Genomic DNA, 57,671 nt, shown 5'->3' with positions numbered 1-57,671 from the left:
TAATGTCATGTACCAGAAATATGGTGCTTTTGCCCAGCTTACCAAACTTTTTTTCCAAGATAAATTAAAGGTGAATCTGGCCCTTCGCGCAGACCGAAACCCTGAGTTTGAAACTAAATTAAATCCAAGAGTAAGCGTTGTCTATTCTCCGGTTAACCAACATAATTTCCGGGTCTCTTTTCAAAATGGATACCGTTTTCCTTCTTTATTTGAAGCCCTTTCATTCGTTAACAACGGAAATGTAAGAAGAGTAGGAGGTCTGTCTAAAGCCAATGAGGGTTTGGGCTACCTCGAAAATTCATATACGCTGGCTTCTATTGATCAATTTACTTCTGCAGTCAATAAAGAGGTAGACGGAGGACTGAGCCAGAACCAGGCAGCCTTGAAAAACAGAAATCTTTTGACCGCTGCCAATCTGCCGAAATTGCAGCCTGAAAAAGTAACCTCTTTTGAAATAGGTTATAAATCAGCCTTATTCAACAGCAGACTGGTTATCGACTGGGATTTTTATTACAATGTTTATGAAGGATTTCTCGGGCAGGTAGAAGTAGCAGTGCCTAAAAATGAAAATATCGGAAGTGATAATGCCGTTTTAGCAATGCTAGACCGAAGCAAGCAAGACCGATACAGAGTGTATACCAATAGCAACAGTAAATACAAGAGTCTGGGGACATCTCTGGGAATCCGGTATAATCTGGTGAAAAATTATAATGTCAATGTCAACGTTTCATATAATGATCTGGTTTCAACCAATACTTCGGATCTCTTCATTACCGCTTTCAATACCCCTAAATGGGCTGTGAATTTAAGCATAGGCAATAGAGAGATTATTAAAAATATTGGATTTACAGTGGCAGCGAGATGGCAGGACAGTTTCTTATGGGAAAGTCCGTTAGCCTTTGGCAATATCCCGGCCTATTATACCATTGATGCACAGGCAACCTGGAGAATTCCGGAAATTAAAACTAGTGTGAAAATCGGAGCAACGAATCTCCTTAACCGCCGCTATTTTCAGTATGCGGCAGGACCTCAGATTGGAGGACTGTATTATATCGCATTCACCTATGATCTAAAACTTTAAATATAATGAGTAACTCTTTATATCCCATATTCTTAAAGCTCGAAGAATTATCACTGCTCATCATTGGCGGTGGAAATATTGCTTTGGAAAAACTGGAATCTGTCCTTGCCAACTCTCCGGGAGCGCGCATTAAGCTTGTGGCAAAAGAAATCAGTGATCAGGTTAAAGATCTAAAGCAAAATTATCCCAATCTTACGCTTCATGAAAGGTCTTATACTGATAATGATTTTAACAGTGCTGATGTTGCGATTGTGGCCGTTAATGATGTTTCTTTAGCAGAACGCATCCGCAACAGGGCCCATCAGCATAATATACTGGTAAACATTGCCGATAAACCGGATTTGTGTGATTTTTATTTAGGTTCCATCGTCCGGAAAGGAAATCTTAAGATTGCGGTTTCTACCAATGGAAAATCTCCGACAGTAGCCAAAAGGTTACGGGAGATCTTAACAGAAACGATTCCTGATGAGGATATGGACGGACTTTTGGACAATATGCAGAACATCCGGAATCAGTTGAAAGGTGATTTTACCTATAAAGTAAAAGAGCTTAACAGGCTGACAACGAAATATCTGGGTGAAAATAACAGTCCGCCTGCTGAAACAAAACTGGAGATGGAAAAACTGATGAATATTACCAAAACAGTACAGAGAAGGGCGAATATCTATCTGGGAATTATAGGCGTTCTGATCCTTGTCGGGGTCTTGGCGCTCATCATTTATCAGTTCAATCTGTCCGGAGATATTCAATATTTTCTAAGTAAAGATGGATATATTTTTTACTGGATGCTGCTGGCAGGCTTTCTGGCAGAGATTGTGGCCGGATCTATGGGGATGGGATATGGAGTGATCTGCACGACCATCCTTTTGCTTCTGAACGTTCCGCCTCCGGTGGTGAGTGCAAGTATTCATTCCGCAGAATCCTTTACGTCTGCAGCGGGAAGCATCAGTCACTATAAATTAGGGAATGTCAACAAAAAAATGGTCTGGGTTTTATTTCCTGTGGCGGCTGTAGGTGCTTTTATCGGAGCTTTTGCGCTGTCTCATTTCGGAGAGGAGTATGCTCATATTGTAAAGCCGGTAATCGCCTGCTACACCTTGTATTTGGGAATCAATATTCTTAGAAATGCTTTTAAAGGAAAAGATAAAAAATCAGGAAATATCAGACAGAAAAAAAGAACCAATCTCAGAGTATTGGGATTGGTTGGTGGATTTATTGATTCTTTCGCCGGAGGAGGATGGGGCCCATTGGTTACCGGAACATTGATTAAAGAAGGGAGAACACCCCGGTATGTAGTGGGGAGCTCAACGATGGCTAAATTTTTACTAACAGTTGTAAGTGCTGTAACCTTTATTTTCACCATTGGAATTCACCACTGGAACATTGTCCTGGGACTTCTTCTGGGAGGTGTTTTTACAGCTCCTTTTTCAGCGATGTTTGCCTCACGTCTTCCTGCCAAAAAAATGTTTGCGGTAGTGGGCGTGGTGGTGATTGTGATGAGCCTTATTACGATTGTAAAATCATTAACCTAGCTTTTTTGAAGAACACTATTTCGCAGAAAACAAAGGTTTTCATGTCTTGCCTGGTTTATCTGGAGCTGCATATCAGTTATTGAAATTTTATATCGGATATAAATCTTTGAAAATCAAAATAATGTTAGATTTGTATGTGCCGTATATAAACTTGTTTAGTTTTATTATATTTGAGAAAATCAAAAAGTAAAAATGTTTCTTACTGAATGTCCTAGAGATGCCATGCAGGGTTGGGGAGAGTTTATCCCTACCAGCAAAAAAATAGATTACATCAACTCTCTGATGGAGGTTGGCTTTGATGTATTGGACTGTCTGAGCTTTGTTTCCCCGAAAGCAATTCCACAGATGGCTGATTCTGATGAGGTAGCTGAAAATATTGATACATCTTTATCCAATACCAAAGTTTCCGCAATCATCGGAAATTATAGAGGCGCCGAAAAAGCATTAAAACATAAGAGTGTTGATATTTTAGGTTTTCCGTTCTCTATTTCGGAAACATTCCAGCACAGGAATACCAACAAAAACCAGGAGGAGGCTTTTGATGAGATCATTAAAATGCTTGAGTTGGCTAAAAGTGAAGGAAAACAGCTTAATATCTATTTTTCTATGGCTTTTGGAAACCCTTATGGAGAAATGTGGAAGTGGGAAGATGTAGATTTCTGGGCAAAAAGATTTTCGGAGATTGGAATTAAAGATGTTCTGCTTTCTGATACCACAGGGGTTGCCACTCCTGAAACCATTGCCCTTTTATTCGAAAAAATTCCCTCAAAATACCCGGAGATCAATTTCGGCGGTCATTTCCACAACCGTTACGAAGATTCTTATTCAAAACTGAAAGCGGCTTATGATAAAGGCTGCAGAAGATTCGACAGTGCGATCAAAGGAATCGGGGGCTGTCCTATGGCCAAGGATGATCTGGTAGGAAATATGCCTACAGAACAGGTGATCAATTTTATGAGCGTAGAAAAAGTAGATCATAAACTGAATGTATTGAACTTCGAAAGCTCTTATAACAGAGCAAAGGATATTTTTCATTTTTAATAATGAACATGTCGTAAATTCCCGCAGATTTTACAGAATATAGAGGATATAAATAAGTTAGATAATAAATCTGTGTCATCCGTGAAATTGGCGGGAACATAATCAAATAGGAGCGGGTTTTAACCCGCTCTCGTATATTAAAAACTCGATCGGCTTTAGCCAAAATTTATCATTTAACACCAAAATCAACAAAATGTCACCAATCATCTCATCATCCGAACTAAAAAGTGTTTTTCAGAATCCCAACCTTATCATCCTTGATGCCAGAGCAGGAAAAGATGTTGATCAAACCTATCTTACAAAACATATCAAAGGAGCCCGTTTTATCGATCTGGATAAAGATCTGGCCAATATAGGTGAAGATGCTGCTTTTGGAGGAAGACATCCGCTTCCGGCTGTTGAAAAGTTTGCTGAGACCATTTCAAAACTCGGTATTTCTGAAAGTTCACATATTGTCATTTATGATGATAAAAATGGAGCCAATGCAGCAGCAAGAACCTGGTGGATGTTGAAATCTTTCGGATTTGAAAACGTTCAGGTTCTGGATGGCGGACTACAGTCAGCTGAAAAAGAAGGAATAGAATTTTCATCCGGGGAAGAAACCGTTGAAAAATCTTCTGTCATTAAAAAAGAGGAATGGCTTCTGCCTGTTAAAACATTGGAAGATGTTGAAAATGAGTTATCAAACCATTCTTCAACAGTAATAGATGTAAGAGATGCTTACCGATATAAGGGAGAGTCTGAACCTATTGATCTGGTGGCGGGACATATCCCCGGAGCTATCAATATTCCCTTCTCTGAAAACCTGGATGAGAACGGAAAGTTCCTGACACCTGACCTGTTAAAAGAAAAATATGCAGAATTTTTAAAAGATCAACCTCAGTATCTTATCATCCATTGCGGATCTGGTGTTACAGCGTGTCATACTATTCTGGCGCTGGACTATGCCGGTTTCCCGATTCCTGATCTTTATGTAGGTTCATGGAGCGAATGGAGCAGGAGGGAAGGAAAAGAGATTGCGAAAGAGATTTAAAGGCTGGAAGCTGGAAGAGGAGGCCGGAAGTTACCATTAGTCATATCATTTCTGATAATTTGACCTTAATAACTTTCCTCTTTATTCTTTAGATTTACCTTATTAAAATAGAAAAACCCGGAAATTTTCCGGGTTTTATATTGTACTTGATGTAGAAAAAGGAGTCTTACATTGGAAAGAGTGATTGTATGAACTCCATAAACCTCCATCCTCCCGCCTCCATCTTCCTTACTCCATTAAAGCATTCCTAATTCAAACTTCGCTTCTTCACTCATCATATCCTTGTGCCAGCTCGGTTCGAAAGTAAGTTCTAAGTCTACGCTTTTTACTCCTTCTACTTCTCCTGCCTTGTCTTTAACTTCCTGTGGCAGGGTCTCTGCAACCGGACAGTTTGGAGTAGTAAGGGTCATTATAATTTTTACATCGCCATCTTCGGAGATCTGTACATCATATATAAGGCCTAGTTCGTAAATATCTACCGGGATTTCCGGGTCATATACGGATTTTAAGACCTTGATGATTTCCTCACCAATGTCAGCAATTTGATCGTCTGTAAATTTCATTTTTTAATCTAGATTGATATTCCTTTTCAACAAATCTTCCTGACGCATGCGCCGGAAAACATTTGCCAAAGTTAAGACATCTTTTTCACAATAGTCAACAATTCGCTGCAAGTCTTTTTCTATGTAGTAGATTGATGAAACCATTGAACCATCTATATCATCTTTGGGCGTAGGAATTCCGAAGACATGAGCCAGCAATTCCAGAGAAACAAAACTTTTATAGTCGCCAAATTTCCAAAGCTCCATCGTATCAATATGAGGAATTTCCCATGGCTTTTTCCCAAACATCTGGAATGGAACCGGAGGCTGCATCCCATTAATCAGAAACCTTCTGGCAATCCAAGGAAAATCAAATTCTTTTCCGTTGTGGGCACAGAGAATGATATTATTGAGCCTCGGGCTGTTGAAAATCTCTCCGAATTCCTGAAGCATCTTTTTTTCATCATGACCGGAAAAACTTTTAATTTTTAAAGTATCATTCTTTTCTACCATCCCGATCGTGATGCAGATAATCTTTCCAAACTCTGCCATAATGCCTGCACGGTCGTAAAACTCTGCAGCAGTAACATCTTCTTTTCTCTGGAATCTTGTTTTCTTGTCCCAGAGCTTCTGTTCGGTTTCAGGAAGGTCCTCCCATGATCCGGATCCCGGAACGGTCTCAATATCAATAAATAAAACTTTTTCTAATGGAATGTGTTGTATCATATGTGTTTGTGTTTTATCCTACCTGCATTCCGTTTTTCACGGGAAGGGATGGTGTTAAAAGAGTAACCTCTTTTTTGTCTTCACCATAAACGCCCAAAACCAGACATTCGCTGAAGAAATTAGCGATCTGCTTTCTTGGGAAATTGACTACCGCCATGACCTGCTTTCCTACTAATTCTTCTTTCTGATAAAGGGAAGTGATCTGAGCAGCCGAATTTTTAATTCCAAGTTCTCCGAAATCAATTTGAAGTTGGTAAGAAGGATTTCTAGCTTTCTCAAAATCATTGACGGAAATTATGGTTCCGCATCGGATGTCTATTTTTTCAAAGTCTGTCCAGGATATTTCCGGCTTTACGGTCATGATAATGAATTAATTAAATGTTCTACTTCTGTTTTTTCTATAGCATATTTCTGCTGCAGTTCTGATCCTTCACCCATTCTTCTGTAATATTCAAGTGCCTGACCTCCAAAGAATTTCTTATAGTGATCCGAGAGTTCAGGAATCTGTGGAAATACTTTATGAAAAAGCATTTCAGAATACGCCTGGAATTCTCTTTCGTTTTTATCTTCGATCACCTGTCCGGGTGCTTTCTGGCGGACGTGAAGCATTTCGTGAGCAACCATATTTAGAACGAGAGTCAGATCAAAATCAAATAAATTCTTCGGGATCATTACCGTCTGTGGACCTCCCAATACGCCTTCTGCCGTCAAAAGCATAGAAGTCGGAGATAGCTCTTCCCGGAATCCAAAACCTGCAAAGTTGTCATGTTCCAGGTCAAAGGAATGGATTAAAAATTTAGCGGCATCCAGAATTTGGTCGTGTTCTTTGTAAGCCTCAAGGTGCAAGTTGATCTGCTCGAAATTCATTCAGAATATGTTTTAAACAAATGTATTAAAATATTTGTAGTGCGGCTTTCCTAAAAATAGAATTTTAGATAGGGGCTGTTCTTTCCATCAATTACAAAAGAAGCAGATAATTTATAAAAAACGATAAAATAACAAAGAGAAGAAAGTCTAGTTTAATATCGTTTTTTGAGATTTAATTTTATCTATAAACGGAAAAAGTATTGGCGAAGTGCGGGTTTCGAAGAATAAAATGTGCAAGAAAGACGAAACGTAGCCGATATTTTCTCCATGGAATTAATCTACTAAAATGTGGAATGGAAAAATAGCGGCGGCAGAGAAGGATCGAATTTTCAATTCCGACTTAACCCCGCATTTTGCAATATAATGTTAGCAGATGTTTTTATTTGTAGTTTATTTTGTGATTTAATTCAATTGGATTATTTTCTTGTAAAATATTATTTTGCATTTCTTTAACCTTTATAGAAATATCCACTGTATTACCTTTCGGATCGGTAAATGTAGCTGTCTTCCAACCTTTTGACTTTATATCATATGGATCATTAAAATATGATTTTGCAAGTGTTTCATATTTTTTCCAATCAATTTTTACTGTTTTTGTTCGTGCGTCAAAAATATTCCCGCCTTTCTTGACTTCTATCAAATTAAATGAATATTCATTGTTTAAATCTTGAATAGAAATAATCAATCCAGGTAAACCATTGAAAATATATGGACCGTCTGCAAAAGGTAATTCTGTAGTAAACCAAGCAATCCAGTTTCTTCCTCCATAATTTGTTTCTGCTTTTTGAGATTTATATTTTCCAATTATTTTTTGTTCCGAAGTAATATTCCAATTTAATATTTCCTCAACTGGAAGAAGATAATCTGTTCCCAAATAAGTTATTACTTTTTCAATTCTTTTTTGAGTTAAATTCTTTTTGACATAGAATCGGTTTTCAATACCCATTTTAAACCTTCCGTTTCCATTATTCAACTTTATTGAATCTAATTTTTTGTCTAGTGAATCTCTAAAAATTGAAATATTATTTTTTAAATCCAAAATCATATTCTCGGAATAAACATCATCTTGTTTTTCTGGATTCACTTTGCATTTTGTTTCGTAAATAAAACTAAATTTTTGCGAGAAGCAAAAGGTAGAAATTCCAAGAAAAAATATTATAAATTTCATTTGTGACGACTGTTTGTTTAAAATTTCTAATAACTTTTGGCTTTACGCATTGCGTCAATCTAATCTATAATAATTTCGCAAAACCATTTATGAACTAATATAAAAATTTATTTTGATGATTGATTATTAGTTGATTGCAAATACTTTTTATCTTAAATTTTCTTTGGATTGATGAATGTTATTATGCAATAATAACGTCCTTTAATTTTTATACCAAAACCCTCATCAATTTGATGAGGGTTTTAGTTTTGTGATTTTTCTCTAAAAAAAATGGAATAAACCTGATCTTAAACTAATAAAAATTTGCCAGGTTTGGCACTTTTTTCATATTAAAATATAGTCAAGACAAGAAATTGATGAAGATGTATCAACACTTCTTACCTATTTAAATATTTAAAAAATTAAAAACTATTATGGGTTAAGGGTTAGTTATAATTGTGGGTGAATTAGCATCAGACTCACGTCCTTGTTCAAGAGAAACTAATTTTCCACCCTTAAAAATTAAAATATTTGTTATTGATCTATTTCCCATATTGAAATTTTCTCTGTAAAATAGAGATTCTTCAATCTCTCCGGTTTTTTTATCTTCTGTAAATGCAGATTTATAAGGTTTTCCATATTTTAATACAACCTGTTCTTTAGTCATTCCAATCTTTATTGATTCAGAAGTAAATTTACTGCTTGTTGAACAAGAAGTTAAAAATATTAAAATCACAATTATGGATATTGTTTGAGTCAAAAATAAACGCATAATTTTTTTATTTAAAGTTACAAAAAAACATTAATTATATAACTCATATTTAAGAGAAATAAACAAAACACTCGTGAAGAAAATTGAAAATAACGGGATAAATTACTACGATTAAAAGAGCCCAACTCTAAGTCAGGCTCTTCCTATAAAGGAAAAAAATTGGTTATGGATGCTCGTTTCGGGCTTTAATTACAAGATTGACGAGATCTGAGCCGCCACTTGCAAAGTTTTCACTTGGATTATGGGCACTTTGGGTAGCCACAGCATAAGGAGCGCCATCCCAATAACCCCAGAATGGGCCACCGCTTTGTCCAGGCCAGATATCTGCTTTGTGGGTCATACTTTCATTATCATCGGCACTCCAGAAATCTCCGTCTAAAGCAATACCTGTCTGATACGTTGGTCTTTGAGTTCCGGTTAAATCCCCGGGATATCCTGCATGAGTCCAGTAAGCACCACCATCCCATGAATCGGAATATGATTTTGCACCCAGCCAGCCTGTGCTGTCTCCGATAGGTCTGTCCAGAACAATCACGACGTAATCATATTGAATTTCTGTAGAATCAATCGTGGGTCCGGCTACTTTGTATTTGTAATAAGTGAGTGTTCCCCATGCACTTCCGTAAGGAGCGCTTCCATTATAATACATCGGTGTAAATTTTAACCAGCCCGTGCTGTTGTTAGGCTGCCAGTCTACGATATGGGCACAGGTAAGAAGATGTCTCGGACCGATCATCACTCCGCTTCCTGAGCCTAATGCGCTTTCTACTCTCCCCACGCATCGCCACGGATACGCAGTAGAATTATATACTTTTCTCTGATCGGGACCGAATATAGTTTTTACCCCTTCTGTGGTTAGGAAAGATTCTCTTTCAATGAATTTTGGCTTACGGTCTTTTTTAGCTTCCAGTTTAGGCTGGTATTCAAAATCTGAATGGGTAGGATAGAAATGATCGGTTTCAAGAACTTTTCCTTCTGCTGCTTTTTCATTGGCAGGCATTCCGATTGATTTCATTCCTTTTGGGAAAGACCGTCCGTCGATGGTTTCCATGGCTGGTCCCTGGTTGGTTAGTTTTTCGGTGTTGGTCAGTTTTTCAGCTGATTTTGCTTTAACGGTTTTAAGTCTTGATACTTCTTCCGCCGTCATGGGTTTGTTCGTTTCAGTTTTAGACATGATTATTTAGTTTTTTTAATCAGTTTTTTCCTACTCTTTGGATGGCTTTTCGGATTCCGCCAATGAATTTTTAAGAGAATATTTTTTGAGAAAATTCTGCTGTGATGCTTTCTGTCTGATTGATTTGAGCTGCTCCCATTGCCGCCAATGCCATGGCAGTTTGTTTGTCGAGTGTTTTTCTGACAATATTACCGTTGGTGGCGCGCAGTATTTTACAGAAATGATAGGTGAAATAGCCTCTTATCTGGCCACTCATATTTCCTTCCATAGACACCTGATTGTCCTTACATGCAGCCCATAACGTATGATTCATTCCGGCAATCGGAACCAGGGCTTTCGTCATGGTCATTGCTTTTTTAGAATTTTTGGAGGCCTGCATTTCGCTTGCGTAGGTCATATAAAATTCATCTTCCAGCATTGGTGGAATGAAACGGGGGGCTTCATAAGAGAGCTCTAAGTCCAGTCCCAGATCCATTTTTCTGGTTCCGGTTCCCGAATGACAGCAGTCGAAAATAACCTCCAGATTAACGCCTGCTTTCAGTTTGCTCAGTACCGCTTTGAAATCATCATCACGGATCACTCCGGCACTTGCATAATCATGCGGGCAAATAGCTTCGTCCAGACCATCTATTTCCAGATCTGCTCCAATATTAGCGACTCTTGTTCCGTGCCCGGAATAATAGAAGACCAGTGAATCTCCTTTTACACTGCTGTTGACCAGTGATTTAAGGTAATTTAATATGTTGGCTCTCGTTGCATTCTGATTGGTGAGAATTTTGATTTTTGCAGGATCAAAACCGCAAATTACCAAAGTGTTGGCCATATCCCGTGCATCATTGATGCAGCCGTTTAAATCCGGTCCACCTGATCCGATAGGTGCATAGTCGTTGATTCCTACTACTAGTGCTTTTTTCATTTCGATTAGTTTTTTAAATTTTCCCTACTCTGTTTCGGCTTTTCGGGTTCGGCCTTCATGGATTAGTTTTACAGGACAAAATTCCATTATTAAATAGAACTAAAACAGAGGTAAATGACTAATTATGTGGTAGGTAAAACACCTTTTTTGAGGTTTGAATGAGTTTTTAACCACGGATTTACACAGATGATTGATGCTGCTAAGTATTGGGGATTAAAAATTCATTTTAACGCAAAGGTTCAGTAATGGAGCGCATAATTTTGAGGAAAGCAAAGAATTCGATTGCGTCGCTGATGAAGCTGGTGGATAAACGTGAGCTTAGTCCAATCAATGAAATTGATTCCTTCTTTGCTCTCCTTATTACACGGCATCAGAATAGATCTTTGCGTTGAAAGAAAACTTGCTGTTTTTAGAACTGAGCCCTGTTACGGATTTTACTATGAAGGGGAAAACGAAAAAATCCGATAGATTGTAAAAATCTACCGGATGAATGGTTGGATAATGAAATGATTTGTTCTACAGTGATTTAAGTGAAAAAATCACATTAGCAGAGATCATGTTTTAAGGCAAAAAGAACGAGGCCGACCCTGTTTTTGATTTCCAGTTTGGTGAAAACAGAATCTCTGTAGCCGTCGATAGTTTTGGGACTCAGGAACATTTTATCGGCTATTTCTTTATAGGTAAGCTCGCTGCAGGCCCATTTGATGAATTCTTTTTCCCTGTCCTTCAATTCGGAAAGGAGGGAAGCGGTCTTGATATCTTCTGTTTTGACTTTCAGTAATTTCTGGGCAACAAAATCAGTATAAAAACTTCCTTTGTCGAATACCGTATCGATAGCCTGAAACAGGATCGAAGGCTGCATGTCTTTCAGCAGATAGCCTTTTGCCCCTGCCTTCAGCATCTTGATCAGTACTTTTTCATCATCTTCCATGGTAAGGGCGATGACTTTAATGTTGGGATGATGCTCGGTGAGCCATTCTGTGGTTTCTATACCGTTCTTGTAGGGCATATTGATATCCATCAGTACTACAGCAGGTAATTCTGAGGCTTTTTCCAGCGCTGCAATAAAATCTTCTCCATTAGGATGATTCATGATCACGCTGTATTGAGGGTTTTCCATGATCATATTTTCCAATGCTTTAGACATTAAAGTATGATCATCTACAATGGCTATGGGAATCGTTTTCATGTGATGTGTTTATAATAGGTTATTGAAGTCTGTGTTCCTTTATCAAGTTCCGACTGTATGGAAAATTCTGCGTGAATCAGTTTTGCTCTCAGTTCCATATTTTTCAATCCGGAACCGTCCTGTATTTTGGTGGTATTGAAGCCTTTTCCATTATCAGAAATATTAATATGTAAAGTTTCCTGATCATCATCCAGCCGGATCGTGACATTTTTGGCTCTGGAATGTTTTAAGATATTATTGATGCTTTCCTGAATGATCCGGAAGAGGATCAAACCGTGTTTGGGCGAAATGTCAATATCCTGTTTTTGGGTGATGAAGTCGATCTTTAATAATTTAAGTTTCTGTATTCTTTTTACCTCTCTTTCTATAGATTCCGTTAACCCGAAATGAATGATCTGCTCGGTAATCAATGTTTTAGATAAGTTCCGGATATCCTGTATGCATTCACCCAACAGTTCGCTCAGCTCGTTGAGTTCTTCTTTTTCTGTGTTTTTCAGCTTGGAAATAAGCTGATTTTGCCTTAGACGCACAACCGAAAGTTTTTGTCCCACATCATCATGCAGTTCCTGACCTATATAATTCAAAGTCTGCTCCTTGATTTCTACCTGTGAAGTAGCCAGCTCTTTTTCAAACCGCATGTCTTTTTCTTTTTGAGCGATCAGAAGTGTAGTTTTCTTTTTGATAAAGACCACATAGATGAAGATCATCGTCAAAACGACAATAAGTAAGGTAATCGTGAAAGTAATGACCAAATTATTTTCTTCCATACTTCAATGGGTAATTATCTGGGTTTGTCCTGTTTATTCAATAGTAAGCCCAACAGGAGTATTCCGTTACTGATGATATTCAACATAAATAGGATGAAAAAATAAATATGTTCTGAAACCGTGGTCCTGAAATAAAAGATCGGAATACTTCCTATAAAAAGGATCAGCAGGGCGACCGATACCCAAAAAGGGAAATAGTTATTAAGATCCAGTATTTTATCCGAGTTAAATGTTTGATATAAAAATAAAATGATGGAAAACATCAGCAAAAGAATATCGGTATACAATATGTTAAATGAAAAATGATGCAGGAGATCATCTTTTATACAAAACATCACCACAATATTGATGACAAAGAGGATTAACAAGATGAACTGTATTTTTTTAAGAACAGGCAGATACAATAATCGGTAGTAATACAGCAAATACAGAAAAAAGGCAATCACTAAAAACCCAATCACATAAAACATTTCGGTAGATTGATTGGTAGCCTTGAAATAAAAATAGCAGAAAATATCGATTATTGAAAGCAACCCATATCCTACGATAAAAAATAAATTTTCTCTCCCGATTTTTCTGGATTTAATGATCATCAGGACCATCACTACAACGGGGATGGTCATGGATATCTGTTTCCCGATTTCTATGTTCCAGTTCATGGTTTTTATTTTTTACGGCATATCTGCTGTAGATACTTTAGGTGGAGGTGCCAGATTGGTCATATTCAGGACTTCCATCTCCGTTACATTGGTATTTTCTTCTGTTGACTTCATTGTTCTGGACATAGCCGTTGTGCTGTCCTTTTTCCGGTTTTGAGCAGTGGGTACCAGAAATATAGTCTGATAACCTGCATATTCCGGTTTTGCCATTTTACTTTTTGGATGATTCATGGGATATTTTCCCATATAAATTCTGATTCCCGGATTTTTCAGTTTCTGTTTTTTAGCCGTTTCTTTTACATATTGAAGATATCCTTCCAAATCTTCTACAGAAAACCAATACCAGCGTGAATCGGGTTCTCCGTTTCTGGCTCTGGTGAGAATAATGTTGTTTGTTTTGGAGTATTCATCATAAAGTACCCGGCCTTCACGGTAGCTGATGAGCTTCTTTTTATAACTGTTACTTACAGGTTCTTTGGGTGGTTCGGAGCAGCGGGTGCAGCTCAGCGTGCAAAAGCTTACAATAAGAACGGCAAAGAGCGGTCTTAGATTTTTGAATAAAAAAAGAGTTTTCATGTTGATGGTTTTTAATTTTATGAAACAAAATTAGGTAACTGCTTAACTCTACAAAAGAGGGAAAACACTGTTTTTGTCTCTTACTAAATTTACAACATTTTCATTTGAATTTCAGAGAGATAAATCATTTTTGTACAATGCCTATCCAGTGAGGTTTTTAGACGAGAATCTTCAAAATTGGAAATAGCCCAAACATTCTTATTGCTCCTGTTTTGCTTCGTTAAAAGACTCAATTAATTCACATTCTGTTTAAATATTTTTAATAGTCTACAAAATTAGTAGGCTTGTATGATTTATCTCATGCTGCCATGTGATTTGATTCGTAAATAATTAAATACTTTTGACACAGTTAAAAAAAGTTAAAATGTATTCTCATGAATAAGCATTCATTCAATTCTTACTTATGCACCGGGATGGCTTCTGTATCTACTCAATATCAATGTTGCGCAGGTGCTTGCCTTTCACAACACAATCTTATCATTCCTGATATGTGTTTTGAATTGATGATGTGCAGAATGATGCAGGCATAAACTTCCGAAAACACGGACATTACTGTAGAAATTAAATCATAATAATTTCAAAATCTTTTTAAGGCAGGCTTACTTTCTGCCGGGTTCAAAATTTTCTCTCTGGCAATCTCTCTGAAAAGGGGGAAAGGAAATCCTTGTCTCATAACCGGAAGGAATAAAAGTAATGGATCAATCAATTTTAAAAACAAAATTAGTATAATGAGGAAAAGACAATGTAAAATGGGTGCATTGGCCATGATTTTATTTGCAGAATTTGGCTTTGCACAAAACAGGGATAGCCTTTCCAAAGAGCAGGCCATACAGGAAGTTGTAGTGGTTGCTTTTGGGAAGCAGAAAAAAGAGGAAATAACAGGATCGGTACAATCCCTGAAAACGAAAGATCTGGCTAATCTTCAAAACGGAAATATACTTCAGGGCATTGGGGGAAAGGTGGCCGGAGTACAGGTCATATCCTCCGGACAGCCGGGATCTCAGCCTACGATAAGAATGAGAGGAATTGGTTCCATCAATGCATCCAGCGATCCGCTTATTGTACTGGATGGCATTCCTTACAATGGAAACCTGAACAGTATTCCGGGAACGGATATTGAGAGTATTTCTTTTCTTGAAGATGCTTCTTCCAATGCTTTATATGGTTCAAGAGGAGCGAATGGGGTGATCATTGTTAATACCAAAAGAGGAAAATCTAAAGGTCTGCACATAGAAGCTGACATAAAAACAGGAGTGAATTTCCGATCCATTGAAGATTATTCGGTGTATACTTCACCACAGGATTACTATACTGCATTTTATAACCGGGGAAGAGTTGGTGAAGTCGCGAGATTGAAACAGCCGGGAGCTGTTCCTTCCGGAGCGAGCCTTCATGATGTTGGTATTACAGCTTTGAATAAGTTGGGATATAATGCTTATAATGTGCCTTTTAGCACAATGATAGGGAAGGATGGTGTTTTTAATCCCGATGCCAAGCTATTGTATCAGGATAACTGGAAAAATCTGCTTTTTAAGCCAGGATTAAGAAGAGAAGCCAGTGTAGGGATCACAGCCAATAATGATCAGGTAAAATCTTATACTTCATTAAATTATTTAGACGACCAGGGGTACCTCATCGGTTCCGGATTTAAAAGATTTGGAATAAGATCGAACCTGGATTATGCGATTACCCAAAAACTGAAACTGACCAGTAGCCTTTCCTATACCTACAGCAAACAGGATTTTGGTGAATCGGCCGGATTTTCCAATCCTTTTCAGTTTGCGAGAAATATAGCGCCTTTCTATCCAGTTTTTCTAAGGGATAACAACTACCAGATCCTGTATGATAACAGTGGACAGGTGTTATACGATTATGGGGATGGACAAGGGCCAAACGGAGCAACCAGGTCTTATGCGGTTTTTGAAAACCCGGTGGGGAATCTCCAATACGACAAATCGCAGACCACCAATAATATGACCAATGTCAATTTGGGTCTGAATTATGAAATCATTAAAGGGTTGGACTTCACCTACAATTTCGGAGCGTATCTGGAAAACACAAAAAACCTTCAGTTTGGGAATACATTAGGAGGAACTTCATCATCTGTGGGGGGAACAATCAATATGGGGTCTGTATTTAAACATACCTTAAACCATCAGCAATTGCTTACATATCAGAAAAAACTGGATAAACATAACTTTAATATCCTTATCGGACATGAATTAAACAAAATAAAAAGCGATGGATTCTCAGGATCCAAACAGCAGCTTTTATTGCCGAACTCATTGTCTTTTGATAATGCTGTAAGGATAACCGATCTGTCTGGAAATGGCTATGAATATGCCGTAGAAGGATATTTTACAAGATTGCTTTATAATTATGACGGGAAATATTTCTTTAATGCAAATATTAGAAGAGATGGTTCCTCTGTCTTTTCTCCGGAGAGCAGATGGGGTAATTTTTACGGTTTGGGCGTAGCCTGGAATGTCGCTAAAGAAGACTTCCTTAAAGACCATGAGGTCATCAATTCTCTTAGGTTGAAAGCTTCTTACGGACAGCAGGGAAATGATAATATTTTGCTGGATGGTTCTATCAGAGACTATTACGCCTATCAGGATAACTATGGAATCAACAATTTTGGAGATGACAAACCCGTTCTATCTCTTAAAAAACAAGGAAATAAAGATTTAAAATGGGAAACTTCTAAAAATCTGAATGCCGGTTTCGAAATCTCTCTTTTTAAAAACAGAATCAACCTGAATGCGGATTATTTTGAGAGAAAAGTATCGGATATGATCTATGCGCTTCCTTTGCCTCCTTCCAATGCGGGATCTTATGTGAAATACGGTAATATCGGGGACATGATCAACAAAGGGGTTCAGGCGAATCTGAATGTGGAAATTCTTAGGTCAGGACAATTCCAGTGGAATGTGTACGGAAACGCCACCCATTATAAAAACAAAATTACCAAACTGCCTGCCGAGCAAAGAAATACAGGCCTTGTAAGCGGTCTGTTTATTCTGAACGAAGGAGATGACAGATATACCTACTATCTGAAAAAATTTGCAGGAGTAAATCCTGAAAATGGAGATGCACAATGGTATAGAACAGCTGTTAACCCAAACACCCAACAGGAAGAAACCACAATTACAGCCAATTATAAAGAGGCTACCGATTACAATACGGGAAAATCAGCGATTCCGAAAGTATATGGTGGATTCGGAACAGATTTCACGTACAAAGGCTTTAATCTGGCGGTTAATTTTGCCTACCAGTTTGGAGGATACGGCTATGATGATATCTACAGAAGTTTATTCCATTCAGACACGTATGCGTCCAATTATTCAACGGATTTAAGCCAGACATGGACACCGGAAAATCCAAATGCAGCCTTACCAAGGGTAGATTTGACCTCAACCAATCAGAACGGACATTCTACACTTTATCTGATTAAATCAGATTACATCAGCCTTCAGGATGTGACCTTGTCTTATCAGTTACCGGAGGGTTTCGCACAGCAGGCAGGTTTATCAGGTCTGAAAGTGTATGTGACGGGGAACAATCTTTACTTATGGTCCAAAAGAAAAGGATATGATCCGAGAGCTTCATTAACCGGAGTTTCAGACCCATACAGATACTCACTGCTGTCCAGTGTTTCTTTAGGATTTAAATTTAACTTTTAAGAAAACAGATGAAAACAATAAAATACTTTATAGCGGCTCTCTCCATCAGCTTGATATCGGGTAGCTGTGCCAATGATTTAAATACACTTCCGGAAGGAGATATATCTGGTGAACAATTGAATAATGACCAGTCAAAACCCGAAAAAATATTGGGTGGAATCTATCTTGATTTCCGGAGTAACGGTGCCGGAGGTTCCACAGCGCATTCTGATTTTGGGATTATGGCCATCAAAGGAGGGTCAGATCTGATGTCTAATGATGTGATACAGGCCACCAATCAGCATTTGGGGATGTTTTATAATTATGAAGCGACTAATGCCAGTAATTCTGCCGCAGAATTTGTGTGGACTACTTTTTATGCAAGAATATTTGTCATCAATAAACTGCTTGATGATTTAAAAAACGATACGAAATCCAATAATACAGCCATCAAAGGGCAATTACTTGCTCTGAGAGCCTACTCCTATTTTTATCTGGTCCGTTTCTACGCAAAAAGCTACAAGGGCAATCAATCAGCACCGGGTCTTCCGCTTGTTCTTACCAGCAGTAACCAAAGCCAGGGTCTTGCGAGGTCGTCGGTATCGGAGGTTTTTCAGCAGATTACAAGAGACATTGAAGAATCTATTATCCTTCTGGACAGTTTTGCACGCCCATCAAGAGCCCAGATCGATCAAAGAACAGCGAAAGCTATTGCTGCTGAGGTCTATCTGGAAACAGGAGATTATATCAAAGCAGAGAAGTATGCGCATGAAAGCAAGCAGGGAATAGCACTGATGACTGAAAATGATTATACCACAATCGGATTCTCAAATATCAATAATCCTGAGGTTTTATGGGGTTTTCATAACACTGTATCTACCATGAGTATCGGAAACTACTATGCTTCTTTCTTCTCCATGTTCGATAATACGAATGAAGGCTATGCAGGTGCCGCAAGGATCTACAAGCTGATCGATAAACGTCTTTATGAGGCAATCCCAGATACAGATTATCGTAAAAAGGTATTCAATGGAAGTCAGGGCGCGGCGTATACTTTTAACGGAAAGAAGAAAAATTACCCTGCGTATGTGAACTGGAAATTTAAAGATCCCACTCTTTTTGAAGGAGATTATATCTATATCAGAGCATCCTCGCTTTATTATATAGAAGCTGAAGCGCTGGCCAGACAGGGTAGAGAGGCAGAAGCGAAACTGGTTTTATATGAAATCACTTCCAAAAGAAACAATGCCTACACGCTGTCCTCAAACTCAGGAAATGAGCTGATCAACGAAATTATTCTTCAAAAAAGAATTGAACTTTGGGGGGAAGGCTACGCCTGGTTTGATATGAAAAGATTGGGAACTCCTCTCGAAAGAATCTATCCGGGAACCAACCATACTTTCGGAAGATTGAACCTTTCACCTGATAAATTCATATTCCAGATTCCGAACAAAGAGATTAATAATAATCCGCAGATTGTACAAAATTGATACAGCGCCTTTTAGATTCGTCTTCGAATGGATAAATGAAATGATGTAACCCGGAGTTTAAGCTCCGGGTTTTTTGTGAATTATTCCTTTCTAAAAAATAATTTTGGTCATTATACAGCTAACCCCATCTACATTCCGTAGGTCTATGAATGCAGATCAAATACCAATCAGAAAAGAGTGGAAAAACATATGGGAATGTACAATACCAATACTTATGCAACTGCAGCACTGTCTACTTTTACAGTACAGCATGAAGTAGGAACATCAGATAGCGTGAGTGGAAGTTTTAAACAAACTATATATGGTTGTCCGTAATCAGACGATATTTTGATTTTTTCTCAATAGAGCCCCGGGAATTTAGCTTTTACTCAAGAAGTTTAAGTATGAATATCATTCGGTTAGGGTAATCGGGGGTCTTGTACTATTATTAAAATAAAGCCATAAATAAGCTGCAAAATGCAGCTTATTTATGGCTTTTGATCCTTTAATTATTTAAAAACTAAATATTTAGTTTTTAATGGCGACAGCTATATCAGATACTGTTAGGGCTTTCTTTAAACTGTCGGAAAATAGAATCAACCCAGCGGCCATCATGATGATATCCTTTAAAACCAATCGCCCCGCTCCCGACAGATAAGGAAACCCATATGGTGGAGTAGGAAGATCTTAAAAAAATTAAGGAAATAAGAATCCAAAGTAGGATCAACTGCATATAGGTCTTAATAATAGACTCGAGAAATGAGGGTTTTTCACAAAGTTCATGCTGTATATGCCTGAAAATTCCGAGAATATAATCGTAACTCTCATGCGTCAGGAAAAGGACGGGCCAATCTTCATAAGCATAATTAATCTGATCTACCGAAAAAATGCCAGAACCCTTCAATAAAATCACACAATAATTCTAAGTATTAAAGTCTGAAAGAAAACTGGAGGCATGATAGGATTGTATTTGTGCAGACATGGAATAAAGATAAGAAATAAATATTTAAAGGTTGGTTAATTTTGTTTTTAAAACGTTTTATTTCAGTGTCTTACTGTTTTTTTGAATTAATTGAAATAAAAGCAAAATTTATTTTCAATACGTCAAGTTCTGTCGCTTCCGGCTCTGATATTTGCCTCAAGAAAACGCACAAATGAAAACAGACTTTAAAACGAAGGGTGGAAATCTTCTTGCCATAAAACCACCTAAAAAAATAAGGCTAAAATGAGAAGTCATTAGAAAATGACTTGCAATCTATCATTAATATACAATCACAATTAACCAAAAACAACAACAATATGTCTAATATAGGAAAAATTATTAGAGTAAATGCATTACCTCCACAGGGAGAAAGAGAAACAAATGTTATTTACCAAGTAGCTGCACCCGGTGCAGCTACTTATACAGACTATGCCATTGATGAAAATGGCGATATGAAAACTCCGGTAGCAGATCCTGCTGCACAGAACCTTAGTGATGATCTTATCAAAATTTCTGATCCTGGCCTAGTATCTGAAGGATTTATAACGCAAGCCCAGTTCAATCAAAACATGAATGAGGATCTGGATCTTAAACTCAATACTCCATTGATCGACGGAAATGCACAGAATTTCACAAAAGTTATAGGTCTGGATGATCACGGCAATACGGCAAAACTGCCCGCAGGTGATTTAGGGAAAAACGTTGCCAATTCTTCTCTGACTACTATTGCTGGTGCCGGATTGACACTAGGTGCCAACTGGACACTGAATACTTCCGGACTTTATTATTCAATAACCGGATTAACCGATGCTTCGAGTGATACGACTTTTAATATGTTATTAGCTCAAAATGCATCTGGCAGAATAGGAAAATCAAATGGGAAAGGTGCATTTATCAGCCTGCCTAACCAGCTAACAGAAAGCGAGAAAACAGCTTGGAAGACAGGTATGAATGGGGGTTGGACTACAAACACAATGAGTGTGGCCGTTATCTTGCCACCAATCGTTGATAAACAGGATAGAGATTACTTTATCACATTAAAAGGGGCCAACTTAAATCTAAATCCGGCCAGCTTTTCTGTGGAGATTATGAACAGTACAGGTACAACCGTGATAGCTACCGTACCGAATTCACAGGTACAATTGTATACTAATGGGGTTGACCTTGTATTTTACTATAACTTTAAGAATTTACCTCTTGGAAATTACAAAATCAGATTATGGAACGGGGTAGCTTACTACATCACCACTCCTACAATCAACGTAATCGACTTGCTTACACCAATCGGTTTATCAGGGTTAAGTTGGAGCATGCTAAATAATACCACAATATGTCCTACCGTAGACCTTACAACAGCTTCGGGAACATCAATACATAGGGCACGGAATACCAATGAACAATTTGTGGGAACAAATCAGGATGCAGTTTCCTTCAAGAGTAGTGTTCTCATTCCTTCTGCAATCGCAGACGGGGATTTTTATCTTGAACTAACAAATATGACATCAGGAGTTATTTATTATGATGGGTCTTATGGTTATGATTATGGATTGGTAGATGCTGCTCAGCCATTTTCCCATTCTATGCAAATTTTGGCAGGAATAAGAAGGAATTTCTTCTTTGATGAAAGAATACTTCCGGATAATATTTTCGTAAGTGGAAGTAATACCAATACCTCAGTAGGATTAAATAGAACGTCCAAATTATACATTACAAAAAAGGGTAATATCGTCAGCATTAGCAGCATTAATAATGGTCAGCTTACCACGGTTGTATCCACGTGGTTTCAGCCTAACGGTGTAGACTTGGCCTTTTTCGCGAATTTTAATAGTTATAACAATAGTAATAGCAATAACGGAGCGAATATTCAAACGGATATTTACATTAACTCACTAATCCAATTATAAAATTATGAACGATCAATAAAAAATAACGACTCAAATCCAGATTTTAATCAATGACATTGAAAATGTTGAATTAAATCTTGCAGAATTACCCTTATCTGAACATCCAAAGCTTCCGCAATTCGAGAGAAGTATCCGGGTGCTGGATATTGATGTTAAATCTAAACATTAGTTTATCTGTTTCAACTATGAACGGGTGCTAAAAGACAAAGAAACCGGCGAAGTGATCAATATTTCTCTTCCTGCCCCCGGAGTGAGTAATTTATAAAGAAACATGGACCTATCTCTGTAATAATTATGGCGAGCCAATTGAGCTACCTCTTGCTGAATCTAGATTTTGATATTGAAAGTCAAAAAATACGCCAGATATCCAAAGACAAGATAGTTTCTGAAAATAGCCTGCAGAACAAAAAGGCCTTATTTAACTATTTACCAGAGCCAAATTTTACCTTCTAAAAATACAGAAAGTTTGCACAGGTCTACAAAGGGGAGATTATAGCTCAAGGAAAGGGGTATGATAAAGCATATCAAAAGCCTTTAATGAACTTAAAGCAAGTAGAGGTAGTAAACAGGTTTGCCATATTTGGAAATTATATTGTTTTAGAAATAGATACATTATAATTTATTTATATTGAATTCTCAAACCAGCGTGAAACCCACGCTGGTTTTTTATTTTCCAAAAATAAATAGTGAAATTTTATTCACATGAAATCAATCAGTTATATAAAAATTATTCTTTTTTTTCAGAATTCCACGCAAGATTTTCTAAAAGACGGATTTTATAGATGAGTACTCAATACAACTAATGTTTAATGTAAAAAAATAATGAAATGAAGAATTCAATAGTACTTAAGGTGATTACCACCGTTTTAATTTTATCAATCATCTTCTCCCTGTTCTCATGCATGAATGAGGACAGGATAGAAGTACCACCGGTAAAACTGGAAGATGTGAACGGAAATTACAAAGGAAGGCTGATCACGATGCAGGGGGAGTTTAGGGCTGAGAAAATTGTAGACTTTAAAATAAAAAAAGATACCCTTGCATTTCCGGAGTTTCCTATCAAAGAAATTGTAATGGCGGTGGTGAAAGATCCTGTAAAAACACAGAATGCTTTGACAGCAATGGGAAAAGTGAAATATAATCTCAAATATACATCAGTATTAAATGCAGATAAAAATTGGGTAGAACTCACTTTTGTCCCAAAAGAACTGGAGCTTCAGATTCCGGTAGACGGAGTAAATAAAAAAATAGTCGTAACGCTTGTAGCAAAACAGAAAGGATACTTTGCCGGATTAGACCATACGCTGAGATTTGCGCTGGCAGCTGAAAAGATTACAGTAGACGGTACGGCTCTAAGTCCTTTCGAAATTATTTATTATAATTTCCCCTACTGTATAAAGAATTAATTGATAGATAATAGAATAATAGATTGTGTTTTGCCCGGATGCAGTCTATTTTTGCTTTAAAATTTTAACCGGTCACATTAAACCGGATCTCATTCATGGAAGAAAACAAAGAGCAGATTTTGATAAGACGCCTTCTCACGAAGGAAGAAGCTGCCTGGAAAGAGCTATTCGGAACCTATTCCGGAAATCTTGCCGGGGTCTGCGCTCGTTATATTCCGGGAAAAGATGACGTTCACGATGTTCTTCAGAACAGCTTTATCAAAATGTTCCGGTCCATAGAAACATTTGAATACCGGGGCAGTGGCTCCTTGAAAGCTTGGTTGATCAGGATCACAGTCAATGAAGCTTTAAAACATATAAAACAGCATTCCGGGATGGCAACAGATATGGATTTGGCCGAATTTCCTGATATCCCCAATGATGAAGAACCTGATCTTGAGGAAATTCCACAGGCTGCTATTATGAAACTCATACAGTCGCTTCCTGATGGGTACCGGACAGTTTTTAACCTGTTTGTATTTGAGAAAAAAAGCCACAAAGAGATTGCCGGGCTTTTAGGAATAGCAGAGAACTCTTCCGCCTCTCAGTTTCACAGGGCAAAAGGATTGCTGGTTCAGAAAATTAAAGAATTTAAAATGTCAAAAAAAGCACAATATGAATAATCAGTGGCTCAATGACCTGCACAGGAAAATGGAAGACCACGAAGAGGATATTCCGGATGGGCTGTGGGAGGATATTAAAGATGAACTTTTTTCTGAAGAAGAAGAAAAGGGAATTGCCGGAGCAATGATGTTTGGAGATGATGATAAAAAAGATATAAACCACCCTGTCAACGGTAGAAGGTCCATATTATACCGTGTGGGAGGAATTGCTGCAGCTCTTGCTATCCTGTTCTTTACCGGAAAGATACTGCTGGATATGAATGGAGAGAAAATAGGTTCACAGATCGCAAAAAAATCTGAAAATGCAAGTGGTAATGAGAAAGAAAGAACAACCACCGGACCTGTAAGCATTGATACAAGGGATAAGATCAACACCGATGCCAATGAAAAATACAGCGGTTCAGGAAATAGAGTCACCGATAAAATAAGCATTGATAAAGTTTTACAAAATAGGATTAATAAAGAAATCAATCGGAACAACCTTTCATTGGAATCAATAGGAAAACAAGAAATTTTAGCTCCTTTAACGGCAGGAAATCTGCCTGACCACAGTTCTTCTTCTGGTAATGAAAATCCAGTGTTAAAAGAGAAGACAGAAGTTGAAGAAATTTTTAATCAAACCGAAAACGAGCTCCATGAAAAGCTGGCTGATACCAACAAGCCTAAAATTCCTGGCCGTCAGCAAAAAAAATGGATGCTGAGCATGCTTACAGGAAATGTTTCCTCAAATTCTTCGGAACAGAAGTTTCCGGGTTATGCTTCAATGAGTGGAAGTCCGATGGCTTTTAGTGACGTATGGATATCCGGTACAGAAAGCGATCCCCTTACAAACTTATTGTTAGCCAATCAGAGCAAAGAAGTTGAAGCCAGAATCAGACATAAAATTCCTGTCACCCTTGGATTATCAATGTATTATAATCTCGGAAAAAGATGGGGAATTGGCACAGGCGTCAACTATACAAAACTTACATCAGAATTGCACTCAGGAAGCAATTCAAACTATATAAAAGGTGAACAAAGTGTCCATTATATTGGAATTCCAGTACAGGTAAATTATAACGTTATTCAGAAAGGGCGTTTTACAGGATATGTAACCGGTGGAGTCGTAGTAGAAAAAGCAGTCGCAGGAAAGCTGAAGACAAAATATATTGTCAATGATGAGGTCCAGGAAACCCAGGAAGAACGGATTGATGTCAAACCTGTGCAGTTTTCCGTCAACTCGGCCGTTGGGCTGCAGGTGAAAATTATCGATAAGATCGGAATTTATGCAGAACCGGGAATAGGATACCACTTCAAGAATGACAGCCAGATCAATACTATTTATAAAGAAAAACCTTTAAACTTTAATATGAAGTTTGGGATCAGGGTGTTGCTGGATTGACAGCCCTAAAAAAGACTAAACCAAACCATTAAATATTTAAATATGAAAACCAAACTGATTTTTTTGGCTTTATTATTCATGACTATTCTGAATATAAAAGCACAGTGTAATCCAACCATTACAAGCCCCAGGCTTGGTGTAAAATTTCCCGACAAGGTTGTGTTCTGTAATACCGAGACAGAGACCCTTTCCACCCAGGCATTCGGAAGTTACCAATGGTACAAACAGGAATGGACCTGGCAGACCCCGAATACCAATCCATGGACTGCAATTCCCGGGGCAACCTCACAAACGCTGACCATCAACGGAAATGATGACCAGCTTTATTACTTCAAAGTTCAGGTCATAGATGGTGACTGTACGGCAGAAAGTCCCGCTATTATGGCCGATGGGTTTGCTTATGCACTTCCTGCGATGATGAGCACTTTTACCCCCGGAACTTATCAGGATTTGGGAGAAGGAGAATATAACATCTGTTCAGGAGCATCTGTAAAATTTGATGATGTATTTCCGGATCTTTATGGCAACCATACCTGGTATAAATGTATTCCCGGCAGTCTGCCTCCTTCAGTGGATCCATGTGAAATTAGCGGGGCAACAGGAGACACTTATATCGCTACAGGTTCGGGGGTGTATGGATTTTATGCCTGCACCGAATACTGTCCAGATCAATGTGAATTTTTAGGAGATGGAAGTTTTGTTAAACTGAATTTCGGAAACTTTGAATTCTGTAGTCTGGCAACAGGCGAAACAAAACGTAAGGAAACCAGTCTGAAAATATATCCCAATCCTACCTCACAATTTCTTTACATCGGGAAAGAATCTGATAAAACCTACAAAGAGATTTCCATCATCGATATGTCCGGAAAAGGGGTTTTGCAAAAAAGCAACCACCGCTTTAATGAGCCTATTGATGTTAGCAGACTGACTATAGGCAATTATATCATCCTGTCTAAAGATTCTGAAGGAAATACCTATAAGAATAAATTCATAAAAAAGTAAATAGATACATCCTTAGTTAGTTTTTTTTAATCCTGATAAGCCGGTATAGAGACAGTCTGTACCGGTTTGTCTTTTTGTATGTAAAAAAATATGAAGAATCAGTTTAATATACGACACGTTTTGTCGTCCTCCCGGTATACTTTTGAAAGAATAACGGACAAGTACAAATCAGTTAAAATCATCAATCTAAAAAAGAAAATATGCCAGCAATTAAAAATTCTATGAATGAACTTCGTAATTTAAGTAGTGCGGAGATTTCATCATTAATAAACTCGGTAGCAGCGGGAAAACCTGAATATGTAGAGCTTTTAGGGTATCATCCGGGAATTCCTTATGACCAGCCAGTCATCTATTATTTATCAGAGACAACAGATCAGGATGATGGATTTAGTATTATAACCCTCATCAATAATAGTCAGTATAAACTGGAATTGAGCTTTGGGGATACAGTAGACCTTACCCGTTGTGGGATTAAAGGTGATGGTTTGGGTGACGAAACGGCTGCCATAAATAAAGCTTTGGTAAGACTTTACCAAATGAAGGTAAAGACCGTTACAATTGCTGGGATCAATAAAATAGATGTAGATAGTGGAAATAAAATTCAACTTCAGAGTAATACAAATTATTTCCTGAACGGAACAGTTGAAGCAATGCCTGGAAAGACAAATGGGTATGAATTGGTATCTTTTGCGCAGACGGTAAACACAAAACTGACCGGGGGTAAAATTAAAGGAAACAAATATAGCTTTAAGGCTCCTGATGGAAGCTATTATAAAATGTGGCGTGCTTACCAACCCTATCAGGTGGGAGAATATGTATACGTAAATAATTGCCCCCTGAAAGTAATTAATGCAGGAATAAGCGGTGGGGAAAAACCAGGGGTGTCATTTTATATAAAATGTGAAGCTGTAACTCCTAAGCCGGTACCATATAACTGTAATCCTAGTTATAATGAGAATACTCAGATGACTGTAGTTGACGGCTCGGTCACCTATGAGGTCGTTCATAATACGGATCTTGGTGAATGGGGATTTGGAATATTTGCATCAAATACAAATGATTTTCATATCGAAAATGTTGAAATATCAGAATGCTGGGGGGACGGAATTTATGTCCGGAATTCCTATAATGGAACTATAGAAAATGTGATATGTGATGATAACCGCAGACAAGGGATGTCAATTATCCATTGTGATGGAATCAATATATTAAACAGCCAGTTTAATAAGACGAGCGGCACAATTCCAGAGGCAGGGATAGATATTGAGCCAAATGAAGACCAGAGTGTTAGAAATGTAAATATAGTAAACTGTACCTGCGATCAAAACGAAGGTTACGGGGTTTTGATAACAACTCCTGGTTCTAAATCTTCAGTGAGGGATGTAAATATATTAAATTTAACAACAAGGAATAATATAGGAGACGGTTTTGCCTGTAAAACAGAAGGAGACTCTTACTCTCATACGATCTTTAATATCAATGTACATAATTTAATGTCGTCAGGAAATCATGCTTCACAGATCTTTATAGAAGGGACAAATGGTGTTAAAATAAGAAACGGAAGAGTAGAAAACGCATTTGATTATCCCCTTGTCGATTTATATAAAGTGCACAATGTTAAAATCAGTGATTTGGAAATGGTCGGTAACGGAAATGGGATCAGAATTAGAAAAACTGCGGATAACATAAAGATAGAGGGGAATTATATCGAAACCATTAAAACATGTATTGTAGATGATCATACGGAGAATAAAAAAGTAAATGTTACTATTAAAGCAAATGCCTTGAAATCAGTACAGCAGACCGGTATGGATTTACTAGGACACTCTTCGCTTAACATCGAACAAAATACGATTTCAAGAACGGGAACGGACGGGATAAAAATAGGAAATATTAATAGAGCAACCATTATCAATAATAAAACGAGTAACATAGGACTGGCAAACAACACCTATGAATATGGGCATATTGTCATATATGGAGAAGCCAGCGAAATTATTTGTGAGAACAATATTTTGGAGAATTATCCAGACCTTGTGACACTGCCGGTTGGAATTATAGCACAATCGCCACAAATGAATTACTGTACATTCAGAACACTTCATTCCTATTATAATAATAGTAATTTCGGACCGGATCAAATTTTATCAAATCCTACCGTAATTATACAAGATATTAGATAAATATAGGTTGTCAACACCTATAAAAAACATTAAAGACGACCTTTGTTATAAACTTAGGATGAATTTGATAACTTTTTAATAGATAGGTGTACCTCATAACCGGCACAGAGATAATCTGTGCCGGTTTATTTTTATTAATATTTTTTTTAAAATCTATTCAGAATAAGAACCTTGTTAATTTGGAAGCCAATTTTTTGAAATAATATATTATTTATTTTTACAAAAACACACAGATCATGTTAGTTAAAATTTATGGAAGTGCCATCCACGGGGTTGCGGCACAGACCATTACCATTGAGGTAAATGTAGACACGGGTGGAGTAGGCTATCACCTGGTTGGGCTTCCCGATAATGCCATCAAAGAAAGCAGTTACAGGATATCCGCTGCATTGAAGAATGTAGGGTACAAAATTCCGGGTAAGAAAATCACCATTAATATGGCCCCCGCAGATCTTCGGAAGGAAGGGGCGGCTTATGACCTCAGTATTGCTATAGGTATTCTCGCTGCTTCAGATCAAATCCTTGCCGAAAATATTCATGACTATGTTATTATGGGGGAGCTTTCTCTTGATGGAAGTTTACAGCCCATAAAAGGAGTGTTGCCTATAGCGATCCAGGCGAGGGAAGAAGGTTTTAAAGGAATTATACTCCCTATGCAAAATACCCGAGAAGCAGCCATTGTAGATAGTCTGGAAGTCTATGGTATAGAAAATATTAAAGAAGTCATTGATTTTTTTAACGAAGGAAAACCCATCGAAAGAGTTCTACTGGATACAAGAAAAGAATTTCAGGAAAAAATGAATGATTTTCCATTTGATTTTTCTGAAGTTAAAGGCCAGGAAACAGCCAAAAGAGCAATGGAAATAGCTGCTGCAGGCGGACACAATATTATCCTGATTGGTCCTCCCGGAAGTGGTAAAACAATGCTCGCCAAAAGAATTCCCGGTATTTTACCTCCTTTAACCTTAAAAGAGGCTCTGGAAACCACAAAGATCCATTCTGTAGCCGGTAAAATGGGAGCAGAAACTTCCCTCATGACCGTTCGCCCATTTAGATCGCCTCACCATACCATTTCAGACGTTATTGTATAGAATGTGGTGTATTTGTATCTTTGCATAAAAATCATTGTATGTTAGCCATTTATGCAAGAGTATCACAAGATAAGGATGATGAGAAAAACTCCATTGAGACTCAGATTGCCTTGGGTAGAGCCTATGCTCAAACAATAGGGTTGGAATATGAAATTTATGAGGATAATGGAATTTCGGGTACACTGGAAATAGAAAAGAGACCTGCTCTGTATGAATTAGTTCAAGATGTTGCTTCCAAAAAAATAACCCACGTGTTTGCCTATGACCAGTCGAGACTCGAAAGAAATAATGCTGTATGGTCAACTTTATACTTCCTCTTTCAGAAGGATGACATCAATCTATTTTTCCAAAATTCGGGAGAATTTGATTTTTCATCAGATACCAATTTCCTTACCTCAAATATGTTATCCATTTTCAATTCTTTTTATGTTAAACTGACAAAAAAGAAGGTTGTGACAGCATTGCAACGTAATGTTGAGGCTGGAAAAGTTCATGCTAGCCCTCCATTTGGTTACACTAAGGACTCTAATAAATTTTTGATTATCAATGAAAAAGAATCGGAAATAGTGGTAAGGATTTACCAAATGTCTTTAGAAGGTAAGGGAACAGATAAAATTGCTGAAATACCAAACTTGGAAGAAGTGCCAACAGCTTACAGTAAATTAGCAAAAGGAGGAGTTTATAAGGTCAGAGACAAGTATAATCCCAATCTGATAACTGAAAAGAAAAAGAGTGATGCTAAATGGAGAGGCAGAACCATACAGGGAATCATTAAAAATACAATTTATAAGGGTCAGAGATTTTGGAGAGGAAATTACTATCCTGCACCAGCAATCTTTGATGAGGTATACTGGCAAAAAGTTAATGAAAACTTACAAAAGAATAGAAACAATACTGGAAAAAAAGTTGAGCATAAATACTTGTTAAAAGGCATTATTAAATGTAATTGTGGTAGAAATATGTATGGAAGGAGTAGAGTTAGTAAAAGAGACCATACTTACATCTGTTCATCTCGAAGATACAAAGGAGAAAACTGTGGAAATAGGGCTATAAACATTGATAAGATTGAAAAGATTATCTGGGAACACTTTTTTATTAGAAAAGAACTATTAGAGCTTTTAAATAGCTCATCGGGAAGCCAAAATGAGATTTTAGAAAACCTTAAACAAGAAGAGTCTTTGCTGGATAAGAAAATTGAAGATAATCAGAAAAGCAGAAGTAATCTTGTTCGAGCAATATCCAATGGAGTTATTAATGATGAAGATGCAAGGGATGAAATTAGTAAGATTAAAGAAAACTTAACTAAGTACAATTTAGATAAGGCATTAATTGCTTCAAGAGTAACAGATGTTCAAAACTTTGAGAGTTTACTTGTTGATACAAGAACAGATTTTGAAAACTTTTCAAAAGATGTTGATTTTGATACAAGAAGAAGCTTAATTCATAAGTACGTTGAAAGGATAATTGTTGTTTATGATGATGGAAGAGAGTATAAGAACGGGTTTAAATACCCTCCATATACCTATCATATCCAGATTGAATTTAAAAATGGAATTGTTAAAGAAAATTATATCTATAATGTTAAGAATGATATTATAGTGTCACTTAGAGACAGAACATTTAAATTGTTGACTGAGAATGGTATTGTGGAAACAATGGATTCAGATATGATTGATAAGTCAATTATACCATTAAGTAACGGTAAGTTTTTACTTAAACCTTTTTTGGGAAAGGATAATTGTACATACATTTTAGATAACACAATTATTCCTCACGGAGATTTAAGAACGTGGAATGTAAAAAAAGTTGTTGATTTCTATACTTTAAACAAGACTTGGTTATGTAAAGAATCTGGTATTAACATTTTGACCGAAAATAAAACTCATGAAAGCTATCCATGGTTTGTTAGAAATTATAAGAACTATCAAGATAAACCACTGATTGAGTGGGTTACATTTTTATTTGAAGCTCTTAAATACAATGACTTATTGGTTGTTTCTAAAGCAAAGACAAAATCTAAGGTCAAAGAATAGTGTATTTCTATTGTTGTTTTCACGTTCTGGATAAACCAAAATTCTAATAATGACTTAATTTATTAAGTAACACGACAAGTTTTGTCGTTACCCTATCCTACATTTGGATAAAATTAATTGATATGAAAAAAAGAATTTAATTAAAGGTTTTGATTTATTGGAATATCAAAGAAATCTTTAAGCTCGATTTTTAGAGCTGTACAAAGTACAATGGCAGTCTTAAAGGTGATGTTGGTTCTGCCATTTTCGATTCTGGAAATAGCAGTTTTCTCCAAATCACATAGAGAAGCTAAATCAGTCAAAGAATATCCTTTGGATTCTCTGATGCTTTTAAGCCTCTCTCCCAGATTCTTTTGATAGGATGTAAATTTGTTAGGGTCTATTGACATTGATGTCAATATTATCTTTTATATTTGCTCAGTGGGTAAACATTAATGTTTACGGTGGTGGGAAACCGTTTTTACTTTTGTAGAAATTTTTGTAAAATTGCAACCACCAAAACACACGAATTATTAATATCTATGATGAAAAAATTACAAGTTTTGAGCTTGTTGTCTTTAAGTTTATATGGAGTTGGGCAGATTCCTAATTTCCCCACTTCCCAAGCTCCCAATCCGAATAGTCTGGGTAACTTTTCCAATCCAAACTATGGAAGCCCAGCAAGGTCAAATGTTCCCTCCGTTCCTCATGGTGGTTTATATAATCAAAGAAGTTCACAGATAGACCAGCAGAACCAGAGAATGGTTCAGGAGGATTTTAAGAGAGTAGCCCAGGAGCAGGAAACCAGAAGTAAACAGGAAGAAAACAACAGGTTACAAGCCACAGAAGATTCTTATTATAATTTACCCTCTTTATCAGGTAAGGCAGGGACTCAGTCTTATTATGATGCTTACACTCAATTAGCCTCACTTAATACTGACAACTACACAGTAAGTCAAGCCAATTTCATTGTGGAAAATGCTTACTACGGAGGCAAACAAAATTTTAATCAATTTAAATCTGGAATTCAGAAAACAGCAAAGCAACTTTTGCAGAAAATGAAAGAAAGAAAAGGGGGCATAGAAAGTAACACAGATAAAAATCTAATGATATTTGAATACTTCTCTAAAGACATGAAGCTGGGAGGAGTTCAACATAAAGCCTATAAATATGATTTTGATGATTATATGGGGCAGAAAGACCATTCCAAAATGTTTGTCTCCAAACTTTTGAAAACAGGCTCAGGGCAATGCCATTCAATGCCATTGTTGTATCTGATGCTGGCAGAGGAAATGAACACAGAAGCATCTCTAGCCTATGCCCCTAATCATACTTACATCAAGTTTTTAGATGAAGAGGGAGAATGGCAGAATGCAGAGCTTACGAATGGCATTTTTACTGCCAATTCATTAATTCTGGAATCGGGCTATATAAAATCAGAAGCTTTACAGAATGATATTTACATGAAAAGTCTGAGTAAAAAAGAATTGTTAGCACAGTTCTATGCAGATTTAGCCAATGGTTATGCCCACAAGTATGGTATGGATGAGTTTGTAGGAAAAACTTTGGATAAAGCACTTGAATACTCACCCAATAACATTTATGCCAATCAACTTAAATCCATGTATCAACAGGCAAGATTGACTTATGTAACCAATCAATTAGGAATTAAAGACCTTGAAAACCCAGAGGAACTCCAAAACATTAGATTTTATCCTAAAGCACTGGCTTTACTACAGGAAACAAAAGCCCAATTTAACAATATTGATAACTTAGGATTTGTGATGATGCCAGAGGGAGCTTACGAGCAGTGGCTGGGTAATATGAAAGGTGAAGCCAATAGGCAGAAAAGTGATGCTCTTGCCGAAAGAATGAGACAGATTAATGCTGAAAAGCAAAAGCAGAAACAGCAGGAAGCCCAGAAACAAAAGAAAAAAGAATCTGAACAGTCTAAGGAGAAAGCCCAGTATTTCCCAATAGACCCAAAACATTTATAATGGAAAGACATTTACCATATAGAAACTTATTCCTATCCATGCTATTTGTGTGGTTCAGTGTTGGAACAGCTAAGGCACAAAACAATCAATTTTATAACGAAGCTTACCAGACTATTGATAACATGCTGAATGATAAACAGCAATACAGCTTCAAAGAGGCTGTATTTAGTGTGGAAAATGCTTATTATCAGGGTAAGTTAGATACAGACAAATTAAATCGAGAAATAGCCTTTTTAAAGGGTTTTGCCAATGCTATTGTTCAGAGCAGAGATTTAACCTATAAACAATCAGACAGAGAAAAAATAAGCAAGTATGCAGCAGTGTATTCCATCATGTGTCAGACCCTGCCTATTGCTATTAAAGATACAGTAATCCAGTATAAGCCTTTCAACTATGATTTTGAGGATGTGTTTGGTCATAAAGACATTACCAATTTATTTGTATCTAAACTTCTGGCTACCAAAAAAGGAAATTGTAATTCTATGCCTTACCTGTATAAGATACTGGCAGAAGAATTGGGAGTTGAGGCTAATCTGGCATTAGCACCCAACCACGTTTACATAAAACATCAAATCAAGTCTGATGGTTGGTACAACACAGAGCTTACAAGTGGTATATTTCCACAGGATTCATGGTTAATGGCTTCTGGATACATTCATCTTGATGCTGTCAAAAATGGGGTGTTTATGAAAGCTTTGAACAACAAGGAAAGCCTTGCTTTATGTTTGTTTGATTTAGCACAGGCATACAACAGAAATTTTCCTGACAATGATGGTGAATTTACATTAAAAGCTATAAGCAGAGCATTGGAAGTTTATCCAAACTTTGCTAAAGCCTTAATTCTGAAAGCTGAAACACACAAAGCACAGTTTGAAAAATTGATGGATAAACAGAATTTGAGTTCCACTAATCCTGAAAACATAAAAAAGGCTCAACAAGACCCAAAAGCCAAAGAACTCATGGAGTTAATGACTAAGGAATACACTCACATCTATGAGATAGGTTACAGACAAATGCCAGAGGAGATGTATCTGGATTGGTTAGTTTCCTTAAAAACAGAAAGAGAAAAATACGAGAATAAAAAATTATTAAATAACTTTACGAAATAACAAATGACCATGAAAAGAATTGTATTGACTGGCTTTGTACTTATAGCAGGATTTACACAGGCACAAGTAAAAAGTAAGCCCCAGACTAAACCAAAGGCAGAGAAACCATACATCAACCCAGTAAAACTTACTAAAGAGGAAAGAAACAGACCTTACATGGATGAGGTTTTGAAATCCAGAGATAATTTAACTCCTGAAGAAGCTGAAAGAAGAAGAAAGAACATTGAGGCAGGAAACCCATTTAAGAAATATGGTTACTATCCCAAAGTAGCTACACTCAGCAAAGGAAAGTATTTAGAGTTCCATGACAAGGATTCTATTGTAAGTATTGGCTCTGTAAGATTTAACAGAAAGACCAAAGAGATTGTTGAATTCAGGGAGATAGATTTGAGTGACCCAGATGCACAACCCTATTTGGATACAGCAGGAAGGTGGTTTTCTCCTGACCCTTTAAGTGAGGAGTATTCGAGCTGGTCTCCTTACAACATGGTTATGAATAACCCAATAAAAAATATTGACCCAGATGGAAGAGGTGTTCTTGACAATTTCCAGTTACTTCAAAATGGACAGGTTAAGCTTCTAGAAAGAACTCAAGACCAAACTGACACTTTGTTTGCTTCTGACAAGAATGGGAATGTTGATAAAAGCAAGAGTGTGACAGTGGAGAAAGGTATTGTAGGTCAGTTACGATATTATAGAGATGGAAATACATCAGATAGCTATCCAGCTTACCATCAAGCTATAAAAGAAAGTACGGAATCTACCCAAAATGATATGTCTAAATTATTTGATTTCTCAGCCAAAAATTCTACAGTTGAATTTTCATTGACTGACTTTAAAATAAACGATAAAAAATTTATCTCTCTACAAACGTACAACTCGGACGAAAGGTCACCAGGCATGAATCAAATTGGTGTTGCAGAAGGAAGTGAAATAAAACTGAAACATAATCATCCGAGCAAAGATACTTATGATAGCAGTTTTACAGAGATAAACTCTATGGGCTTTAAAGAACAAAATGGAAGAACAAAAATTTCTGGGGATTATTATAACGTAAGGGGAAATGGTACTGGCAAACCAATCAATTACAAGTATCAGACTTATTTTCCTAAATCAGGAAATCTATATAATGTTACCCCTACAGGAATTAAGCTCACTAGGTAAATTAACAATAATTTAAGATTCAGAATAATGAAAATTACAATAATTTTAGCTTTTGTCCTTTTCTTGTTTACTTCATGTGAAGAGAAAAAAAACAACACGGATTTAAATGATAATTTATATAACGTTCTTATAGATTACCAGAAAAAGAATCCTTTTAAAGAAGCTCCTGAAAATTCAATTTATGTTTATGAAGTTTATTTTTATCAGGATAGCACTCTATCTGTTTCACTTAGCCCGATTGGAGTTAATCTTGAAGAGAAGAATATCTATGGAATCTATAAAGATGAAACTTTAAAAGCCACTTACATTATAGATAAGGGCAGAATTGGTAAAAATTTTGTAAAGAAGTACTTTCAAAAAGATTTAGATAAGTACGTTCAAAAAGATTTTGTAATAAATGATGCCATGTATCCAGAATACATCTATAAAATCAACGGACAAAAACTTATATTGTCCGATTCTGTAAGAGGAAATATGATGAAGTAAATAACTTAAATACTTAACCACTACCATTTTAATAGGCAATCTCTATGGATGAAAATCAGAAGCTTGACCTGAAATCTTTTATGGATTATCTAAAAGAAAATCTGGCAACTATCTCTTTGTATATGTCTTCTATTGGAGTTATATATACTTTGTCCTATTATTTTCTCTGGAATATTAACATAATTAATTACTTAAATTTAAGTGAGGTTATCCTCCTGAGTGTGCAGTATTTGATGGGACTTTCATTGACTTGCTTGTTTTTGCTGGTCATTCATATTTTTTTGTCCAAAGTCTATGTTTTTGATAAAGAACCAGAAGGTAGAACTCTTAGTATGTTGTTACTAGCAGGAATTGTAAGTTTTATTTTTGTGTCTTGTGTTGAAGAGTTTCGGATAGATGTCTTAGCTACTTGGATAATTGGTCTTGCAGTCATTTATGCTTATGTTAAAAAAGGAAATATTAGATTTCAAAAGTTAATCAGATATTTGGCTGTCATCATGTTATTTTTAACCATAGGTAAAGCCATTCAGGACTTCTATAAAATCAAGTATAGTGGTGAACTTAACCGTGAAAGACTAATTTTCACAATTAATAATAATGAGTACAAAGAAGATAAGAATTTATTACTTGTTGGCATGACAGAAAACTACCTTTTTATGTATGATAAAGCCAAGAAGAAAAAGCTTGTATTTAGAAGAGATGAGATAAAATTTTCAGAGTTAGAAAGCATAAAATAAACCCATTTTTCTCAATCTGCCATTTGTTTTTTATAAACATTTGATTATCAATATTTTAATATATAAAATATGGCACATAAGTGTTTACACTATGTATAGCAACGAAAATTCCCTCTGAAATTTAGAGGGAATTACTTGCTCTAAAACCTCGTATAAGGTCTATGCTTGTTGAGATTTATAAAGAATTTTTATCTGTAATGACAGCTTTGTAATGTGGGTATATCTTTGTAAATCTCAACAACTCCTCAAAGTATCTATCATATCTCCTCTCCAAAGGAATCATTTTTACAAAGTCTTTCATTTCAAAATTACCCAACTCATCAAAATGTTTTTCAACGGCATCTCCCAAAGATTCACCCACAAGTTCTTTGAGATGAGGATTGATGAAATAATTGAAGCTGAACCTGCCTAACGTATCACATTTTAAAGCTATCTTTGCAAAAGGAGTTACGAATTCCTCAACTCTGGAAAAGTTATTCCAATTTTCACATTCAGTAAAATTACACTCAATTCGGGTTCTTAAATCAAGAGCTTCTAAATAGTCCTGAATTTCAATTAAAAAACCTCTTGTGGTGTCATAGTATTCCTTCGTGATTTTATTCGATTTTTGAGCCCCTAAAGTGGCAAATCTGGCTAGTTTAATATTGTGATACTGCTCTTCATAAAAATTTGCAAACATTACTGGATTCAAATCTGGAATATTTACTTTCATTTCCAGAAACTCAGAAACTATAAGTTTTTCAATATACTCACCGTTTGCAAAACCACATTCTCTAAGTGCTGTTCGGTTTTCCTGAATTTCAGCAAGGGTTGGATAAACCTTTTTATTGGTCACGTTTCCCTTTTTATCAACTCCGTTCCAAGCCAAATAATCTAACATCACCTTTTGAAAAGGTGAAGGACTGTAATAATGATACGATGAAACGGGTAAAATGTCCCTTTCGTGTTCATCTATTGGAAGCAACCAACCGTGAAGTTTATCATAAAATCTATTCCCTGTCATGGCTGTTGTTTGTGTTTTTCTGGCTATTGGTAACTAATGCACCGATAATTCCAGCACCAACAATTAAGATAACCACAATCAAAACTGTATTATCATTGCCTTTCTTTGATGTATCTAAATCTTTTCTGATGTATGACCCATCTTTTTGCTGGTTGTAATACCGGTCTACCTCAATTCTTTCACCCTTAAAAGAAGGTCTACTATCATCTGGAGAGCTAAATGGGTCAACTTCACTATTTTGATTGTTGGGCTGTACTTTATCAGATTGGTTGTAGGTTCTGTTTTCAGGAGGTGTTGCAGGGTGGTAAACATCTTCAAACTTTGCTACTTCAAGGTTTTCAACCATTTCCTGAGACTTTTCTAACTTTTGCCCAATTTTACTCGGTTTATTGTTTTTCAAAATCTCATCAACAGCTCTTACACTCTCACTTTGAGTCTCTTTCATTCCAATTACAGGGTCTATTCCAGAGGGAGAAGCATTGTAATAATCTTGTTGTGTTTGGGCTTTGGTGAGGACTACAAACAAAACTAAGGGAAGTAATATTTTTTTCATATTATTTAATCTTAAAATTATTTATTCCTTATCCAAAAACACCTCAAGAGGTGTGTTGTTTATCCATTGAATACGAGTTGGACTGATTCGTTTGAACTTGTACATTCCCCCAGAGTTTCCAGCAATGATTGTAAACTGATAATAAAGGTCTGAAATATCTTCATTTACCTTTGCTATTTGTCCAGTAGGGGCTGTTTGTTGCAATACACTCTTCCAGCTTGTATAAGGACTAACTAAAATAAAGTCATCATTAGTAAATTTAAAGTAAGCAGAATTGCTCCCTGAGATTTTCCAACTGCCTTGAATCCATGCAGGAGGGTGGAAATATTGGGTGGCAACTGGATTTGTTTGTTCTGGTGCTGTGTTGTCATCGTTTCCAGAACAGCTAACGAAAGAAACAGCCATTATGACTGCAAGAAATAAATGTTTCATATCAAATAGTTTTAATTGATTTTAAAATTAATTTTTAATAATCCTAAACAACTACGGGTTACCGTAAAGGCACAAAAAAAGCAAGTGGGTTCTCACATGCTCTAGTCTTGTTGGCTCGGCAAAGCCATATCACATAAAACAGGATAGCCACTTGCCATATGACATGACAAGTGTGCTAAACTATTTGCATTTTGTGATAAGGTTGAATTTTGCCGATTCACAAGACAAAAGCAAAAGTTTACACTTTTATTTTTTCGTTAAAGTAGGTAGCAAAGATATTAATTCAAACTGAATCCTTCAATTCTATTTCTTGTAAAATAACTTTTTGTTTCAGAATGATAAACACCTTTACTGTTCAGTAACATAAATTATTCCAACTTAATTTGGGGGCAATTCCCGAACCTTGAAATAAATGCATCTTTCAGTTTTGTTTCTGAGACTTTAATGTTTTGTTCTTGTATAGCAATACAGTCATGTATGGTGAAGGTTGGAATTTGTTTCTTTATCAAGTTCCTTGCAACTGTATCAACGATGAGTTCAGCCTCTAAATCAAATAATTCGTGAGTAATAACTTTGTGATTCCCTTTTTTCCTCTCCCGTATTAAATCATACAGGATTGGGAATTCTGATTTAAAAACTTCCTGCTCTTCTATGTAATGATTGTTTTGTGCATACAGCATAGAAATGAAAAGTTTTTTTGCTAACTCTCTATCTTGTTCATACAGGTACTTGTAATCATCATTAATCAGGTTTTGATAGTATATACCCCATTCTATTAAAGTAAATTTGGCTTTAAAAAGTTCTATAAAATGGTCATAAATAACTCCCTCAGTGGAGAGTGTGTTGAACTTGAAAATCTCTTTATTCATGAGGGTTTCAGTGATTTTGGTCGAGATATAGTTAGAGTACTCCACTGATACATGATTAAACCTACCTGAAACGTTTGAACCTTTATAGATTTCAGTATAAAGTGTAGCCAAATGGGAATTATCATACACCCCCTTAATTTGACTGTAACCATTGGGATAGGTATCCGTTTGTGTTTCTTGTTCACTTTTCGGTTTCCAAGACCCTTGAGTTGGTTTATTAATACTTTGATTCCAATTTCCCCTTGGTAAGTTGTGAAGAAAGGGGGAATAAAACTTTTTATAAGAATGCTGGAAGTGGCTACCACTATCCTGAAACAAATTTTTAGGTTTATCTAATAAAAAGTTTTTGTTAATACCTTGCTGAGTCAACCTCCCGTTTGTTACCCCTGACATTGATTTAGGTAAAAGTAAAGTTCCATACTTTTCTGAGAGGTACTGTTCTAACCAGTGGTTAGAAAGATACTCTCTAGATGTGTACCGAGTAGTGTTTAATTGATATTTAGCTTTGAATGCTGGGCAATTTTGAAGCCTTTTAACTCTTTGTGAATCTAAAGAGGCTGTTTCCTTTAAATACTGTGATAACAAATAGGGAAACATATTTTTTACATCCAACTGCTGTAACTTTTTTCCTTCGTAATAAAGTAAGTTACGGGTAACTTTATTTAAAGAAGTTAAAGGAGAATAAAATCTGCCAGATGGTTTTCTTGTTGATTGCTTTGTTTTTCGGGAAAATGAATATTCACCATTAAGAAACTTTACCAATTGCTTTAAACCACCATGATAAGCTGAATACTTATGCCATTCAACTGTATAGTTTGATTCAAATGGAAAAACAACGTTTTCCAAATATTTGTAAAATAACTTTTCCTCTGCAAGATTAAAATCTATGGAAAACTTAGTTCTATCAAAGAGTTTATACAAGATTTTCTCATACTTTTCTACATAAGAGCCACTAAATTTTGTTTTATAAAATATAGGTTTTGAGTTCGTTAACTTAAACAACTGTAGCCTTCTGAATGCATGAGAATTATTAAATCCATAACCGAAAGTTTGCCCCTTAACCTCTTTGCTATATGGACTTCGTGTTGATAGAATGTTAGAGTCAAATAAAAAATCAATATAATCTCTATATTTGTTTCCACAGCATTCTTTTAGTTTATCACTATGAATATTTGCCTTTTTTGATGTCTTGTACCTTTCCTCTTTATAATTGTAAGATGATAATTTTGTGATGATTAAACTTATGAGTGACAGAAGTTTATTAAAATCAATCTCGGGATTTGTAGATGTTATTGAATTAGAAAGCTCTTCAATATCAATAGTTGCAGGAATCAAAACCATCAAATCATTATTAGATAGTGCTTCGGGTACTGTATTTTTAGTCATTAGTTTTATTTAAAATCTGTTTTACCTTTTGAACGGTTCCTAAACTAACATTGCATAGCTTGGCAGTATCTCTCATAGAGTGTCCTTTCTTTAGATACTTTACAACCTCTTTATACTTATCTAAAACCTGTTCATTACTCTCAACAGTGCCTTTAATCCTCCCTTTATAAACACCTTTTGCAATGGCAATATTTATTCCCTCTCGTTGCCTTTCCAGCAGGGTTTCTCGTTCCATTTCAGCTATGTTAGCCATCACTGAAATAATCAATTTAAATGCTGAATTAGGTTTATCATTAACTAAACTTTTCAATCCAAGATTATCAACTTCCAAAGTAATTTTTTTCTCATTTAGAAGCTCTAAAGTAGCTAAAATGTCAAATAAATTTCTACCTAATCTATCTATTGAATGGACATTTACATAATTTATTAAACCAGTTTCGATGTCTTCAAGCATCTTTTTTCCCTCTGGTCTTTTGTTGAAGGGTATAGCCCCACTAATGATGTCAATGTAAAGCTTTTCATTGGGGTGGCTCTTCTGTAATTGTCTTTCTGTGTTTTGGTTTCCAGTAGAGACTCTTATATATCTTGCTTTCATTTGATTATGGTATAAAGCACCCTGAATGACAGGGTGCAAGGTTGTTAATTTCTAAAATAATATCCGTTTGAGGCTGAGTAGTCATACATGAAATTATGTGCTGTTCTTTCCCAGTCTATGAAGATGTAAGAAGGAAGATTTTCGGGGATACTACCATCCTGTTCTAACATATCCTGTACAAAGTCTTCATCTGAATTAAATTCACCAGAATAAGAATCTAAAACTCTTTCTAAAAGCTCTTCTGTGTCTTTACAATAGTTCCCAATGCAATCTACATAAGCTTCAATGATTTCAAATTCTAAGCTTGAATCGTTGATTTTCTCTGCAATCTCGTAAATGTCCTTTGAAATGTGACATTCACTTATTAACCCCTGGTTGATAAAGAATTTTGGGGCTTCATAATCCTGAAACATAAATTCGGGGTCTTCTTCATCGTTATGAAGTTCTCTCATAGCCTCGTAAAGTTCGTTGTAATCTAAATAATCTGAAAGGTTGAGCCACTCTCCAAAGATGCTCCCATTGTTGTACTTTGCATAAGTGCCACAGTAAAGTGAGCAGTTGTCAAGACAATTTTGTAAATTTGCCATAGTCGATAATTTTAAGTAAGAGTTAAAATTTATTGATTTGCCTTGTTGTGTACCACCACACCAAGGCTTTTTTTTATTAATTCAAATGTACAACATTTTTCTAAATGTACCAAATTTAGAATGAGTGTTTTTAGTACATCTTTAAACTTTTATATCATCTTTTTAACAAATCTTTTTTGTATCAGGTTTAGACTTTAGTCTAAATTTACTATACATGTGAAAAATTTCTTAAAGAGTCCATAATTTTTATAATACTTCTAAACTTGAAAATGACCATTGTTATTACATGGGGGGTATGACAAAAAAGACTTTAAAGGGGAGGGGATGTTTTGTGTATGGTGAAGACTGTGATATACATACAGTTTATAATAGATTGTTTTATTTAAAGTAACCGTAGGAGCAACATTAGGGAATAGTAATAGAGGGTGAATAATAAACAAATACAGGTGAAGAGTCATGTTGAACAAGCACTATAAAAAAACACACAACAACAGCAACAACAACACAAGCAACAATAGGAGCATTAAAACGAATGAATGAATCATTTTAAAAAGGAGTTAGAGTTACGGGAAAACGTAAAAGCAAAATAAATTTTAAAAAAATCCAAACGAACGTGTTAAAAGCTTGCACAATTAAAAATAGAGTTATACTTTTGTAGACAATAAAGAGATTGTTATGGAACTTAAAATATTAAAACCTAAAGAATCTGCTTTGGTTTCTAAAATAACAGTACACAAGACTGGGAAATTAGGATTCTCTAAGGGAGCCATGGAGCAGTTAGAATTGGAAACTAATAAATTTTGTAAGTTCGGGATGAATGAAGAAAGAGACTTGTTTATAATTGTCTCAAAAGAGAAGGATGATGAAACTTATAATGTTGCTAAGGCAGGAGACTACTATTATGTATCTGCAAAAGCACTATTGGAAGATGATTTAAATATTGATTATAGGTCAAAGGATACTACAATTTTTGATTTATTTAAAACAGAGGATAAAAAGATTATGAAAATGATAAAGAGAGTAATAACTAAATAAAATTACATATAAAAAAAAGAAGTCCAAACTTTCTCAGGGTGGGACTTCTTGAGGTTTTTACAAAGAGTTAGTCATGATTTGAAGTTATCATGATAACCTGCTTTTGTTTTGCAAAGATAATAATAATTTGTTTAAATAGCATTTAAACGGTGTTTAAATAGTGTTTAAATAATGTTAAATTTTTCCAGAGTCAAAAGCATGACCCCTAACTTCACTGATATATCCTTGTCAGTAATATAAGGTATACCACTAAAACAGTGAATAATGGCAAAGAAAGCAACAAGCAAATCAATTGCTTCTACAGCTTCTAAAATTCTCAAAAGTCCAAAGTATTCTAAAGCAACAAAATCTGTTGCAGCAAGTGCTTTGAGCCAAAGAGAGAAGAAAAAGTAGAAATTAGGGGGTTTTGCACTTTTCCATAAAAAGTGCATTTTTTATTAACGATTTAAAATTATAAACAATGACAAAAGAAATTTTTAACGAAAAATTTAAACAAGTATTTGTGCCAGACATAAAGGGGCACAACAAAGAAGGTAAACTAAAGATTAGTAAACTCCTTGAATTAGTAACGGATGCTTCTTACCATCAAGATATAAGAAAACATTTTGGATTGGAAGAGTCACGGGATAATTACATCTTAATTGGAAACGTTGACATAGCTTACGATTATGTTAAATACATCACTGAAAAATTTGAGTATGTAAATTACTATGCCTTTAGCAAAAATGTAAATACTTATATTGAACACAATGAGACTACAAAACAGAATGAAATGTATTTTATTATTGATGAACCTTTCAATAATGAAGGAGAAGTGCTATCTCAAATTATTGCAAAAGCAGAATATGATTCAGTTAATATGTTTTATAAGGATAGAGAGCTATCAAAACATATAAATTACTTAAAAAAGAATGGCTTTACAAGACCTTTGCAAAACCTAAATAAATCTTGGGAAGCTGAGTTTTCTATTAATGAAAAATTAAACAAAAGAAGAAACTATAGGTTTGTTAAAGAGTCCAATAATATGTATCTCCGAAGCATCACTTCTGACCTATACAATGAGTATGGTGTTGCATTTTCATTTGTTGTGGCAATGTTAGCTTTACATAAAGCTATGCAAAACGATAAAGGTTTAAATTTTTCAATTACATCTTTGTCTCTGAACGAGTCAAAGATTGATATTATAGTTTCTGCAAATGATTCTGTCTATGTTGAAGAAATCGAAAGTCACATTTCTTCTTCGATAAGTATTCGTAATAATGATTTAGGTAACAAATCTCTGTCTTTTACTCAAACCCTAAAAATTACACCTTTACAAAGCACTGAAAGAGATATTTATATATTCCCTAAAATAAAAGAAGATGTAACTACTAAGACTTCAGTTTCACATGGTACATCAATTGGGACTGTATTAACAACTATAGATTCTATGAGTGAGGTTATTTATTCAACCGATGAATTTGTTACAACCTTTAAAGGGTTTTATAAAACTAAGAATTATGACGAGCTAAGGGCAAAAATAGAAGAAAGATTAGTTACGAATAATAGTCCCTTCAAGAATGTTAGAGAGCTCAAGGATTTGTTTAAGAGAAGTGCAGTACAAAGTGTTGATAATTTGGCAAAGCTTTTAGATATGTGTGGGAGGGCAGAAGTTATTGATATGGATTTTGATTTAAAATTTAAGTTACGATATCTAATTTCTAATGTTCTACTATATGGAAAGAACAATTTAGAGTAGATGAAAGAGCCATTTTATGAAGTGGCTCTTTTTTTTGTTTAAATAATAATGCCCCCTCATTTAAGAAAACAACAGATGTTGCATTGGTAGGTGGCGGAAGTTATCCCCAACCCGGAGAAATCTCTCTTGCCCACAACGGTGTTTTGTTTCTGGATGAAATGCCCGAGTTTAAGAGAACGGTTTTAGAAGTCATGAGACAGCCTCTTGAAGACCGGGAAGTCACAATTTCCAGAGCCAGATTTACCGTAAACTATCCTGCAAGCTTCATGTTGGTAGCCTCTATGAATCCCAGCCCGAGCGGTTTTTTTCCGGACGATCCGGGGAATACCTCATCCGTTTATGAAATGCAGCGTTATATGAGTAAACTTTCGGGTCCTTTGCTGGACAGGATCGATATTCATATTGAAGTACAGAAAGTGGAATTCGAACAGTTAACCGAAAAAAGGAAAGGGGAGAAAAGTGTGGAGATCAGGGAACGCGTACTGAAGGCACGCAGTATTCAGAATGATAGATACAAAAACCTTGCAATCAGTTATAATGCACAAATGGGGCCTAAAGAAATCGAAGCATTCTGCAGCCTCGATGAAGTGTCATTTAACCTTATCAAACAGGCTATGGAGAAGCTGAATCTTTCAGCCAGAGCTTACGACCGTATCCTGAAAGTAGCAAGAACAGCAGCCGATCTCGAAGGATCTGTACCTATACTTTCCCAGCATATTTCGGAAGCCATACAGTACAGAAGTTTAGACCGTGGGTTTTGGAATGTATAATTCCTAAATTTTCAACTCTTTATACATTTGTTTAAATTCTTATTTGAAATATTTTGGAATTCCTGCATTATAAAAATTGAAACGATGAAACTAGAAAAGCATTAAATAAAAAAAACCGTGAACCTAAATTCACGGTTTTAAAAAATAGATCAGAAAAGATTATTTTTTACTTTTTGTTTTCTTAGGCAGTTGAGTTGTTCCTGAATTTTTAGTTTTTGTATCAGGAGGTGTGTTTTCTCCTCTTACAAGCTTTAATTCGTCGATCAGTCTTCTTGCCCCGGCATATTTGTCAATAGTCCAAAGAACGAAACGTACATCTACGTTGATCGTTTTCTGCCAGTCCTGTTCAAATACGATATCACCGCTTAATGCTTCGCTGTTTCCGTCGAATGCAATACCAATAAGGTTTCCATCTCCGTCAATTACCGGAGAACCAGAGTTGCCACCAGTAATATCATTGTTAGAAAGGAAGTTAACAGGCATATATCCTGCAGCATCAGCATACTGTCCGAAATCTTTAAGGTTATAAAGGTCGATCACTCTCTGTGGAAGATCGAATTCTTCGTCACCTTTCTTGTATTTTCCTACAAGACCTGTCATGTCTGTATAATAGTTATCAGTAACACCGAAGTAGTTTCTGTCATTTCTAACCGGAAGTTTATCTACAGTTCCGTATGTTAATCTCATCGTAGAGTTAGCATCCGGATAGAATTTTTTCTCAGGCATAGCTTTCATGAGTCCAGCTAAGAAAAGACGGTTATTTTTGTTGAAGTTGTCATCTACTTTCGCATATTTCTCCATGCTCATTTTTTGGTCTGCAACGATTCCGTTGGCAATTTTCCAAAGTGGGTCAGCATCTAGCTTCAATGCATCCGGGTTCAGTAAGAAATTCGTAGCAGAAGTCTTATTCGCGAAGATTGAAGAATAAGCTACGTTTGAAAGGGTTTTAGAATCTAATCCTAAAATAGTAGCAGAAGCCACTTCCTTATTAGTTACTCTCGTCTGGTAAAGACCAGTCATAGAAGCAAGCATTTCACCTTCCAGAGATGGATTGAAATTTTCATAAGCAGCTTTAAGAGCAGCTTCAGTTTTAGCCTTCATGGCTAATCTTCCCTGCATGTCCTGAGCAGAATAAGCTTTCAGCACAGATCCTACCTGTAAAGCAAGGGTAATATACTTTGCATTTCTTGAGAACTGTGAAGTATAGTTTCTTTCAACATTTCTCTCAGAAACCTGCTTGTAATAAGCTTCAATATCTTCTAAAATACCGTCATAAGCTGTGTTACCTGGCATTGCAGACCATTTTCTGTAGGTATCTTCAATTTTTTGTTTGTCAGAGATCGTTCCGTTTTTGTCTACAGCATCGATAGTTCCCTGTCTGTTTTTCCAGTAGTTGGCTACAGAAGCATATTGAGACGCATAGTTAAGCTGAGTCGCTTTGTCTTTGTTCATATACTTTTTCATAACATCCATAGCCAGTTTTGAAGCTTCTACCCAGGCCGGATAGTCCTTGTTCACCATCTGCTGGATACCATAAGAAGTAAGGTAACGGTTAGTTCTTCCAGGATATCCTAAGATCATAGAGAAATCTCCAGGCTTGATCCCTTTAAGAGAAACCGGAAGGAAGTGTTTAGGCTTCAATGGAACATTGCTTGGCGCAAATTCTGCAGGGTTTCCTGCCGCATCTCCATATACTCTGAATACAGTGAAATCAGCCGTATGTCTTGGCCATTCCCAGTTGTCTGTATCACCTCCGAATTTACCTAATGATGAAGGGGGTGCCCCTACCAATCTGATGTCTTTGTAATCCTGGTATACGAAATAGTAAAATTCATTTCCGTTAAAGAAATCTTTTACCACTACCGTATATTTTCCGTTTTCAGAGTTTTCAGCCTGGATTGCTTTAGTTTCAGCATCAATAACTGCTTTTCTCTCTGCTCCGGTCATATTGTTGTTTAGCTTAGAATTGATTCTCTGCGAAGCATCATCCATTCTAACCAAAAATCTTACATAAAGATCTTTTGCATTAAATTCATCCTTCTGCTTCATAGCCCAGAATCCGTTCTTCAGATAATCTTTTTCCGGAGTAGAAGCGGCAGCAACAGCACCGTAACCGCAGTGGTGGTTCGTGAAAATAAGTCCTTTGTCAGAAACAATTTCCCCGGTACAGAAGCCTCCGAAGCTTACGATAGCATCTTTTAAGCTTGAATTGTTGACCGAATAAATTTCTTCAGGTGTCAAATGCAATCCTTCTTTTTGCATGTCGACCCCGTTAAGTCTTTTGATGAGCATTAACAGCCACATCCCCTCATCCGCCCTCATCTGAGCAAAGCCCAATAAGAAAGTGAACAGTAGAAATAGTCTTTTCATTTTATAAAATAATTTTTGTGTCGCTAATTTACTAATTTTTACGATATTCTGTCCCGGAATGGTATGAAAATGGAAGGATAATCCACATGAAAAGAATACTTATATCATTTTTTGCTGTTTTGCTATTAGGAGCAGTTGCCAGTTGCTCTTCAGTTCCGGAAAAAAATCCGAACCTTCAAAGACAGTGGATGCTCATTTCTTTTGGGAATTTCTCCAAACAAGAACTCATTAAAAATAAAGCAGAGGTCAATCTGACAGGTGTAATGGAGAAAGGAAGAATAAAAGGTAGAGCCAGTATGGGATGCAATAATATCTTCTTTAATTCTGAATTTAAAAGCGGGGGAAAAGTGAAAATATCGGGAGTAGGGAGTACATTGAAAGTTTGCCAGAATATGGAACTGGAAACCGCTTTCGGTCAAAAATTTGATAAAATGACTAACTATTCCATCGAAGGGCATTTCCTTACTTTATCTGATGATAATGGGAATTCTATGAAATTTGTTGCAGCAGACTGGGACTAGGTCCTTTTAATAGACTTGAAATAATGCCTATAGAGCTTACAATTGTTAAGCAATCCTATTTAAAAATACAAAAAGTCCGCGTTGAGCGGACTTTCTTTTGAAATCTGTTTGGTTATCAGTTTTTTGGAATCGTTTTCTTTATTTCTTCTAAGGTCGCTGTGTTGGGCAGACCTACGACGTTGTTATTTGTGTTCCTAGAATTCGCTGTAGTAGATCGGGAAGCCTGTCTGTTGGGAATAGAGGCCTTTATTTCCTCGATACTAGCCGTATTGGGCAGCAATTTTCCTGAATTATTAGTTGAACCAGAAACCGGAGTTTTGGTGTCCTGTTTTTTCACCTCAAGACCTTGATCTGAAGCCAAAACAGTGGCCGCCTGTTTCCTGGGAGTATTTTCCTGAGCCGCTTTTGCCGCCTGAGCTTCATGTTCTCTGAGTTGTTTTACAACTTGTGCCTGATCCTCAGGTTCCTGAGCTTTTTTATTTTCCTGAGCATAAATACTAATGCTTAATGCTAAAAATACAAAGATATATAGTGATTTCATGATAGGTTATTTAATGTTTACCAATACTTGGATTTTGCCTGTTTCATTCTGATTGTAATCCTGAAGCGCTTTTCCGATCACTTGTCCTATTTTTACTTTTTTAGGATTCGCTTTCATGGCAGTTCCTGATTGTGATGAGGTTACCAAAAGATCTCCTCTTTTAATTTTACCGCCTTCCAGACATACTTTGGTAGGGATAACACCGATCACTCCCATAGGAACTTTGCCGGAAATATCAGAATCTATATGCTCCTCGGTAAGCAGTACTCCCGGTTTGGTAGCATATACTCCCGCTACAAGGGTAGAATAGGGTTTTGAAGATCTTTCGACTGTTCGGTCCGAATCTGTGGAGATCACAAGAATGTCTCCGGTTTCATATTCAGAAATGTTTCCCTCTACATCAAATACTTCTGCCACATCGGCTCCGCTGCTCTGCGTACCTCCGTTAAAAAAGCCGCGCCCTGTAGCATCTATTCTTGCAACATTTACAGTCCCCGGATTCCCGGATTTAAATACAGCTAGTGACCCGCTGCTGTGGGTTTCTACCGTAAGAGCCGGATTAGTATTGGCTGTATTAAAATTAACGAATCTTGCCGCCCTACCGTTACTGAAATTAGGCGTCCATGCAAAAATTGCATTTCCAGTTCCGTCGGCAGTAGTTTCTATACCATCACCGCTATTGGAAGCGTTGGCTGTTACACCGTTACCATTACCATCAGCAATAGCAATCAGGGCTGGACCGTTTCCAGATGGGTTACTGGCATGGAATAACCCGGCAAATCCACCGGTTCCTGAAGAAATACCATAGATTCCAGCAGTCCCAAAGTTGGAAAATTGTGAATTTACTTCTCCTTTTACAGCGGGAGAAGTACCTAATACCCTGTCAACCTTAAAATTTCCGGCTGTACCGTTACCTACTGTGGTGACTGTGATAACATCGCTGGTATTGGTGTCATTAAAGATGTTGAATTTTCCTGCGCGTCCTGTTGCAAAGGTAGGAACCCATGCATACAAAGCGTTTCCTGCCCCGTCGATATTGGTTTCTACACCATTTCCATCTTTACCCGCGTTAGCGGTGATGGCATTTCCATTTCCATCGGTTAAAGCAATTAATGCAGCTCCGTTTCCGGAAGGATTGGATGCATAGAATAATCCTGCACGTCCTCCTGTCCCTGACGAAACCCCAAAAATACCTGCAGCACCAAAGTTTCCGAAAATGGTATTCACTTCACCTCTTACTGCGGCTCCTACACTGTTTGTATTGTTCACAAGAAATGATGATGCATTACCTTGTGTATTATCAGGAATATTCCCTGCACCGTTGGTTTCCACTTCAAAAGCATTTCTGTCATTATTGGAATTTAAGTTTTGAAATCTTCCTGCACGTCCTTTTCCACTATTAAGGCCAACCTGTCCGAAAACCCCTACCGAAGTTCCCGTAGTATTCGTGGATACAAAACCTCTTACACCGTAACCTCCACCATCGTTTCTGCCCACTACAGCCCCGGCAATATCACTGGTTGTTCTCCCGACGACTGCTTCACCGGCTCCGTTGTTATCTCCTATGATACCTGCGGAGGTTTGTGCGCTGGTAATACCCTGTACTGCAAAACCGCTTCCTGTTGAACTGAGTACACCGGCACCGCTTCCGGAAGAGGAAACATTGATAACAGTTCCGTTTCCAAGAGTATTGGCATTAAGAACATTGCTGTTGTTGGCATTGTTCAAGAGAGATAAACTTGCTGCAATACCATTAGTACTGGTAGCAGTAAGACCCGTTCCTGTATTACTGTTCGCATAAACCCCGGTTCCTGCACCCGATGAATTCCCGTAAACTCCAAGACCGGCAGGGGTAACTCCATAAACGCCCCATCCACTTCCTGCCTGGCTTCCCCAAATGCCTATTCCGAGTCCTCCGGTTCCGTTATTGATACCGCGGACACCACTTGAAAATCCTCCGGGTGCTACATTACTTACTATTCCACGGACGGAGGCAATGCTTGAGCTGGCTGTATTGTTAACCCCTTCCAAAGGCGTTCCATCCCCATCATTGACCAATGAAAATAGAGTGGATGCATTATTTACTGTATTGGTATAAGGAATCGCAAAAGTTCCCCCCGTTCCCCCTGCAGATTTAGCGTACATGGCATAAGGGACACTTAACAATTGACTCGTTCCTGCTATGGTGTAGTTCGTACCACCAGCAGGGTCGGTCTCGGTTTTTAAATAATAACTTCCCGAAGGCCAGTTAATGGTAGAAAATGTTCCGGAAAGCACTGTTCCTGTTCCTATTTCCATGCTGATAAGTCCGTTGGCGTTCGTACTTCCGGTCAATCGTTCTGAGTAAACCAGTGTTCCCGCGGGAGAGCCCTGTAATACGCTTACTTTGACGGCAATGCTTTGATTGGTTAGGAGTTGGCCGGTACCGTTTCTCATGACTGCCTGATAGCTCATTTTTTCCGGAGCCTGTGCGTGTCCCATAAATAGACCAAGCATGATCCCCAGCGTTAGTAATATTTTTTTCATGGCGTTATTTTTTTATGACTTTAAATGTTTTTAGGTTTTCTCCATTCTGATTAATTCTTAGGATGTACACCGCAGAAGGAAGAGAGGAAAGATCGAGTTCAGACTTTGACTGTGATATCACGTCTTTTTTGATTATTTTACCCTGAGCGTCAAATAGTTGGTATTCTGATCCTTTGTGTGGCGCAGAAGTAAAATCTATGTACAGATAATCTCTGACAGGGTTAGGGTAGAGTAAGATGCCTTCTTGCTTTGATACGGTTTCACTGGCAGAAAGTGTTGTGATTTCGTAGGCCTGTTGTACGCCTTCCAATATTTGGGAGCCTGCTCCCTTGTATAGATAAGTTGTTTGGCCGACACTGTAAGAAACCGAGCCGTTGCTTCCTGATGCATTTGTTCCTGTTGCCAGAACTGTCGACTGGGCGTTCAGAATACTGACGGAAAAGGTAAACAGAATGAGAAAGAAGCAGTGAATAGATGTTCTTTTCATGTAAAATAGTTTTATGGTTATTAATGGGTTATGCAAGTTTTCAAAAGAAAATTTGTGAACACTAAATTACCACATATCCCAACCGGATCGGAGGAAAATAGACTAACGGTTAAAAAAATCGACCAACAGCATTTTATCGCCAAAATGTTGGTACTCAATAATTTTCAGGGATCAAGGAAAGATAAGCTCTCTTTGTAGGTTCTGCCAATGGGAAGCTTGATTTGATGAATGAGTTCTATCTCATGACTGTTTTTTCCGCGGATAAAATGACGCGGTACGGCATAGCTGCGGTGTATCCTTACGAAGGAGTCGAAGAAGCTTTTATGCAGGAGGTTTCCGAGGGAATCAAGGATGCAGTGTTTCTTATCATGGGTAACGAGGCGGGTATAATCTTTTAGAGCTTCAAGATAAAGAATGTCGGTAAGTTTGATCTGGAAAATATGGCCGCCTTCTTTTATTTTAATACAGTTTTCCCCAAGAAGAGCATCAAAACAATCACATTTTTCTTTCATTTCGAAAAAGTTAAAGACTTTCTGCATCGAGTAGTGAAATCGTTCAGTTTTCAAAGGTTTGGTGATAAAATCCAGGGCGTCCATTTCAAAAGCTTCTGCTGCCAGTTCCAGATGGGAACTTACAAAGATGCAGGCCGGAATCTTGTGAGCCAGTTTTCTGAATTCCAAACCGCTCATGCCATCGAGCTTAGTTTCACAGATCAGAAGGTCAATCGGGAATTCAAGATAGGGGAATGCTTTTTCCGCCGAATTAAAAGACGCAACAATCTCTATATTATCATATTGTCTCATGTGATGCTGAAGAACCAGTCTGTCCAGCTCATCATCATCAATGATCATACATTTAATATGGGCAATCATGATTTGGGTGTTAGTTTTTTATAAGATTTATAATTTTTAATGTTTATGGATTAGAAATCTGCTTCATAAAGTTATTCATTTTTCATAGAATAAAATGACTATAACCTTAAATTAACATTAAAATATAAGAGAATTAAAAAATGATTTTGTTTTTTTTAATGAAAAATGGTAACTTGTAAAAATCATAAACATAGAAAGAAATTAATGCTAGATAAGAAAGAACATAATTACGAGAAAGCCATTTTGGTGGGGGTTATTACCCAAAATCAGGATGAAGATAAGCTTACGGAATATATGGATGAATTGGAGTTTTTGGCCTTCACAGCAGGTGCAACTGTTCAAAAACGTTTTACACAAAAGTTAACTCAGCCGGATTCCAAAACTTTTATTGGAAGTGGAAAAGCACAGGAAATCAAAGAATATGTAAAGGAGAACGAGATCGGAACCATTATTTTTGATGATGAATTATCCCCTTCACAGCTTAAAAACCTTGAAAAGGAAATTGAAGTAAAAATTCTGGACAGAACCAATCTTATCCTTGATATTTTTGCACAGAGGGCGCAGACTTCTTATGCAAGAACCCAGGTAGAATTAGCTCAGTATCAGTATCTTTTGCCTCGTCTGACAAGAATGTGGACTCACCTTGAGCGTCAGAAAGGGGGAATCGGGATGAGAGGTCCCGGAGAAACAGAGATTGAAACCGATAGACGTATCATTCGCGATAGAATTACCTTGTTAAAAGATAAACTGAAAACCATTGACAAGCAAATGGCTACCCAGCGTAATAACCGCGGAAAAGTGGTGCGTGCTGCTTTGGTAGGGTATACCAACGTAGGGAAATCTACACTGATGAATGCGCTTTCCAAGTCTGACGTTTTCGCAGAAAACAAATTATTTGCGACGCTGGATACTACAGTAAGAAAAGTGGTGATTGGAAATTTACCGTTTTTGCTTACAGATACGGTGGGATTCATCAGAAAACTTCCGACACAGCTTGTAGAATCTTTTAAATCTACTTTGGATGAGGTGCGTGAGGCAGATCTTCTTATTCATGTAGTGGATATTTCTCATGAAAGCTTTGAAGATCAGGTAGAATCTGTTAATAATACTTTAATGGAGATCAATGCTCATCAAAAACCGATGATCATGGTTTTCAATAAAATTGATGATTTCAGCTACGACAAAAAAGATGAAGATGATCTTACACCATCCACAAAAAGGAATATTTCTCTGGAGGAATGGACGAAAACATGGATGGGTAAATCTAAATATCCTACTGTTTTCATTTCTGCCTTAACGAAAGAAAACTTCCCGGAAATGAAGAAAATGATCTATGATGAGGTGATGAAGATTCATATCTCCAGATTCCCATACAATGATTTCCTTTTCGAATATTTCGACAACGACGAGGAAGAAGAAAACAACGATTAATGAAATATCACTTTTTCCTGTTATTGGCTCTGTTTTCAGTTTTTGGATTCAGCCAGAAGTCAAAGATTGATTTAAAAGACATTGAAAAGAGTCTCAAAAAATCAGATTCTCCCTACAATTACGAGAAACTGATTTTTAAATACAAAGGATATCCAAAATCCCTGGACAGCATTGAAGCCCAGTATCTTTACTATGGCAGAAATTTCAGGGATGATAAAGTTTCGACACTTGACGACGGTTTCAAGAGTCTGGCGGACGCTTTTAAAGAAAGTAATTTTGAAGAATGTATCAAGCAAGGGAAAGTTCTCTATGATAAAGATCCTACCAACCTGGATATTCTGCTTATACTTCTCAGGGCTTACGACTCCCAGAAAGACGGAACCAATTTTATGCATCACCTGAACCAGTTCCGTTCGCTTACCGAATCGATAAGGAACTCAGGAGACGGAGCCTCTGAAAAAACAGCCTATCTGGTGAATTCCGTAGGGGATGAATACATCCTTCTGAATATACTGAATATCGGAAAAGAGTATACCAGAGGATCCAAGGTCGCTAAAGACGGGATGTTTGATATCTGGGAAAAAGACGGACGTAAACTATATATTAAAATACTTTATTTAGACCTATAAAAATTAATTAAAAAAGACACTTAGTGGAGTTATATTATTCATTTTCAGCCTTAATAGTATTAGCATCGATTTTTGCATATCTTAATTACAGATTTCTGAAACTTCCGAGTACCATCGGGATTATGGTGATCGCCATTGTAGTTTCCATTTTTCTGGTAATGTTTGGAGAAGCGGTTCTTCCGCGTACTTTTGGGCATCTTAACAAGTTAATGATCAGTATAGATTTCACAGAGGTTTTAATGGGCGCTATGCTTAATTTCCTTCTTTTTGCAGGAGGAATCCATATTAATATCAATGATCTCAAAGAGCAGTTCAGGCCGGTTCTTATATTCTCTACAGCAGGAGTGGTTATTTCCACCTTTATCGTAGGATTCGGAATGTTTTATCTGTTGCCCTTTTTAGGAATTCAGCTTCCGTTTATTTACTGTCTTGTTTTTGGGGCGCTTATTTCACCTACTGATCCGGTTGCTGTTTTGAGTATCCTTAAACAGGCCAATGTTTCCAAATCACTGGAGACAAAAGTAGCCGGAGAATCGCTCTTCAATGACGGTATGGCTGTAGTGGTGTTTACTGTGGTTCTGCAGCTGGCGATTGGAAAAGAAGTGGATCTGGGCGTTGAAAGCATAGGATTACTTTTGATAAAAGAAGCCGGTGGAGGAATTCTTCTTGGAGTAGTATTGGGATGGATTACCTCCAGGCTGATGCGTGAAGTGGATGACTATATTATTTCCGTTTTGGTAACCCTTTCTGTAGTAATGGGAGGTTACCTTATTGCAAGGCAGATGCATATTTCTGGACCATTGACGATGGTTGCTGCAGGTTTATTCATGGGTAATTTTAATGTCAGGTTCAAAATGAAGTCCGTAACTCAGGATTATCTGATCAAATTCTGGGAACTGATCGATGAAATTCTGAATGCCGTATTGTTCCTGTTCATCGGGTTTGAACTATTGATGATTAAAGATCTGAAACACTTTATGGTTCCTGGGTTACTGGCCATTGCAGTCGTTTTATTTGCTCGTTTGATTTCTATTTGGGTACCTGCAAGATTCATGTCATTAAAATCAAGATTCAGTCCACAGACGATAAAAGTTTTGGTTTGGGGAGGAATCCGCGGTGGTGTTTCTATTGCTTTGGCGATGTCTATTCCCAAAAGTGAATACAGTGAAATCATTTTAAGTATCACCTATTGTGTGGTTGTATTCTCAATTATTGTTCAGGGACTTACTATTGCTAAGGTCGCCAACCCGAAAGCTATTGCTAAAGAAGAAGAGGCACAGGAAACGGTTGTCTTGGATGAGCATGCTTAATAAATGATCATTGATAATTGCTTAGAATTAATTAAATTCGGGGCTATTAACTGAGATCTGCATGAGCACTATAATCAAAGAAATACAGGAAGCATTAGCGGTACTGTCCATTCCTGAAAAAGCCGAATTCTTTCCAAAATTTTTCAAAACAGGAAAAGGAGAATATGGCGAAGGAGACTTGTTTTTAGGGGTGAAAGTTCCGGATCAGAGATCTGTGGCCAAAGAATATTATTCAAAAATAAACCTAGATGACCTAAGTACTTTGCTGTCGTCAAAATATCATGAACACAGGCTTACCGCACTTTTCATGTTGATCTCCAAGTTTGAAAAAACGAAAGATAAGGCAGTGAAAGAAGAAATCATTACGTTTTATCTGGATCATCTTCCGCATGTCAATAACTGGGATCTGGTAGATTCAAGCTGTTATAAAATTTTAGGGAGATATGCCTATGAAAATGGTCAGGAAGAGCTGTTGAGGAATCTTTCGGACTCTGAAGAAATGTGGCATAAGAGAATTGCTGTGGTGGGTACGATGCATTACGTAAAAAAAGGATCTTTTGAACTGACTAAAGAATTTGTGACCAAAAACCTGAAACATACTCATGATCTGATGCATAAAGCAAACGGATGGCTGCTCCGGGAAATGGGGCAGAAAAACGAATCCGAGCTGATCCGTTTTTTAAATAAACATTATCAGGAGATGCCCAGAACCTGTCTGAGATATGCTATCGAAAAGCTGGATGAAGA

General features: G+C 36.8%; 52 protein-coding genes and 3 pseudogenes (2 of these 55 running past the window's edge). 29 read left to right on the top strand and 26 right to left on the bottom strand.

Features of this window, described 5'->3' with window-relative positions; translation table 11 throughout:
* The 4 genes from NZD88_RS13855 to NZD88_RS13840 all read left to right on the top strand — a co-directional run.
* Nucleotides 1-1,081, top strand: partial view of a TonB-dependent receptor gene (locus tag NZD88_RS13855; RefSeq protein WP_259829937.1) — the end only. The gene continues 1,793 nt to the left of window position 1, outside the view; only the last 1,081 of its 2,874 coding nucleotides appear in the window; the start codon falls outside the window, past its left edge; it ends in the stop codon at nt 1,079-1,081.
* A 5-nt stretch (nt 1,082-1,086) separates the two neighbouring features.
* Nucleotides 1,087-2,613 carry a TSUP family transporter gene (locus tag NZD88_RS13850; protein ID WP_259829936.1) on the top strand — a complete coding sequence of 509 codons (1,527 nt, stop codon included), beginning with the start codon at nt 1,087-1,089 and terminating at the stop codon, nt 2,611-2,613.
* 192 nt (nt 2,614-2,805) lie between these two features.
* The gene (locus NZD88_RS13845; RefSeq protein WP_259829935.1) at nt 2,806-3,654 is read left to right on the top strand and encodes a hydroxymethylglutaryl-CoA lyase; all 849 of its coding nucleotides are present in this window, start codon (nt 2,806-2,808) and stop codon (nt 3,652-3,654) included.
* A 193-nt stretch (nt 3,655-3,847) separates the two neighbouring features.
* A complete protein-coding gene (locus NZD88_RS13840; protein WP_259829934.1) occupies nt 3,848-4,687 on the top strand; it encodes a sulfurtransferase in 840 nt (279 codons plus the stop codon).
* Between the two features lie 236 nt (nt 4,688-4,923).
* Here NZD88_RS13840 and NZD88_RS13835 read toward each other — a convergent pair whose 3' ends face one another.
* The 12 genes from NZD88_RS13835 to NZD88_RS13780 form a co-directional block, all read right to left on the bottom strand.
* Nucleotides 4,924-5,250, bottom strand: a complete 327-nt coding sequence (locus NZD88_RS13835; protein WP_169234363.1) for an SUF system Fe-S cluster assembly protein — start codon at nt 5,248-5,250, stop codon at nt 4,924-4,926.
* Nucleotides 5,251-5,253: 3 nt separating this feature from the next.
* The gene (locus NZD88_RS13830) at nt 5,254-5,955 is read right to left on the bottom strand and encodes a 3'-5' exonuclease (protein ID WP_259829933.1); all 702 of its coding nucleotides are present in this window, start codon (nt 5,953-5,955) and stop codon (nt 5,254-5,256) included.
* 13 nt (nt 5,956-5,968) lie between these two features.
* The gene (locus NZD88_RS13825; RefSeq protein WP_259829931.1) at nt 5,969-6,316 is read right to left on the bottom strand and encodes a tRNA-binding protein; all 348 of its coding nucleotides are present in this window, start codon (nt 6,314-6,316) and stop codon (nt 5,969-5,971) included.
* Nucleotides 6,313-6,822: a hypothetical protein gene (locus NZD88_RS13820; protein ID WP_259829930.1), complete on the bottom strand. Its 510-nt coding sequence runs from the start codon at nt 6,820-6,822 to the stop codon at nt 6,313-6,315. The genes NZD88_RS13825 and NZD88_RS13820 overlap by 4 nt, the downstream gene beginning before the upstream one ends.
* Nucleotides 6,823-7,201: 379 nt before the next feature.
* Nucleotides 7,202-7,990 carry a GLPGLI family protein gene (locus NZD88_RS13815; protein ID WP_259829928.1) on the bottom strand — a complete coding sequence of 263 codons (789 nt, stop codon included), beginning with the start codon at nt 7,988-7,990 and terminating at the stop codon, nt 7,202-7,204.
* Between the two features lie 418 nt (nt 7,991-8,408).
* Entirely contained in the window at nt 8,409-8,741 is a 333-nt protein-coding gene (locus NZD88_RS13810) for a DUF2845 domain-containing protein (protein WP_259829925.1), read from the bottom strand.
* A gap of 163 nt (nt 8,742-8,904) precedes the next feature.
* Nucleotides 8,905-9,915 (bottom strand): trypsin-like serine peptidase, encoded by a 1,011-nt coding sequence (locus tag NZD88_RS13805; RefSeq protein WP_259829923.1) that lies wholly within the window; start codon nt 9,913-9,915, stop codon nt 8,905-8,907.
* A 70-nt stretch (nt 9,916-9,985) separates the two neighbouring features.
* Nucleotides 9,986-10,831 (bottom strand): caspase family protein, encoded by an 846-nt coding sequence (locus NZD88_RS13800; RefSeq protein ID WP_259829922.1) that lies wholly within the window; start codon nt 10,829-10,831, stop codon nt 9,986-9,988.
* A gap of 544 nt (nt 10,832-11,375) precedes the next feature.
* Nucleotides 11,376-12,020: a response regulator transcription factor gene (locus tag NZD88_RS13795; RefSeq protein WP_259829920.1), complete on the bottom strand. Its 645-nt coding sequence runs from the start codon at nt 12,018-12,020 to the stop codon at nt 11,376-11,378.
* Nucleotides 12,017-12,787, bottom strand: a complete 771-nt coding sequence (locus NZD88_RS13790) for a sensor histidine kinase (protein ID WP_169234372.1) — start codon at nt 12,785-12,787, stop codon at nt 12,017-12,019. Before NZD88_RS13790 ends, NZD88_RS13795 begins: the two co-directional genes overlap by 4 nt.
* A gap of 14 nt (nt 12,788-12,801) precedes the next feature.
* Nucleotides 12,802-13,446 (bottom strand): hypothetical protein, encoded by a 645-nt coding sequence (locus NZD88_RS13785; protein ID WP_259829919.1) that lies wholly within the window; start codon nt 13,444-13,446, stop codon nt 12,802-12,804.
* 12 nt (nt 13,447-13,458) lie between these two features.
* Nucleotides 13,459-14,022 (bottom strand): hypothetical protein, encoded by a 564-nt coding sequence (locus NZD88_RS13780; protein ID WP_259829918.1) that lies wholly within the window; start codon nt 14,020-14,022, stop codon nt 13,459-13,461.
* Between the two features lie 374 nt (nt 14,023-14,396).
* On the opposite strand from NZD88_RS13780, the gene NZD88_RS13775 reads away from it, so the two are divergent.
* The 4 genes from NZD88_RS13775 to NZD88_RS13760 all read left to right on the top strand — a co-directional run bounded on the left by NZD88_RS13775 (nt 14,397) and on the right by NZD88_RS13760 (nt 19,489).
* Nucleotides 14,397-14,552 (top strand): hypothetical protein, encoded by a 156-nt coding sequence (locus NZD88_RS13775; RefSeq protein ID WP_259829917.1) that lies wholly within the window; start codon nt 14,397-14,399, stop codon nt 14,550-14,552.
* A 198-nt stretch (nt 14,553-14,750) separates the two neighbouring features.
* On the top strand, nt 14,751-17,705 hold the full coding sequence (locus tag NZD88_RS13770; RefSeq protein WP_259829915.1) for a SusC/RagA family TonB-linked outer membrane protein: 2,955 nt from the start codon (nt 14,751-14,753) through the stop codon (nt 17,703-17,705).
* 8 nt (nt 17,706-17,713) lie between these two features.
* On the top strand, nt 17,714-19,174 hold the full coding sequence (locus NZD88_RS13765; RefSeq protein WP_259829913.1) for a RagB/SusD family nutrient uptake outer membrane protein: 1,461 nt from the start codon (nt 17,714-17,716) through the stop codon (nt 19,172-19,174).
* Nucleotides 19,175-19,351: 177 nt separating this feature from the next.
* Nucleotides 19,352-19,489, top strand: coding sequence for a hypothetical protein (locus tag NZD88_RS13760; RefSeq protein WP_259829912.1), 138 nt, complete (start codon nt 19,352-19,354; stop codon nt 19,487-19,489).
* 192 nt (nt 19,490-19,681) lie between these two features.
* Here NZD88_RS13760 and NZD88_RS13755 read toward each other — a convergent pair.
* Nucleotides 19,682-19,840 (bottom strand): annotated as a pseudogene (locus tag NZD88_RS13755) (DUF417 family protein); the annotation flags it as partial.
* 612 nt (nt 19,841-20,452) lie between these two features.
* Between NZD88_RS13755 and NZD88_RS13750 the strand changes: the two are divergent.
* The 8 genes and pseudogenes from NZD88_RS13750 to NZD88_RS13715 all read left to right on the top strand — a co-directional run bounded on the left by NZD88_RS13750 (nt 20,453) and on the right by NZD88_RS13715 (nt 31,797).
* Nucleotides 20,453-22,039 (top strand): hypothetical protein, encoded by a 1,587-nt coding sequence (locus NZD88_RS13750; protein WP_259829911.1) that lies wholly within the window; start codon nt 20,453-20,455, stop codon nt 22,037-22,039.
* Nucleotides 22,040-22,866: 827 nt separating this feature from the next.
* On the top strand, nt 22,867-23,445 hold the full coding sequence (locus NZD88_RS13745) for a DUF4840 domain-containing protein (protein WP_259829910.1): 579 nt from the start codon (nt 22,867-22,869) through the stop codon (nt 23,443-23,445).
* Nucleotides 23,446-23,540: 95 nt separating this feature from the next.
* Nucleotides 23,541-24,107: an RNA polymerase sigma factor gene (locus NZD88_RS13740; RefSeq protein ID WP_259829909.1), complete on the top strand. Its 567-nt coding sequence runs from the start codon at nt 23,541-23,543 to the stop codon at nt 24,105-24,107.
* Complete coding sequence (locus NZD88_RS13735) at nt 24,100-25,488, top strand: PorT family protein (RefSeq protein WP_259829908.1); 1,389 nt, start codon at nt 24,100-24,102, stop codon at nt 25,486-25,488. The genes NZD88_RS13740 and NZD88_RS13735 overlap by 8 nt, the downstream gene beginning before the upstream one ends.
* A gap of 42 nt (nt 25,489-25,530) precedes the next feature.
* Complete coding sequence (locus NZD88_RS13730) at nt 25,531-26,490, top strand: T9SS type A sorting domain-containing protein (protein WP_259829906.1); 960 nt, start codon at nt 25,531-25,533, stop codon at nt 26,488-26,490.
* Nucleotides 26,491-26,690: 200 nt separating this feature from the next.
* Nucleotides 26,691-28,673 (top strand): right-handed parallel beta-helix repeat-containing protein, encoded by a 1,983-nt coding sequence (locus tag NZD88_RS13725; protein WP_259829904.1) that lies wholly within the window; start codon nt 26,691-26,693, stop codon nt 28,671-28,673.
* A gap of 236 nt (nt 28,674-28,909) precedes the next feature.
* Nucleotides 28,910-29,755 (top strand): annotated as a pseudogene (locus tag NZD88_RS13720) (YifB family Mg chelatase-like AAA ATPase); the annotation flags it as partial.
* 47 nt (nt 29,756-29,802) lie between these two features.
* Nucleotides 29,803-31,797, top strand: coding sequence for a recombinase family protein (locus NZD88_RS13715; RefSeq protein WP_259829902.1), 1,995 nt, complete (start codon nt 29,803-29,805; stop codon nt 31,795-31,797).
* A 140-nt stretch (nt 31,798-31,937) separates the two neighbouring features.
* Here NZD88_RS13715 and NZD88_RS13710 read toward each other — a convergent pair whose 3' ends face one another.
* Nucleotides 31,938-32,186: a helix-turn-helix domain-containing protein gene (locus NZD88_RS13710; RefSeq protein WP_259829900.1), complete on the bottom strand. Its 249-nt coding sequence runs from the start codon at nt 32,184-32,186 to the stop codon at nt 31,938-31,940.
* 135 nt (nt 32,187-32,321) lie between these two features.
* Between NZD88_RS13710 and NZD88_RS13705 the strand changes: the two genes are divergently transcribed.
* The 5 genes from NZD88_RS13705 to NZD88_RS13685 are packed head-to-tail and all read left to right on the top strand — an operon-like array spanning nt 32,322 to nt 37,269.
* Nucleotides 32,322-33,773: a hypothetical protein gene (locus NZD88_RS13705; RefSeq protein ID WP_259829898.1), complete on the top strand. Its 1,452-nt coding sequence runs from the start codon at nt 32,322-32,324 to the stop codon at nt 33,771-33,773.
* Entirely contained in the window at nt 33,773-34,882 is a 1,110-nt protein-coding gene (locus NZD88_RS13700; RefSeq protein WP_259829896.1) for a hypothetical protein, read from the top strand. Before NZD88_RS13705 ends, NZD88_RS13700 begins: the two co-directional genes overlap by 1 nt.
* Nucleotides 34,883-34,891: 9 nt before the next feature.
* Complete coding sequence (locus NZD88_RS13695) at nt 34,892-36,046, top strand: RHS repeat-associated core domain-containing protein (protein WP_259829895.1); 1,155 nt, start codon at nt 34,892-34,894, stop codon at nt 36,044-36,046.
* Between the two features lie 27 nt (nt 36,047-36,073).
* Complete coding sequence (locus NZD88_RS13690; RefSeq protein WP_259829894.1) at nt 36,074-36,532, top strand: hypothetical protein; 459 nt, start codon at nt 36,074-36,076, stop codon at nt 36,530-36,532.
* Nucleotides 36,533-36,576: 44 nt separating this feature from the next.
* Nucleotides 36,577-37,269 (top strand): hypothetical protein, encoded by a 693-nt coding sequence (locus tag NZD88_RS13685; protein WP_259829893.1) that lies wholly within the window; start codon nt 36,577-36,579, stop codon nt 37,267-37,269.
* A 175-nt stretch (nt 37,270-37,444) separates the two neighbouring features.
* Here NZD88_RS13685 and NZD88_RS13680 read toward each other — a convergent pair whose 3' ends face one another.
* From NZD88_RS13680 to NZD88_RS13655, 6 genes are all read right to left on the bottom strand, one after another.
* Nucleotides 37,445-38,272: a hypothetical protein gene (locus tag NZD88_RS13680; protein ID WP_259829892.1), complete on the bottom strand. Its 828-nt coding sequence runs from the start codon at nt 38,270-38,272 to the stop codon at nt 37,445-37,447.
* A complete protein-coding gene (locus NZD88_RS13675) occupies nt 38,259-38,825 on the bottom strand; it encodes a hypothetical protein (RefSeq protein ID WP_259829891.1) in 567 nt (188 codons plus the stop codon). The genes NZD88_RS13680 and NZD88_RS13675 overlap by 14 nt, the downstream gene beginning before the upstream one ends.
* Nucleotides 38,826-38,846: 21 nt before the next feature.
* Nucleotides 38,847-39,257, bottom strand: a complete 411-nt coding sequence (locus NZD88_RS13670) for a hypothetical protein (RefSeq protein ID WP_259829889.1) — start codon at nt 39,255-39,257, stop codon at nt 38,847-38,849.
* 368 nt (nt 39,258-39,625) lie between these two features.
* Nucleotides 39,626-41,512, bottom strand: a complete 1,887-nt coding sequence (locus NZD88_RS13665; protein WP_259829887.1) for a hypothetical protein — start codon at nt 41,510-41,512, stop codon at nt 39,626-39,628.
* The gene (locus NZD88_RS13660; RefSeq protein ID WP_259829885.1) at nt 41,505-42,107 is read right to left on the bottom strand and encodes a recombinase family protein; all 603 of its coding nucleotides are present in this window, start codon (nt 42,105-42,107) and stop codon (nt 41,505-41,507) included. The genes NZD88_RS13665 and NZD88_RS13660 overlap by 8 nt, the downstream gene beginning before the upstream one ends.
* Before the next feature lie 44 nt (nt 42,108-42,151).
* On the bottom strand, nt 42,152-42,694 hold the full coding sequence (locus tag NZD88_RS13655; protein ID WP_259829883.1) for an antirestriction protein ArdA: 543 nt from the start codon (nt 42,692-42,694) through the stop codon (nt 42,152-42,154).
* 675 nt (nt 42,695-43,369) lie between these two features.
* Here NZD88_RS13655 and NZD88_RS13650 point away from each other — a divergent pair.
* Entirely contained in the window at nt 43,370-43,729 is a 360-nt protein-coding gene (locus NZD88_RS13650) for a hypothetical protein (protein WP_259829882.1), read from the top strand.
* Between the two features lie 164 nt (nt 43,730-43,893).
* Here the strand turns inward: NZD88_RS13650 and NZD88_RS13645 are convergent, their stop codons facing one another.
* A complete protein-coding gene (locus NZD88_RS13645; protein ID WP_259829881.1) occupies nt 43,894-44,160 on the bottom strand; it encodes a hypothetical protein in 267 nt (88 codons plus the stop codon).
* A 29-nt stretch (nt 44,161-44,189) separates the two neighbouring features.
* Here NZD88_RS13645 and NZD88_RS13640 point away from each other — a divergent pair, with 29 nt between their 5' ends.
* Both NZD88_RS13640 and NZD88_RS13635 read left to right on the top strand, forming a co-directional pair.
* Nucleotides 44,190-45,467, top strand: a complete 1,278-nt coding sequence (locus NZD88_RS13640) for a hypothetical protein (RefSeq protein ID WP_259829880.1) — start codon at nt 44,190-44,192, stop codon at nt 45,465-45,467.
* Between the two features lie 71 nt (nt 45,468-45,538).
* Nucleotides 45,539-46,237: pseudogene (locus NZD88_RS13635) on the top strand (YifB family Mg chelatase-like AAA ATPase); the annotation flags it as partial.
* 159 nt (nt 46,238-46,396) lie between these two features.
* Here NZD88_RS13635 and NZD88_RS13630 read toward each other — a convergent pair.
* Nucleotides 46,397-48,607, bottom strand: coding sequence for a S46 family peptidase (locus tag NZD88_RS13630; RefSeq protein WP_259829878.1), 2,211 nt, complete (start codon nt 48,605-48,607; stop codon nt 46,397-46,399).
* 86 nt (nt 48,608-48,693) lie between these two features.
* Between NZD88_RS13630 and NZD88_RS13625 the strand changes: the two genes are divergently transcribed.
* The gene (locus tag NZD88_RS13625; RefSeq protein ID WP_259829876.1) at nt 48,694-49,128 is read left to right on the top strand and encodes an META domain-containing protein; all 435 of its coding nucleotides are present in this window, start codon (nt 48,694-48,696) and stop codon (nt 49,126-49,128) included.
* A 115-nt stretch (nt 49,129-49,243) separates the two neighbouring features.
* Here the strand turns inward: NZD88_RS13625 and NZD88_RS13620 are convergent, their stop codons facing one another.
* From NZD88_RS13620 to NZD88_RS13605, 4 genes are all read right to left on the bottom strand, one after another.
* Entirely contained in the window at nt 49,244-49,669 is a 426-nt protein-coding gene (locus tag NZD88_RS13620) for a hypothetical protein (protein ID WP_259829874.1), read from the bottom strand.
* A gap of 6 nt (nt 49,670-49,675) precedes the next feature.
* Nucleotides 49,676-52,195 (bottom strand): beta strand repeat-containing protein, encoded by a 2,520-nt coding sequence (locus NZD88_RS13615; protein ID WP_259829872.1) that lies wholly within the window; start codon nt 52,193-52,195, stop codon nt 49,676-49,678.
* 4 nt (nt 52,196-52,199) lie between these two features.
* Complete coding sequence (locus tag NZD88_RS13610; protein ID WP_259829870.1) at nt 52,200-52,682, bottom strand: T9SS type A sorting domain-containing protein; 483 nt, start codon at nt 52,680-52,682, stop codon at nt 52,200-52,202.
* 164 nt (nt 52,683-52,846) lie between these two features.
* On the bottom strand, nt 52,847-53,554 hold the full coding sequence (locus NZD88_RS13605) for a LytR/AlgR family response regulator transcription factor (protein WP_259829868.1): 708 nt from the start codon (nt 53,552-53,554) through the stop codon (nt 52,847-52,849).
* Between the two features lie 204 nt (nt 53,555-53,758).
* Between NZD88_RS13605 and hflX the strand changes: the two genes are divergently transcribed.
* The 4 genes from hflX to NZD88_RS13585 all read left to right on the top strand — a co-directional run.
* Nucleotides 53,759-54,985, top strand: coding sequence for a GTPase HflX (hflX, locus tag NZD88_RS13600; protein ID WP_259829866.1), 1,227 nt, complete (start codon nt 53,759-53,761; stop codon nt 54,983-54,985).
* The gene (locus NZD88_RS13595) at nt 54,985-55,614 is read left to right on the top strand and encodes a DUF4919 domain-containing protein (RefSeq protein ID WP_259829864.1); all 630 of its coding nucleotides are present in this window, start codon (nt 54,985-54,987) and stop codon (nt 55,612-55,614) included. Before hflX ends, NZD88_RS13595 begins: the two co-directional genes overlap by 1 nt.
* 23 nt (nt 55,615-55,637) lie before the next feature.
* A complete protein-coding gene (locus NZD88_RS13590; RefSeq protein WP_259829862.1) occupies nt 55,638-56,924 on the top strand; it encodes a cation:proton antiporter in 1,287 nt (428 codons plus the stop codon).
* Nucleotides 56,925-56,985: 61 nt separating this feature from the next.
* Nucleotides 56,986-57,671, top strand: the 5' portion of a protein-coding gene (locus tag NZD88_RS13585; RefSeq protein WP_259829860.1) for a DNA alkylation repair protein. The gene runs 34 nt beyond the window's last position; 686 of the gene's 720 nt are visible here — the first part of the coding sequence; the start codon lies at nt 56,986-56,988; its stop codon lies beyond the right edge, outside the window.

It is taken from the genome of Chryseobacterium pyrolae (assembly GCF_025153485.1).
Taxonomy (GTDB): Bacteria; Bacteroidota; Bacteroidia; order Flavobacteriales; family Weeksellaceae; genus Chryseobacterium; species Chryseobacterium antibioticum.
This window is presented reverse-complemented; position numbering and strand designations above follow the sequence as displayed.

Excerpts from the sequence above, each read along its gene's own strand:
- NZD88_RS13850 (WP_259829936.1), top strand. The coding sequence starts at position 1,087 with ATGAGTAACTCTTTATATCCCATATTCTTAAAGCTCGAAGAATTATCA.
- NZD88_RS13845 (WP_259829935.1), top strand. The coding sequence starts at position 2,806 with ATGTTTCTTACTGAATGTCCTAGAGATGCCATGCAGGGTTGGGGAGAG.
- NZD88_RS13840 (WP_259829934.1), top strand. The coding sequence starts at position 3,848 with ATGTCACCAATCATCTCATCATCCGAACTAAAAAGTGTTTTTCAGAAT.
- NZD88_RS13835 (WP_169234363.1), bottom strand. The coding sequence starts at position 5,250 with ATGAAATTTACAGACGATCAAATTGCTGACATTGGTGAGGAAATCATC.
- NZD88_RS13830 (WP_259829933.1), bottom strand. The coding sequence starts at position 5,955 with ATGATACAACACATTCCATTAGAAAAAGTTTTATTTATTGATATTGAG.
- NZD88_RS13825 (WP_259829931.1), bottom strand. The coding sequence starts at position 6,316 with ATGACCGTAAAGCCGGAAATATCCTGGACAGACTTTGAAAAAATAGAC.
- NZD88_RS13820 (WP_259829930.1), bottom strand. The coding sequence starts at position 6,822 with ATGAATTTCGAGCAGATCAACTTGCACCTTGAGGCTTACAAAGAACAC.
- NZD88_RS13815 (WP_259829928.1), bottom strand. The coding sequence starts at position 7,990 with ATGAAATTTATAATATTTTTTCTTGGAATTTCTACCTTTTGCTTCTCG.
- NZD88_RS13810 (WP_259829925.1), bottom strand. The coding sequence starts at position 8,741 with ATGCGTTTATTTTTGACTCAAACAATATCCATAATTGTGATTTTAATA.
- NZD88_RS13805 (WP_259829923.1), bottom strand. The coding sequence starts at position 9,915 with ATGTCTAAAACTGAAACGAACAAACCCATGACGGCGGAAGAAGTATCA.
- NZD88_RS13800 (WP_259829922.1), bottom strand. The coding sequence starts at position 10,831 with ATGAAAAAAGCACTAGTAGTAGGAATCAACGACTATGCACCTATCGGA.
- NZD88_RS13795 (WP_259829920.1), bottom strand. The coding sequence starts at position 12,020 with ATGAAAACGATTCCCATAGCCATTGTAGATGATCATACTTTAATGTCT.
- NZD88_RS13790 (WP_169234372.1), bottom strand. The coding sequence starts at position 12,787 with ATGGAAGAAAATAATTTGGTCATTACTTTCACGATTACCTTACTTATT.
- NZD88_RS13785 (WP_259829919.1), bottom strand. The coding sequence starts at position 13,446 with ATGAACTGGAACATAGAAATCGGGAAACAGATATCCATGACCATCCCC.
- NZD88_RS13780 (WP_259829918.1), bottom strand. The coding sequence starts at position 14,022 with ATGAAAACTCTTTTTTTATTCAAAAATCTAAGACCGCTCTTTGCCGTT.
- NZD88_RS13775 (WP_259829917.1), top strand. The coding sequence starts at position 14,397 with ATGAATAAGCATTCATTCAATTCTTACTTATGCACCGGGATGGCTTCT.
- NZD88_RS13770 (WP_259829915.1), top strand. The coding sequence starts at position 14,751 with ATGAGGAAAAGACAATGTAAAATGGGTGCATTGGCCATGATTTTATTT.
- NZD88_RS13765 (WP_259829913.1), top strand. The coding sequence starts at position 17,714 with ATGAAAACAATAAAATACTTTATAGCGGCTCTCTCCATCAGCTTGATA.
- NZD88_RS13750 (WP_259829911.1), top strand. The coding sequence starts at position 20,453 with ATGTCTAATATAGGAAAAATTATTAGAGTAAATGCATTACCTCCACAG.
- NZD88_RS13745 (WP_259829910.1), top strand. The coding sequence starts at position 22,867 with ATGAAGAATTCAATAGTACTTAAGGTGATTACCACCGTTTTAATTTTA.
- NZD88_RS13740 (WP_259829909.1), top strand. The coding sequence starts at position 23,541 with ATGGAAGAAAACAAAGAGCAGATTTTGATAAGACGCCTTCTCACGAAG.
- NZD88_RS13735 (WP_259829908.1), top strand. The coding sequence starts at position 24,100 with ATGAATAATCAGTGGCTCAATGACCTGCACAGGAAAATGGAAGACCAC.
- NZD88_RS13730 (WP_259829906.1), top strand. The coding sequence starts at position 25,531 with ATGAAAACCAAACTGATTTTTTTGGCTTTATTATTCATGACTATTCTG.
- NZD88_RS13725 (WP_259829904.1), top strand. The coding sequence starts at position 26,691 with ATGCCAGCAATTAAAAATTCTATGAATGAACTTCGTAATTTAAGTAGT.
- NZD88_RS13715 (WP_259829902.1), top strand. The coding sequence starts at position 29,803 with ATGTTAGCCATTTATGCAAGAGTATCACAAGATAAGGATGATGAGAAA.
- NZD88_RS13710 (WP_259829900.1), bottom strand. The coding sequence starts at position 32,186 with ATGTCAATAGACCCTAACAAATTTACATCCTATCAAAAGAATCTGGGA.
- NZD88_RS13705 (WP_259829898.1), top strand. The coding sequence starts at position 32,322 with ATGAAAAAATTACAAGTTTTGAGCTTGTTGTCTTTAAGTTTATATGGA.
- NZD88_RS13700 (WP_259829896.1), top strand. The coding sequence starts at position 33,773 with ATGGAAAGACATTTACCATATAGAAACTTATTCCTATCCATGCTATTT.
- NZD88_RS13695 (WP_259829895.1), top strand. The coding sequence starts at position 34,892 with ATGAAAAGAATTGTATTGACTGGCTTTGTACTTATAGCAGGATTTACA.
- NZD88_RS13690 (WP_259829894.1), top strand. The coding sequence starts at position 36,074 with ATGAAAATTACAATAATTTTAGCTTTTGTCCTTTTCTTGTTTACTTCA.
- NZD88_RS13685 (WP_259829893.1), top strand. The coding sequence starts at position 36,577 with ATGGATGAAAATCAGAAGCTTGACCTGAAATCTTTTATGGATTATCTA.
- NZD88_RS13680 (WP_259829892.1), bottom strand. The coding sequence starts at position 38,272 with ATGACAGGGAATAGATTTTATGATAAACTTCACGGTTGGTTGCTTCCA.
- NZD88_RS13675 (WP_259829891.1), bottom strand. The coding sequence starts at position 38,825 with ATGAAAAAAATATTACTTCCCTTAGTTTTGTTTGTAGTCCTCACCAAA.
- NZD88_RS13670 (WP_259829889.1), bottom strand. The coding sequence starts at position 39,257 with ATGAAACATTTATTTCTTGCAGTCATAATGGCTGTTTCTTTCGTTAGC.
- NZD88_RS13665 (WP_259829887.1), bottom strand. The coding sequence starts at position 41,512 with ATGACTAAAAATACAGTACCCGAAGCACTATCTAATAATGATTTGATG.
- NZD88_RS13660 (WP_259829885.1), bottom strand. The coding sequence starts at position 42,107 with ATGAAAGCAAGATATATAAGAGTCTCTACTGGAAACCAAAACACAGAA.
- NZD88_RS13655 (WP_259829883.1), bottom strand. The coding sequence starts at position 42,694 with ATGGCAAATTTACAAAATTGTCTTGACAACTGCTCACTTTACTGTGGC.
- NZD88_RS13650 (WP_259829882.1), top strand. The coding sequence starts at position 43,370 with ATGGAACTTAAAATATTAAAACCTAAAGAATCTGCTTTGGTTTCTAAA.
- NZD88_RS13645 (WP_259829881.1), bottom strand. The coding sequence starts at position 44,160 with ATGCACTTTTTATGGAAAAGTGCAAAACCCCCTAATTTCTACTTTTTC.
- NZD88_RS13640 (WP_259829880.1), top strand. The coding sequence starts at position 44,190 with ATGACAAAAGAAATTTTTAACGAAAAATTTAAACAAGTATTTGTGCCA.
- NZD88_RS13630 (WP_259829878.1), bottom strand. The coding sequence starts at position 48,607 with ATGAAAAGACTATTTCTACTGTTCACTTTCTTATTGGGCTTTGCTCAG.
- NZD88_RS13625 (WP_259829876.1), top strand. The coding sequence starts at position 48,694 with ATGAAAAGAATACTTATATCATTTTTTGCTGTTTTGCTATTAGGAGCA.
- NZD88_RS13620 (WP_259829874.1), bottom strand. The coding sequence starts at position 49,669 with ATGAAATCACTATATATCTTTGTATTTTTAGCATTAAGCATTAGTATT.
- NZD88_RS13615 (WP_259829872.1), bottom strand. The coding sequence starts at position 52,195 with ATGAAAAAAATATTACTAACGCTGGGGATCATGCTTGGTCTATTTATG.
- NZD88_RS13610 (WP_259829870.1), bottom strand. The coding sequence starts at position 52,682 with ATGAAAAGAACATCTATTCACTGCTTCTTTCTCATTCTGTTTACCTTT.
- NZD88_RS13605 (WP_259829868.1), bottom strand. The coding sequence starts at position 53,554 with ATGATTGCCCATATTAAATGTATGATCATTGATGATGATGAGCTGGAC.
- hflX (WP_259829866.1), top strand. The coding sequence starts at position 53,759 with ATGCTAGATAAGAAAGAACATAATTACGAGAAAGCCATTTTGGTGGGG.
- NZD88_RS13595 (WP_259829864.1), top strand. The coding sequence starts at position 54,985 with ATGAAATATCACTTTTTCCTGTTATTGGCTCTGTTTTCAGTTTTTGGA.